The sequence below is a fragment of the Desulfoluna sp. HI9BLuna genome (assembly GCF_056829775.1).
The window spans coordinates 4,975,104-5,031,399 of the sequence record NZ_CP186555.1; the positions used below are offsets into that span (position 1 = coordinate 4,975,104).

Here is a 56,296-nt window from a genome sequence, read left to right on the forward strand (position 1 = left end):
ACTCTGATGCTGTACAAATTTTGTGCCGTCCCACCGGTATATAAAGGAACTCAAAGATGGGTCGTAGTTCACAACCCCCAAGTAGGGCACGCCACCCATGGAAAAATGGTAAAGTTGCATGCAATCTTTTGTCTGGAAGGATTGAAATTCTATAAAAGCACTCCCATCCCATTTGTAGATTTTCGAATTGGCAGAAGGATTGCTGCTCGATGATCGGTTAAACGCAATGCCAAGAAATTTGTCTTCACCAATTTCAAAATAATTTGCATTAATTGCTCCCACTGTCGGGAAACTATGAATTTCAATAAAATCATTACCATTCCATTTCAATAATGGTGAAGTTTGGTTGTGATTGCCGTTCGCAAAACTATTGCAGAGAAGCAGGTAATGTTCGTCTTCCATTTTAAATGGTTCGGCCCAAAGAGCACCTTTTGTCGGAATGGTTTTGAATATGTCAAAGGCTTCACCATTCCATTTATAGATATGGCTATCTGTAGAATACGTTTTCCCATCATACTTTTGAGGAACGATGACAAAGCGGTCCTCACCTATTTCAAAGTATCTGAACGCGGCCCCACCTCCGCTGTCGGGGAGGTCTTGAAGTTTGCCTGCAAGGTCATTCAATCCCATTTTCTTTTTGCATGTAGTATTGAATGCTATAACGTTATTTCCAATAGGGCTGCTGTCCCAAACGCTACCTTCTCCGATGAAGCCACTGTCAGTATAACGTTCAATCCAAACAGGTGCTTTGCAGTTCGCTGAATTGTTATATGGTGTTAGGTAGGCTTCTGTTCCTCTGATAGTATCTCCAAGGTACCGGCCGCCAAAATCGGAAGGACGAGTAAGCATATACATCCCACCATAGTGCCCCCCAGTTATAGGCATTCCAAGATCAACTTCTTGCCCAGGCAGGCCCTTATTATTGTAAGATTGAGATGTAAAACATTGGACTTTCGTCGCCTCAACCGAAATACCCTCGCCATAAGACAAAACAGCCTGCCTGACCCCCGTATTGACCACCTTCTCCTCAAGCGTCTCCAGCGCCTCTTTCTGTGCGGCGATTTCGTCCACAGCCGTTTGGTGAGCCTGGCGGATATCCCCATGGGCTCCATCATTCCGGTTGTGCTCGGAGATGGCTGTTGTGCTGGCTTCCCGGATGTCCTGATGCGCCTGGCTGTCTTCGTTGTGGTCGGAAAGGGCTTCCATGGTGGCATGCACGGAAGGGGCAATGGCAAGGGAGATCACCGCCTCGTTGCTCACGATCATGGGGACGGTGATGGTGTGGGTCATGGTGCCTTTGGGGGAATCCTTGCCCACCTTTTCCAGTTCGGGGTGCTGGCCGATGCCGATGACGGTGTCGTCGGCCAGAATGGCCACTTCGCGGATCATCCAGCTGCCGGTTTCGGGCTTTGTCTCGGGGATGCTGACGCCGAACTCCACGACCTTGCCCGAAGGGACGTCCGGGGCATCCACCATGTCAATGGTGTCAATGGGCTGGCGGTAGAGCTCGTTTACCAGCATGGTGCTGCCCGAGTGGTCGGGCGTCTGGCCGCCGCCGTCCCCGATGGCGATGTGGGTGGCTTTGATTTTGGTTCCGGATGATTCAGCCGCTTGAATGGCCTGAAGCCCGGCAGGGGTCCATCTCAACATGGTCTTCTCCTTACAGTCTGATATGGGTTTTGACGCGAAGGCCGGCTGCCGCAAAGATTTGGGCCGGTGTCTGTGTCCTGGTGCTCACGCGGGCGAGTTTGGCCGTGGCGGCCTTGGCCCCGTTGATGACGTCTCGGATGGCGTCGTATTTTGTCTTGTCCATGGGTGTATCCGCGGGAACCGACACCTCGAATTCGGCCCACCTGGCGCTGTTAATGGGCTTCATGGAAGAGAGGGTGCACCCTTCGTGGCCATAGTGGTCCAGGATGCGTTCCACGCCGCGGTGCCGGCCTGCCATGCGATGCCAGGCCCAGGCATCAACCACCCGGGTCCGGTACTGGTCAAAGGTTTCGGCGGGGTGCTTTCGGATGCCCCTGGATTGTGCAAAGGCGGGCACAAGCTCGTCATCGCAGGTTTTGGGATTCATCTGGTCCCGGGCCCACACGATGTCGGCGCACGCATCGTCAAAGGCTTTTGCCATGCCCTTGAGAATGACGGCCACCGGCCCGCCCGCAAGGGCGGGGCGGAAGCGGAGCTGGTTGCGTATGTACTTCCAGAAAAGGGCCATCTATGCCTCCGGTTCCGTTACATGGGTCAGGGTCAGGCCGGTGAGGATGGCCAGGCCGTTTTGGCCCACGGTGATGTTTGCGGCGGGGGCGAGCCACTCCACCTCTTTGATGTGGGGCGAGACGTTCATGATGGCCCCCACAACGCGGTCCTGGGTCATGTCTTCGCCCACGCCGAACATATAGTCCTCCTGGGCGCTTTCGTCCGGCTTGGCAAAGAGGGTGCGGACGGCCGAGTCCGCCTTGGGCCGGATCTCTTCCCACACGGCCTCGGGTTTCAGGTGGAGGGCAAGGGAGATGGCCACATGGACGGGGCTGGGTGCCAGGACCTGCCAGTCGTCGTTCTGATGGGCGTTGGGGGCGATGGCCTCCCGCACCTTGTCAAGGAGCTCGTCGGTGGGCATCCCGGCCATGCCCCGGATGACGATATCCACCGTGCCCTGGCCCCTGGGGTGCTGGTCGTTGACGGCCACGTCCAGAACGCCGGGAACAGATGTTGCCCACCGCTTGTAGGCGTTGGAGGAGTAGCCGTCGTTGCCTTTCCACTGGAGCCTGTAGCGCTCTTTGAGGCTGGTGTCGGACTCGGTGTCCACCCCTTCGGTGAGCAGCCAGCCGGACCGGTTGGTGACGGCATCCACCCCGGGAACGGGGGTGACGATGACGGAGATCTGGCCGGGGGTGACGTTTGCAGAGGCCCCGTAATCTTCGGACTCCACGGGCACGGCCACCTCGTTGTCTCCGTTTTGCATGACGGCATCTTCTGTGGTTACGAACCGGTGGACCTTGCCCGTGCCGTCGGGCTGGGTCCTGACGATGCGCCCTTTGGCAATGGACACGTTGCCGCTGCTTGCCTCCCTGGTGAAGTGCACCATGCCCTTGGCCTTGCCCATGGCCTGGCGAGGGGCCTCCACCTGGTCGGCGTGGAGATCCAGCCACGTGCCGTGGGATTCTCCGGGAATCCCCAGGCGCACCTGATCGGCAAGGAGCAGGTACACCTGGTGAAGGCTCCAGCTCATCACTTCCAGGATGCCCCTCACCACGCCTTTGTTGAGGTTCATCTCCCGGGGAAGCCATCCCTTGGCGATGTATTCGTCGTGTACGTCAGATACCCTGCCGAAGACCATCTGGCGGCATTCGTCCAATGTTTTAGAAACTCGTGGAATGGGAACAGCCATCTTTGATCACTACCTCCATGGTTGCGGGATCGATTCCGATCACCAGGTTGTTCATGTGGGACTGGCCGATCCATTGCCAGCCGGCTTCGGCTTCAATGCCTTTCTCGTCCCAGGAGCGGATACGGCAGGTTTCGCTTCCGGCCTCCACCCTGGGGTCGTTTCTTAAGATGCGCCTCACTTCCGCGGTGAAGCCCATGCGATGGGTCTCCGTGTTTTCGTCCTTGATCCAGTGGTAGATCCGGCCACCGTAGGTCTCATCGTAGAAGAGGGTTCCCACAGGGGTTTTCAGGGCCTCGCGGATGTCCTGGAGGCCGGTGTCCACCTCTTCGGTGAGAACGAGTTCACCGTTTGCGGCGATGAGGGCATGGCCCTGATCGTCCAGCTTGATGTCTTGTCCGAAGATATGTTCCATTATGCCACCTTGTATGTGCCGGCACTGGACCCGCCGCTTACCGTGACCTGGGCACTTGACGTGATGTGAGCCACCACGGCGTTTGCCACGGCCACCGCCAGTTTTTCGGCCCAGGCATGGTCACCTGCCACCTCGATTCCCTGGGCGGTCATCTCACCGACGATCAACCCTTTGAGTGCGCTGTTGCTCAGGCTCATTTTGTTGTTCTCCTTATTTCCCGGCAAAAACCGTTGAGGACACATCCCCGTGGGGAAGGCCTGTGAAATGGCAGATACAGGCTCCTGTCACCACGCCCGTGCCCTGATTGAGCTTGATGAGCGGGGCATCCACGGTGGCCTCGCTGCCTGCCTTGACCGTCCATTTGTCCCCGGCCTCTGTCTCCGCGCTGGCTGAGGTGAGGGTCACAATGCGTTTGTCCGCCTCGATTTCGATGGATACCCCGGGTTCCAGCTGGATGATGAAGGCCCCCAGGGCGCATTGGGGGGCCTTGTTGCCCTGCCACCTGAAATTGCCGATGCGGGGAAAATTGGGGTCCCCGTCGTAGTAAGAAAGATCGCAGCGGGTGCCCGGGGCAGGGGGGCAGACCACGCCGCGTTCCGGCCCGGCCCAGAGCACCGGGATCTCCACCTTGGGGATCACCGGTTCGTCGGGGTCCGGGGTTTCATCGTTTAACAGCGGTTGCACATCGGCCCAGTACTGCCCGTCGCTGGGATAGCTTCGGACCACCTCGGCCTTGCGCACCACCCGATAGAACTTGCGAAGGTTGGGCCGCACCAGCTCCACCGCCTTTTGAAAAAGCCGAAAGAAATCATCAACATTGGAAACGGTCATACGATCCTCCGTAGGAAAGAAAGGTGCGCACAGAGCGGGGACGCAGGACGTGTGTCACGGCATCGGCCATGAACAGCCCCCGGGCCCCTTTTCGGGTGTCGTTTAATTGAAACTGCATGCCGGGCTGCATCCAGGGCGTGAGGAAGGTTTCCACCTCACTGGGCCCTTCGGTGCGGACCTTGTGGCGAATGATGCCCCCGGCCGTGGCAATGACCGGGACCGCCCCCTCCCTGGGGGCGCCGGACAGGACCAGGGCTCCGTTTTCAAGCCGCAGGTAAGACCCGCTCAAGTCCTGCGAAAAGCCGCTCTCCAAGCTGTGCATCACCCCCATGATCGCTCCCCGGACAGGGCTGCCGCTGACGCTCATGCGCGGAATGAGGGTGTCGGGCAGGTCCACATGCCCCACCGGAAGCCCGGAGGCGGCAAGCATGCGCCTGGCAAGGACATCCGCCGGTTCCTCAAACCACGATTCCGTGAGATGTGTTGTCAGCAGGGCGCGCTCCGGGCCGTCGGCATGGATCACCACATGCTCCTTGGCCGTTAAGGAGGGCGCCCATCGGGTGACGGTGCCGGTGAACACGCCCGGGTCCCGGTCTCGATACCCGAACCGAGCGGAAAGGGCTTGCCCCTTGTCCAGGGCCTGATGCACCTCGCCCATGGGGTCGGGCACGGCAATGCTGGCCTGGGTCAGCACGGACCGCCGCGATGCGGTCACCACGCACTCCGGGCAGCGGGTGACCCGCTTTTCCCCAAGGAAGATGTCCAATTGGATGCCTGCAATGACTCCCATGGCTACCTCCCAACATTGATTTTAAGGGACAGTTCCGGCTCTTTGGCCGTGGTGCCGGGCGTCTTGTTTTCTGCCTTTCCGGAGGCCCCTCCGGCTTTCGGAGGTTGGGCCTGGTTTTGGACGGGCGGGTTGTGCTCGGTAAACGACAAGGTGGCCTTGATCGTATCTGTTTTGTTGTCCTCGCTGGATTGCAAGCGTTTGAATACGGCATGGTCGATACCCCATGCCGAGATGTGGTGGTTGGCGATGGTAAATACCTTCGGGTTTTTCTTTTTGTTGGTCCCTTTGAAGACCGCTACGAGTTTTTTCAGTTTGTCGTAGCAGGTGCCGTTTTCGTCGCTCACCAGGACCAGGGACAGGGAAAAATCCGAGTCTTCCCATCCCATGGGGAGTTTGGTGGTGCCGGGTTTGCTCTCCTCTTTGGGTTCATCGAAGATCACCTCGCCCCCTATGGAGAGACTCGACAAAATTCCGGGGACAGTCACTCCACCCAACGACACCTCACCATCTGAAAATTTCAAGTATCCATCCATCAGTCCTGTCCTCCGTAAGAGCTCACCAGTGTCTGCAGGGCCTGGACAAAAGAGTCCGCGTCCGACACATCGGGTAGCTGCACATGTAAATGTTCAATAACAACCTTGGAACCCTGGCTTCGCACCTCACCGCTTTCAGCGGCATGCTGCGGGCCGCTGGCACCTTCAGCCGCCTGTTCGTATGGGGTGGCAACGGCCGGAAGGGAGCTGATGCCGGACGTGTATTGCCCGGGATCGGCCATGGCTGTGCCGAGGGTAAGGCCAACTCCGACTGCCGCCCCAGCGGCCCCTTTCCCCAGTACCGACGTTGCGCCCCGGACTCCTGTGGACAGGGTATTCACCATTTGTGAGCCGGGAACAGTGAGCTTCGCCAGCGACCCCTCTTTGTCGTCCGAAGAGGAGAACCAGTTGCGAATTTTGCTGAATCCTCCCTTGATGATGGTAAAGGGCATCATGACGGCACGTTTGATGCCCGATGCCAGGGAATGCATAATCTTCACGCCGATTTCGGCCAGGTTGATGTTGGACAGGAAATTCTTGACGCCGTTAAAGCCTTGGATGATCCATCCCAAAGGCGTCAGGTTGAGAAATGCCCACTTGATGCCGTTGCCGATGGAAGCTGCATGCTCCACGATCCAACCGGCAGCGTTGCCAATGCCTTCCCCAAGCCAGACAAATGCCGAGAACAAATGGCCCACCATCTTGATGCAAAGCGTAAAGGGGCTAAGAACAAGACGAACGGCCCAGGCCAATACCTGAAAGGCCGAGCCAACCACAACGCCCACGATGGCACCGAAGGTCTGCCAGTTTGAAACGCTTGTGGACTCTGCCGCACCGAAAAGGGCGCTCGTCACGTAGCTGATGATTTTCCACAGGGGGCGGAAGGCACCCGTCACGGTATCGATGATGGGGGTAAATATACTCCCGATTCCTGCCATGGTGGTGACCATGGCGTCCCAGGCTGTGTCCCAGGCCACCTTGATGCGATAGATCACGCGACAGATCGTGGTAATCACGCCGACCAATCCGGCCGCCTGCACGTCCTTTGCCAGTTGGCCTTCAATGGTGCCGATGGTGCCTGATAAGCTTTTAAAAACGGAGATGACGCCCTGGACAATCAGTGTCAAAGGCTTGAAAAATTCGGCAATCTTGTCCCAGAAGGCAATGATCACAGCCCCCAGCGCGATAATGCCCATGGCAACCAGGCCGATGGGGTTGGTTAGAAGCGTTGCGTTGAAAAAGCCGAACGCTGCCGTAACCAAGGTCAGCACCCCGGGTAAGTACGCCAGGACGATGGCGACGGCGGAAAATCCGCCGGCCATCAGCAGGACCGCTTGTCCGATGGGGTGGGATGCCAGGGTCGTTAACCAGCCCACCACCGTGATAAGTGCGTCCGTTAAAACTTTTAAAATCGGGGTGAAGGCACTGCCCACCACGATGGAAAAGTTGGTGGTTGCTACCCCCAGGATTTTGAGGGACCCGTTGAGGTTGTTAAGTTTTGCCGTGGCCATTTCCGCTGCACGGCCTGTGTCGTTGTCCGCCGCTTTGCCAAATTCCTTGAGGCTGCCGATCCCCTCATTTAACAGGGTGTTGACAGGCTTAAGGGCTTCCTCACCGAAGATGGTTGTCAGCGTGGCGGCCTTTTCAGCCGCTTCCATGCCGGCAAGTGCTTTCTCAAGGCCCCCCAGCATATCCAAAAGATCTCCGCCGGATGCTGTGGGACTAAAATCTATTTTTTTGAGGGCTTTTGCTGCGGCATCTGTCGGCGCGGTCAGCTTTTGGAACATGGTGGAGGTTGTTTTGCCCACACTTTCCGCCTTGATACCGGCTCCGGTCATGGTGTTGGTGATGGCCGCAAACTCGGCAAAGCTGACCCCGGTTTTGCCCACCGCTGCCCCGGCATTGTCCAGAGCCGTGCCGAGCTTTGCGAGGTCCATGCCCGAGGCCGATAACGATGCGAGGGTATCGGCCACCTTGCCCGAGTCCTCGGCTTTTATGTTGAAGCGATCCATGGCTGCGGAACTCATCGAGACCGCTGCGCTCAGGCCGCACTGGGCCGCCGTAGCCAGGTTCAGGATATCCGGCAGGGAGCCGACGATCTGGTCGGGTTCGAACCCGCTTTTGCTGAGCTCCTCCTGGGCCGTCACGATTTCCCCGGCGGCAAACCCCGTTTTGGCCCCCAAATCCAGGGCGCTTTGTTTCATCAGGGCCATTTCGCTGGCGCTGGCCCTTGAGACGGCCCCCAGGCTCGACATCTGGGCCTCGAAATCGGCTGCCACCGAAATGGTGGGAGACAGGACGGCAAGGAACATCTTCGCTGCAAGGGCGAAGGGCATCATTTTTTTTGCGATACCCTTGAAGCCGTTTCCGAATTCCGTGCCCGCCTTTTTCGCCTCATCGAAGGCACTTTTTATTTCATTTAAGGAATTGACGGTGGATTCAGCCATTCCCATGTCTTGTAAAATGCTAAGCGCTTCCACTAACTGACTCCTCCTATTAGGCGCTGCAACGATTCAAGGTGTCTCTTCTCCAACCATTCTGCCCGGGCCACCTGGGAGGCGAAGGTCTCCAGGTCCTCCGCCGCCTCCTGGCCGAGCCAGTGGGAGATCATGGCCTCCCACTGGTCCATGGGGTCCAGGGTTTCCCGGGCGCGCCGGATCAGTTTCCCAGGTCACCCACGCCCACGGCCCCCATGATGGCGTTGCCGAAGGTGGCGGCCAGGCCGGGGTAGGTCTTGATGTTGGCGGCCAGGGCCTCTTTTTCGTCGGGGTGCACAATTTCGGAGACGAAGTTGCCGAAGGCTTTCATGGCGTCTTTGCCGGCCCCTTTCTGGGCGCGGGAGATCTGGGGCCGGTTGGGGCGTTTGAAGTGGTGCCTGATGGTCACCTCTTTTCCGGCAAACCGGTCGTTGAAGGTGTGTTCCATAAGGGTGTAGCCTTCGTAGGAGGTGGATGCTTCGGGTGCGGTTGTATTGGGGGTTTCTGTGGTCATGCGTTGTTCTCCTTGGATGATGTAAAGCCTCAGCCTGCCTCCGGCAGGGCTGCCGGAGGCAGACATGGACTGACTCGTTACCGGTTCACCCCATGCAAGGGCATGGGGCGGTTGGGGTTAAAGGGCTGCATCTCCGCCCCACTTGATGGGGGCGAGGATCTTGAAGTCGAGTTTCACCTTGCCGGTGGCCGACTCGTCCTGCTTGGCGCTGGTGTCCTGTTTGGTGATTTTCACCTTGGGCAGGGTGTCGGTGACGGTGTCCATGCCCTCGTCGCCGTAGCTCACGCTGATGGGAAAGGGGTCACCCTTGTAGACGCTGCCGCCAAGCTTCTTGCGAAGGCGTTGAAACTCCTCCCTGAGAAGGCTCATGGATCCCGAGGCGCTGTAGTTCTTGCGTCCGTATTTCGTGGAAATGCTGCCTTTGCCGTAGACGAGATCGATTTCCCGGCTGTCGTTGTAGCTGATCTCTTCGATATCGATTGCCGTCGTGCCGTTAAGATCAATGGTTACCGATTCCCAGTCATAGGTGTTTCCGTTGATGGGCATTAGGCCACCTCCAGTCTCGGATCCTGACGGCTGCCCGCGTACACGTACTGGGCAAAGAGTCGGATCTCTCGGATAATGGGCAGGCCGATGAGGGTAAACTCAACGGCAACCCCGTTGTTAACGATGTCCTGGCCGGCGGGGATCTCCACCTTGGAGGCGGCCAGCTCCTGGGGTCTTGCTGCGATCATGGTGCCGTGGGCCCCTTCGATGCAGGCTTTCAGATAGTTGAGGCCGCTGCCTCCGTTGTCAGCCAGGGTGGGGTCCCCGGCTTCGTCGTACATGCTCTTGAGGGCTGCCATGCGGGAGAGCCGAATCGCTTTGAAAACAGTTCGCACCACCTCTTCGTACTGGAAGTCGCTGGTGGGATCGGCCAGGGTCCTGGAGTCCCCCCAGTAGGCGGAGGAGAGGCCCGCATAACGCTTGGCCGTCAGGGCGCCTGCCTTTTCCAGGATCTTCTGGTGGGCTTCGTTGAAGTCCTCGTCCAGGGTTCCCTGGGAGATGCCGCCGTCTTTGACGCGGCCCGTGGCCCGGCATACCGGAATGGAGAGCACACGACCTGCCTGGAGCCCTGCCCAGTTACGCATCAGGCGTTTGCCCGAGGGGTCCGACACCTCGCCGTAGGCCGCGCACACCTGGACAAACCGGTGGGCGTAGCTGTCCAGCTCGGCCTTGCAGGCCGCGGTCCAGTCATCCACGGTTTCTCCGTCCTGGGGCAGGCGGTAGGCCATCTTGAAGTAGGTGGGGCGGTGGAGGTTCCACAAGGCATCGGCCTTGGCACCGGCTGCCGCCCAATCGCTGCTGTCCGAGGGCCCCACGATGAGGACGAACTCCACGTCATAACGTTCCAGGGGTTTCTCAAGGGCCGCCATCACCCCGCTGATGCTGGGCACAGGGGGAGCCAGGCGGCAGGTGTACACCGTTCCGACGGTCATGTTCGAGGCGGGAACCGTGATGGTAACTCCCGTGGAACCGGCGGCAATCAGGCCGTCGGCGGGGAGGGTGCGTTCAACATCCCAGGAGTCACCGCCGTCCAGGGAGAGCTGGTAGGTGCCCTGGTTCCGGCCACCGGCCTTGACGATCTTCAGGACCAGCTCACCGGCTGCCTTTACCGTGCCGGCCACATCGATGTCCGGGCCAGTGCCGACTTTCTCCACAGGGCCGATGGGGGTGCGCACGGTGACGCTGTAAGTGTCGCCCTCTTTTTGTTCTTCATCCGCAAGGACCAGGGTGGCCCCGGAGTCCCCCAGGGTGACCTGGCCGTTGGCCGGGGTGGCTTCCGCCGAGGCGAAGGTCTTGCCTCCGTCCAGGGAGAGTTCGCTTGTGGCCGTGCCCAGGGCACCAGTGGTCTTGATCTTCAGCACCGCGTCCAGGTTGCCTGCGGGAGAGCCCGTTGCCGTTGCGGAAGGTCCTGTGCCCGTGTGGCGCACACTGCCGATGTACCCGCCGGAGAGGCCTTCAACAGGCACGGCGATGACCACAGGCTCCTGACCCCCTGTTGCAAACACGTCCTTGAGGGTGTCCACCAGGGGGCCGACACCCAGGAGACCTTCGAGGTCCGAGTGCTTGCCGAGCAGGTAGGCCTTGCCCACGGTGCCCTTGGAGCAGACACCGGTCACAATGGCCGTGCCCGATACCCCGCCGGGAGCAAGGCCGCTGGCCCCGTCCACCAAAAATTCCAATACGTCGCCCATAATCGCTCCTTACACGATTCGGCCACCGCCCAGGGGGCGGTTGCGGAATCGTTTCAATGCGTCGTTAAACGCGGTTTCGGTAATCTGTTTGCCGGGAGCCCAGCCTGCGGCCTGCATCAGCCCTGCAAGCTCCCAGGACGGCAGGGCGCTTTTGTCTGCCAGCGCCGCCAGATCAAGCTCCTCTTCCTTTGCCTTTGTCTGTTGTTTTTTGGCCATTTAAGCCTCCTTGGTTTTGGGGGTGAACTGCACCTTGCGGATCAAGGGCAGGTCGGTCTCTTTACAGAGCATCCACTCAAAGGTGAGGTGAAGGCTGTTGCTCCGCCTCACGAACACCTCCGTCCTGTTGCCGGTAAAGCCTTCCCGCGTGGCCTTTTCCACGCGAATCTGTACAAGGTTGTTGTTTGCGTCCGTACGTTTGGGGGGCAGGGTGACGATGAACGCGTTGACAAATGCGTCCAGCCATGACTCATCGTCTGAGATCACCCCGACTCGCACGGGGAGCCGGCCCGTGTAGACCCGGTTGCGGACACGCTGATGGGTCCCTTCCGGCAGCGTCCACTTGGCAAGGGGCCGGGGGGCGTACATGAAGGTTTCTGCCAGGTACTCAAGCTCAATGCGCTTTTTGGGATCGATGGGGGACGGCTTGTTCGGCTTGGCCATTACGCTGTCTGCGCTGAGCCCGCACTGAACCGCCGCTTCCCTGATCCATGTTTCCGCCTGCTGTCTCATGCCACCCCCATGCTGTGCCTTGTTTTGTCAAAGGTGTTGAGTGCTTCCATCACCTGAATATCCTCCTTAGCTGCTTTGCGCCTTGGGGAAGGGATCAAGCCTGCCTTCGCGGATGGCAGCAAGATCGGACTCCGCCCGGTTGCGCTCGTGGAGAAGGGGCAGCCACTCGTTGTCGGTGTCGGCCTCGGACGTCACCAGGGTTGTCACCGCCGCCACGGTTCGCCAGGCCGAAAGGGCCGCCGCAATGCGACAGAGGGTGGCCGAGGCGCCGGAGGCCGCATACCCGCCTGCAAGAAGGGCCTCGTCGATCTCCCCATTCACTGCATCCACGGCACGATTCGTGACCCCGGGGCTTTTTTCCTCCGCCACCGACAGGTAAGCTTGCAAAACGTACAGGGTCAGGTCTTCCTGTGTGCACCAGGCCATGGCTATGCCTCCTTCTCGGAAATGTTGATTCGTTTCATGTCGTGCTCCTTCGTTGTTGACGCCTGTACTATCCCACGGGTGGACGGGGGCATGGGTTTCAAGCGTTTTACTCTTAATGCATGCCTCCGGCGGCAAGGGGCTATGCCCCTTGACCCCAGGTGCGCACATGCTCCGCACCTTCGTTCCTCTGGTGCGTCACATGTGCTGACGGGATGCGCCCGTGAGTATTGGTCGGGTGCACTCTGTGCACCATGATCGGGGTGCCGGAACTTTGGGGCGATGTGGTGAAATGCGCGGAGAGCAGGGGGGCGTTTTTGGGTTGCCAAGTCTGGAAGCGAGCGCCGAAGGAATTCTCAAGCCCGCTTCTTATAAATGAGGTAAAAGCGTGGCCCCCGGCAGGGTGCCGGGGGCCTTTTTTAATTTATGAAAATCGTTTCATCGTTTGCATCCATCGTTGAGGAGGTATTCCTGGATCATTTCAACGGTCCCTTTGACGCCGTCCATTTTCCCTGAGAGCCCTGCGACCTCTTCGGCCACGTCGTTGATGCGGTCGTAGACTGCCGCCAGGTCTTCGTGGGAGAGGGCATGGGCCATGTTTGTCTCCAATTTGGTGACACGCTCGGCAATGACCGACACTTCCTGGTGGACCCCTTTGACTTCCCGGGTCTTGGCGTTGAACCGGCTGCCGAGCCACACGTATGCCCCGATGGCGAGGGTGAGGCCGTACTGGCCCGCGTCAAACCAGAACCGCAGGGCTGAATAGTCCGTCGGTTGTGTGCTCACCTTTTCTTCCTTTCATGCCGGGATTCGCAGGAGACGCACCGCACGCAGCCCGGCATGGCCTGGCGCCGTTTCATGGGGATGGGTTCGCCGCAATCCACGCATTCGCTGAGGGATTCGGCGGCGGGGGACTGGACCTTTGCAAGCTGGTTGGCTATGGCGTTGCGGTTCAGGTGGTCGGCGTAATCGTTTGCTTTGTCGCAGATATCCATTGCCTTAGGCCCTCCCCAGCTTCAGGTTGCCTGCAAGGCCCTTGGACGCCATGCGGTCTCCGAACCACCAGGTGACCGCTGTCACCGTGAGGTACAGCACAATGTTGATGGTGTCCGAGAGGATGCCTCCGGCCATGGCCGGGGTCAGGGCGGGGCCGTTTACCGCTTCCAGGAGCTGCCATGCCTTTGCCGTGATCCAGGTGGAGACGCCCAGGAGGTAGGCGGTAATCCCGGGCCGGGCCATGGATTTAAAGGCATCGGCCAGTCCGAAGAACAGGGCCAGGAGCACCCCGAAGGGCACGGTGAGGCATTTTGCCCAGCCTGTCATGTCCAGGAGCCGGTCCATGTAGCCGCTGTCAAAGATGCGCACCTGGCCTGCTTTCTGGCTCTCGGTAAAGGCTGCCACTTCGGCCATCTCAATCTCTCCTGCCACCCGGGTGCGGGTGACCCTGATGTTGGCTTCGGCCTCGGCCATCATGGCTTCGCTCTCTGCCTCGACCATGGCCACGTCGTGTGCCCGCTGTCTGTCCCGGTCGTCCATCTCCAGGGCCTTGATTTTGCGTTGGTTGTACGAGGACCAGACGGTGCCGATAAGCCCGGTCAGTCCGCCGAAAAGGGTCGTCAAAAGGGTTCCTTCAAGCATGGTTGTTTTCCCAGAGGTCGATGATGGTGATCCGGGCGTCCCGGCCCGCCATCAGGTTGTTGAATTGCCTCACTGTGGCCCGTGACACCAGGACGGCCCGCTGGCCGTTGAGCCAGCCCATGCGCCTTCCCAGCAGCACGCATCCCTCCACATGGGTTTTGAACCCCTTGCGGATGTCCCCGGCATAATTGCCGGAGTGAACGAGGATATACGTGCGGTGGGGAACCTGGCGTATGTGGTAGGTGGCACGCCTGGGCGTGACCCGCCATGCCATGGGGTAGGTCCCGGGCGGGATGCACGACACGTTGGGTCGATTCTCCCGCCAGGGCAGCTCCAGGGTGAAGCAGGCAAAGCCAAGCTCGGGGGCCGTCAGGATGCCTTCGGTGCCCTGGTCGGATTGGCGCAATCGGGTGAGGTATAGGGTGAGTGTTTTTTCCATGCAGGTATAAAAACACAGAAAAAACAGGGGGTGGGTTTAAAGGGTTTTAACGTATTTTCACTGGCTCCCAGGTGCCCCCACCTGGCCGCCGGGGGCAACTGAATGGTTCAATGCGTTGGCCATGGTCGGTATACTCACCTAATCAAAGGACCGCTTATGCTGGTCTCGATCTTTTCGCAGGGAACGCTGCTTGCTGATGATGTTGTAAATCTGTGCCGTGGTTAGCCCGGTCTTTCGGGAAAGCTCACGCTGGTTGCATCCGTCAAAGAGCCGGAAGATCATGGCATCCCGGATGGCCCGTTTTAACTTATCGTCCCTGGGCAGGTAGACGTTGCGTCCGCCCAGGTAGTGGGCAATGACCACAATGACGTTTTGAGACCACTCCAGGGCCTCCTCCGGCTTCATTTTGGCCCAGTCCTGGAAATGGTCATCCACCACATCCACCAGTTCGGCCAGGAGGGTTGGCCACAGGCGCTGGTCATCCCTCACCGACGAGTCCAGCCCGCTCAGTACCTGCTTTGCATCCATGGCATTGGGGTCAAACAGTTTTGATTGTTCGGCGTCTCGTTTCATCTCTCCTCCGTATTCTGCTGTCTTGCCAGGGCAGGTCATCCCGCCCTGCGATCTCCCGTACGTGTTTTTTTCGTCTATCCGCTACACCGCCGCCAGGGCCAGTGCCACAGGCTTGTAGGCCTCGGTCTCTTCATCCCGCTCATACACCCGTAAATAGGGTTTTGTGTCGGCCACTTTCATGCTGTCCGTGATGGCCTCCATGGCTTTTTTCCATTTGGGGTGTTCAATCTTCAGCTGGCGAAGGCCCAAGACGCGGGAGGTGCTTACCTTGCCTTCGGAGTCTGTTTTAAAGGCGTGGTCTACAAGGGCTTTTACCTCGCTTCGGCTTCCGTCCGTCCATTCGTGGATGCACTCGTCAATGAGCTCCTTGGCTACCTGGAGGCGCTCGTCAAAGACGATGTAGTCGGCCATGGCTCGTTCGACCCGGTATCGTCCGTCAAAGGAGTGAAGGGTGACGTTTCCTTTTTTACCGCCGATTTTTACCCCGTACTTCTCACCGGAGAGCTGGACAAAGGCCGCCGTGTCCGCCATGGCCCTGCCCTTGAAGTCGGCCAGGACCTTCTGGGTGGCCTTGGCTCTCTCAACGATCTCTTTGACCAGGTCGTCCCGCATCAGGTCCAGTTCCTCTACCTGCTCCATGGGGACCAGGTGGCCTTTCATGTCCTTCATGTATCCTTCAGGTACCTGCATCACTCTTCACCTCCATTGATCTATTAGGTCTTCAGCCCGGTCCGGGGCCTTTCGGGCGGCGGCAATCTCTGAGAGCGCCTTTGTCTGTTCAGCGGCCAGTTCACACTCATCGTTTGATTCCATGGTGGTCGAATTGGATCTTCCACCAGCTTGGCCGTTGTGACGGAATACACTTTTGTGTTAGTGTCTCTTTGATTCGGTTACAATTTGACCTACACATGAAATGTATGATTGTGCAGGCCGCTGGGTTGTGTACACCGTGGGTTGATTTATCGCCCACAAAACTGTTCACGTCAAGTGTATTTTTGATGATGAGGTTTAATTTTTGGTGTACCCAAGGCCCCGGTATGTACATAATGAATAATAATTGCTGGTTACACTTCAGGTTTATTTTTGAGCGTGCCATTGCATCTTAAGTTTAAACGGTTGCAACCGGTTTGGAGGCGCTATGGATTCGGTAAAGGCCATTGATAGAATCATGGAAGCCACAGGTTTAAGCTCGCAAAGAGAGCTTGCGGATTTGTTGAATGTTTCTGTTCAATCTATTTCGAATCAAAAGAAGAAAGAGGGGATTCCGGCCCCCTGGCTCCTGACACTCTGTGACAGCCACGACCTTAACCCCAAATGGATAAGGGATGGCGTGGGGCCGAAATATATTGGCAGGGACGGTAAGGATGGGAGTGCATGCCATCAGCCTGAAGAGGAGTCACAGCAGGTCAAGCCGCCGTGCGTTCGCCAGGAAGGCCGTATTGAAGAGGATGAGAACGGGGAGCTGAAGGTCCCCGTCCTTGAAGCACCCGAGGTGGATCACTACGACTACATCCCCATGGTTGAGGCCCAGCTGTCGGCAGGGGGGGGCTCCTTCATGGCCAGCGAGCGGATCAGGGATTACTATGCCTTCCGCAAGGCCTTCATTGCCAACGTCGCCACATCGGTGAAGAAGCTTATCCTGATGCGTGTTTCCGGTGAATCCATGGAGCCCGAGATCCGAAACGGGGCCACCGTCATGATAGATTTGGGCCGCAGGCATATTAAAAACAACTGCATTTACGCCCTGGGCCTGGAGGACACCATCATAATAAAAGAGCTGGAGCGTATCCCCGGGGGCCGTGTCCGCGTCATTTCCAAAAACCCCCAGTACCCCGCATACGAAGCCGATGCCAAGGCCCTGCGTATCATTGGCCAGGTGATCTGGGGTGATCGCATGTATCCCATCTAAACGACCATGCCTTGGGCATTGGAAAACAAAAAAGCGACTCCGGGAAACTCCCCGGAGCCGCTTAAAAACGAGTCCATTACAGTCTGTAAAAAAACGGTTTTCCTACCTTCTTTTCCCGCCAATCCTTGGCCCGATGGCTGAAATTCAATGACTGTGCTTCCCGGTAGCGGGTTTACCTTTTTCCCGACCCCTTTGATTCCTGCTCCTGTCGGATTGCTGAAAGCGCGGACGAAACAATACCGGTTGGCACGGCAACCAGTCCCAGGCCCAGCATTAGAACAACAAAGGTAAACATCCGTCCACCCGTGGTGATGGGGTAAATATCCCCGTAACCCACCGTCGTAAGGGTTGCCACTGCCCACCAGAGGCAGTCAAAGATTGAGCGAAACACCTCCGGCTGTGCCTGATGCTCAAAGTGGTAGACACCCACCGCTGCAAGGTAAAGCATGACCATGCTGCCCACGGTGAAAATCAGCAGCTCTTCCTTGGCCAGGGCAATGGCCTTGCTGAACCGCAGGAGAGCGCTGTTGTATCGAGCCAGTTTCAAGAGCCTGGTCAGCCGGAGAAGTCTTAAAATCCTCAATGTCCGAAGGTCCACGGCTGGAGCAATATAAAAGGGGAAAATCGCCAGGAAATCCACAACACCGTAAAAGCTGAAAATGAATTTCAGGCGATTCTCGGCGGTGTAGATTCTCCAGAGGTATTCGATGGTGAAAATGCCTACGACACATACCTCGGAATACCATAAAAACCGACGCATACCCGCAGATAAGTCCGGTATGGTTTCAATGGAAAAACAGACAACTGAGTAAAGGATAAGAAGGGTTATAAACAGGGATACGGACGGGGCATCCTGCTTGTGTGTTTCGGTGCTGCTTTCCACCGGAGCGATCTGCTGTGGCTTCATTCTTTTCCTCTGTAAGATTTCAAGACATGATGTTACTGATTGGGTCTTTGGCTGACGATGAATTATTTATCTTTGTTGTTTTATGAAAGATAATGGGCAGGGGCAACAACTAAATGAAGAGTGACTATGGTTTTGTGTGGGGTATGATTCAGTGATTTGAAAATGCAAAATGTAAATCAGCGTTTGCTGTTTGATTTTCTCACCCTTCGGGCGAGCCGGTGGAGGGCGAACGATTGCGGCAGGCATCCGGGTCAGTGGATGTTGTTTCCATTGTTGTTGAAATGAATAAATACAGACTATTACGTTAAAAAAATGTTGACACGCAGGCAGGATGAAATTATGGTGAGTCGTAATAACTAGTTATTGTGGGAATCAAGAAGCGACCCGACAGGATGCTGGAACATCCTGCCAGGCCTGACCAGAACAACCTTAGAAGGAGGTCGTCATGGCTAAGCGGTTTTTTACACCACCCCCCGATCCATTTCAAGTCGTATTTTCCTTTATGCGCATCACATCGCGCACCTTTTACCTGCACAATTGCCGGTTCAAATGGCCAGTGAACACGTGCGTTTCTGACTGACGGCGGGGGAAGACGCCTCTTCGGAATTCTGCGCGTATTCGATCTGCGTTGGTGGCAGCGGTGCTGCGTCTTTTTCCTCATGTTCTCACCGAAGAGGTGTTTTCCCTTCTCCTGTTTCAGGGCGAGCCTGTTCCCATTGTTGAGGGGCGGCTATTCCTTATAAAAAAAAACTTTGCCGCGCGTTGGTTTGCCTTCCTTCGAGGGCGTAACGAGCAAGACGCCACGGATGCGCGATGAAGGCGGATCGTGATGAGGGGATCAGGGGATGGTCTCTGCAACGGCCTGAAGATGCGGGCCGTGTCTGTTTTCCTCTCACCAGAATAAAAGGAGGTTATCATGGCTTTAACCGATATGGACTCTTCTCCGGGGATGTTTGAGGGTACCGAAATTTCGGAATTGTGCGACTCCATCAAGGACATTCACCGCCTGCTGAGGTCCGTCGGGTCTTTTTATGCGGAGCTGGATGCCGCGGAAGCGCCCGGGGGAAACGGCCTTCAGATCGATTTCAAGAAATGGGGCATCCGAACCATCACCGAGGACCTCCTGGCCCGGCAGTATGCCAAGATCGATCGGATGGCGGCAATCTATAAGGAAGAGCAGGAGAGGATGAGGGGGAGATAGGGCTCACACGCATCGAACAGGCCGGTTGCCAGGCGGAGTCAGGGGGATGGTCCGTATTGGCTTCTTCAGGTAAAGGATCGCAGGTTTCTGGGGGCGGCTGAAGCAGCAGGTCGCCAGCTTCACCGAGCCGGGGGATACTCGGTATGTCCACACGTACAAATAACACGGCCCGGCTATCTGGTTTTTGCTGTTTGCCTGGTTCCTTTGCTTTGTTTTTGGGGAGGGAGAGTTTCTTAGTGTTGAATGATATAGATATACTTTTTGCTCTTTGTTCTATACGCTATGTTTGAAAATGGTGGGTAAGGTTGTTTATAGTTTGAGGATGTTGAGTGATGTTTAACTTTGAAAAGTAGGATATGATGAAAACACTTCGGCTTGCTATTTTGACGGCTTTTATTCTCCTGCCCTCGCTTGTCTTGGCGGGAAACTGTGACAACCCAACAAATGATTTTGATGGCGTCTATTGTCTCACCAAAAATTATCTGGCCGTAGATACCCGGCTCAATGAAACGTATGGTGAATTGATTTCCTTTCTGACCGATGATCAGAAAAGACAGCTAAAAAAAGAACAGATCCAATGGATGAAAGAGAGAAATGCGACGTGCTCTATAGATCATGAGGGACGTTTTTTCATTGATCTCAACCTTGCCACGCAATCAACTCTATCGCGTTTGTCATATTTGAACAAAGAGCTTCAGCGATTCAAAAAATCGGGGGACGTCAGCCTTAGCGCTCCTTCCGATACCAGCAAACCATTGGACCCGCCTCCCTTGAATTTGCCACGGCCGTACAAAGTCAGCACCTTTTCAGCCATGTATTTTAACGGGACGGACCATGTGAGTTCCGAAATGGTCACGCATCCTTCCATTAATTATGAGAATGACGTTTTTTGTAAAATTCCTGCCAGCAGCTTTGAGGCCGTTTGGGAGGCGAACATTGACGTCCAGGAGGCATGCAGCCTGCCCATATCGTTCGCTTCGACAACACACGGTATGGCTGCCTTTTTTTTGGATGATGTGTCCATACCCAACGGGCTGGATTCCAATGGGAGCCTGTCCATACCCCTTGAAACCGGAACGCATCGTCTGCGAATTGAGTACAAAAACCATGGGTACAGAGCAAATTTTAACGCAGCGGTGGTGAACTATCCCGGTGCATCCAGCAAAGGCGACCTCCAGGTATTTTTTGAAAAAGCGTTAAGTAATTCAGCCAGGTCCGTTCACATTTCAGGTGAAGCCACCACCGATTATAACAATAATGTCCATGTATACTTACCCGACGAGGGCCCGGTTTTTTTGGTTCTCGAGAGCCAGACATCGATTAACTGGACTTTTTATAATCAGAGCGACGTCAGGGTAAGCGGTGTTCTTATCTGCTGTGATTCCGGAGCCTCCACAGTAACGGGGATCCGCGAAGACACACCTGTATATCACGTGGAAGCAATTGATCGATCCGTGTATCAAGGCATGCTCCCGGAAGCATTTGATTATGAGTATAAAGAGAAAAATATGCTTCGGGCTGATTTCTCGTATTGATGTGGCCGCTACCCACTGAAAGCACGAGGTTTCAGTGGAAACGATGGATCATTTAAGCGTAAGCTGAAAGAAAAATATATGATGAATGAAAATCAAAAAAAGGGATTGTTGGCCGTCCTGCTAGTTACCCTCTGCATCCTGCTGGTCCCTCAGTTCGTAAAATCAAAGGCTCCGGAAACCCCGAAAGTCAAACCAGAAACCGTGAAATCCGATCTGCGGACATACCTGGAAGGGTTGCAGTATGATAAAGGCTCTTCGGTTAAAGCGCTTGCCTACAACCCCACGTGCGGAATGCTGGGTGTGGGGTATGAAAACGGAATGGTTGAGTGGCATGATACCAGCGGAATGAAAGCACCTCAAAACTTCAAGGCACATGACATGCGGGTGAGCAACATCGCCATCTCAGATGACGGTGCCATGGGCTTTACAAATTCTTATTTTGACGATGCAACGAGAGTTTGGGATCTCAAGACAGGGTCTTTGGTAACCACAATTGCCGATGCGCGTAAAGCGTCAATAATCTATGAGGAAACTAGAGATTATAAGGTCGTATTTGCCTGCGGCGCAGGCCGCGTAAAGATATTTGACACCCGATGGGGTATTTATGACGATACTTATAAATTCGAGGCCTCTGCTACATCAATGGCTTTGAGTTCTGACAGGCGCTGGCTCTCCGTGGGCTCTTCGACGGGTGGTATTGATGTCTGGGAAGTGACGCGTCAGGGCGATAAACCTGTTCTTGTGAAGCAGGGGGCCATACAACCCTATGAAGTGGGGAACTTGATCATCAGCGTTACATTTAACGATACATGCGACAAACTCTATACCGTGACACAAAAAGGCCAGATCGACAGCTGGCGTGTCCCGGGCCTTGAGAGAGAATATCATTTCGTGTCGGGTATCAAGCATGCCTATTCCGCCGTTCCCTTAGGGCGGCCGAACTCAATTATCCTGATGGGCTCTAAAGATAAATGGGGACAAGGATATAGCCACGGTGAGTTGATAGACTTGGACAAGGGAAGCAACAGGCTTGTTTTTAAACGTGTCGCATCACACTGCGTTCCACTGCTCTTTCCTTCCATGCACACCCTGATGGTTGCCTCCGGGAAAACAAATCATCTTGTTGACGTTTCGCGTTTTGCGTCAGGCAACTAAAGACGATGGGACAGGCCGTCTTTGCGAGGCATAGGCCGGAGGGGCCATCAGCATTTTTACATACAGACAAAAAAAAGATATTTCCGGATGCTCTGGGGGATTATGCAACCATGCACTGAAATGCCCCGAAGAGAACCGTGATATTTTGGAGCGGGTTTTGGAGACCCTGGCAGGTGTTTTTTCGGGTGTGCTTGTTATCTGCCTTGAGCCCAATACAGACTGATCTTGGCGAACAAATCCGGCGGGTATTATCCGGGCCTGCCGGGTTAGCCGCCGATGCTTCGCCTTAACCGGCTATCCCCTTCGTTTGCAATACGTTCAAACAGGGAATCGAGCTGGGGAAACACATCCCATCTGTCCTTGTGAAGGTGACCTGCGATAAGGTCAATGACCTTAAGCTCCAAGGCATCAATGCGTTTGCCTTTCCAGAGTGTGTCAGCCAGCGCAAGGGTCAGCTCTTCAAGGGAGCATTCCATTTTATGCCAGCGGCCGTGGGACAAACAGCACCGGGCCAGTTTCGGAGAAACCCCCTGGTCAAGCAGCATTTTTTCACCCTGGGGTTCATGGTTTGAACCGGGCGTCGACATCTCTTGGGGGTGGACGATTTTTCCTATGTCATGGATCACAACCGCGGTCTGTACAAACTCGGAATCGACGGGAACGTTCAGTTTCTCAAATGTGGTCAGAAGCGCGTTTGCCGCTTCACCCACCAGCTTGGCGTGGGTGATGAGGTGGCCGGGTGCCCCCATGGTTTTCAGCAGCTCAAATGCGTCTGTCTGTGAATGCAGCAACGAGGGTTCTCCCGATGTCGTTCGTTTAAGAGTGTAGCCACTGGCGGTTTGTCTGTCTTTTATCCGTGGCTGCACGCAACGGCCTGGAAATGATGATACCCCTGCTCGTCCGGGTCTGCCATGGCCACCCAACCCTGTGGGGTGTTGGTGAGGCGGATGCGGGTTTTGACGGGCTGGCCGTCGGGGCGCGTGAGGTTGCACGGCCGGGTGGGTTTCATGGAGAGCAGGCTGATGAGCTGGGTACGGGTGAGCTCCCTGCCGAAGAGGGTTTTCCAGATGACAAACCGGCAGCCGCCTTTGTCAGCAGGCCAGTTGGCGCAGCCAAAGCCTCTCTTGCCTTCGATGATGGTGCCGCCGCAGGCCGGACAGGGGGGCAGGGGCTTCTGGGGGGCGTCGGGCCTGGACGTTCTGGGGGCAGGTGGTTGCACCTGGTTTGGTTCGGAGGCAGGGCGCTCCGAGGCCCAGGGTACGGGGCCGTCGTTTTTTTTGCCGCTCTTTTTGGGCTTGGAGTCGAAGTCAAAGGTGGTTTGCCAGGTGCCCTCTTTCTGCACAAGAACGATGGCCGCGGAGAATCGCTTTTTCTTTTTGGAGAGAAAGCCGTTGTAGGGACCGGACTTTTTTGTGCGCAGGAGGTGGCCCACCATGTTGGGGGTCAGCGTTTTGCCGGCCATTTTTTTCCAGATGGTGAAGCCGCAGGTGCAGGCGTAGTTTTTGTAAGCTTCAATCACCTCGCCCCCGCAGGCCGGGCAGCGGCCCACCACCTCACCGGTCTTTTTGCGGGAGGCCGGAGCCTTGCCTTCCATGGCAAGGGTTTTCAGCTCTTCCATGGACTTTTCGACGAAGCCTTTGATGGCGGCAAGGAAGGTGTCGTTTGAGCCGTCGTTTTCCCCCAGGGCGATGCGGTTGAGGCTCATCTCCCAGCGGGCGGTCTCTTCAGGGGAGGTGAGGACCTTGCTCACGGCGGTCTTCTGGAGCATCTCCACCAGGTAGCAGCCCTTGTCCGTGGCGTTGAGGGTTTTGCCTTCACGTTTTGCGTACTCGCGGGTGATGAGGATCTCCAGGATCTGGGCGCGGGTGGACTGGGTGCCGATGCCGATCTCACCGCGGAAGAGGTCCTTCATGGCCTTTTCCGATACGTAGCGTCCCGGGTTGGTCATCTCCTTCAAGATCAGGGCGTCGGTGTAGGCCGGGGGTGGGGTGGTCTCCTTTTTTTCCGGGGCCACCTTCTGTTTGTGGGCGGGATCCCCCTTGGCCAGGGGCGGGATGTGGGCCTCTTCCTCTTTTTTTGCTTTCACCGGCCATGCCGCGCGCCAGCCCGGAGACAGGATGATCTTGCCCGTGGTCTGAAAGGTCTCCTGGGAGAACCCGGTGACGATCTTTGTGTTCTCGTAGTGGCAGTTGGGGTGAAAGGCCGCGGCAAACCGCCGGAGCACCAGCTCGAAGATCTTGGCCTCGTCCGGCGATGCGCTGGGGGGCAGGTTCTTTAAGGGGATCAGGGCGTGGTGGTCCGTGAGCTTGGCGTCGTTGAAAACCCGCTTGTTGGAAAGGGAGATGCGTCCGTGGTCCACCCCCTCGAACAGGGCCGGGGCTGTCGGGGTGAGCTTTTCCACCAGCTTTTTGACCATGTCCAGGTTCTGGGTGCCCAGGACCCGGGAGTCGGTGCGGGGGTAGGAGAGGCATTTTTTGTCCTGATAGAGCCCCTGGGCCACGCTCAAAGTCTTTTTGGCCGGGAACCCGAACCGCTTGTTGGCCTCCTGCTGGAGGTCGGTGAGGGAGAAGAGAAAGGGCGGGGGCTCTGACTTTTTCTCCTTTTCCGCAGAGAGTACCGTGCCCGGTGCGTTGTCGCCGGTGAGCCGCTCCACAAGGGCCCTTGCCGCCTCAAGATCGAAGAGGCGCGTCTCCTTGCCTTTGAACCAGGTGCCGATCCAGGTGCCCTTCTCGTTTTGAAAGTGAACCTTTATCAGAAGGTAGGGCTCGGGCTTGAAGTTCTCCCGCTCCCGGCGTCTCTGCACCAGAAGGGCCAGGACCGCCGTTTGCACCCTGCCCACGGAATAAAGATCCCCCAGGCGCACGGTAAGGGCCCGGGTGCCGTTCATTCCCACCATCCAGTCCGCCACCTGCCGGTAGTACCCCGCCCGCCAGAGGCGGTCGTAGTCGGTGATGGGCTTCAGCTTATTCAGGGTGCTTCTCACCACGGCAGGGGTCAGGGCCTGGCTTGTCCAGAACCGCATGATCCGCCCCTTGTCCGTAAAGCCCGCCTGCAACAGGATGGTCCGGGCGATGACCTCACCCTCGCGCCCTGCGTCCGTTGCGATGATCACCCGTGAGAGTCCCGGGGTTTTGAGGAGCTTTTTGATGACCGAGAGCTGCTTGCCACTTTTTTTGATGGGCTTGTACTTGAAAGGCTCCGGCAGGATGGGCAGGGTGTCCAGGGACCATTTCTTGAAGGAGGGGCTGTAATCCTCGGGGGCGAACAGCTCCACCAGGTGGCCCACGGCCCAGCAGATCAGGGTGTCGTTGCCCTCGAAATAGCCGTCGCGCTTTGTGCGGACGCCCAGGGCCTTGGAGAAGTCAACCGCCACGGAGGGCTTTTCGGTGAGGATGAGAGTGGTCATAGAGCTGTCATAGCGTAAAATCTTGGAAGAAGGAACGCAAAAACAAGCAAGGGCTGCCTCCGGCGGCGAGGTGAGCCACCTCGAAAGCTGATTGCCATTGCGCTTTCCCTTCGTTCCTCAGAGCAAATCGCAATGGCCTTCGACCCGGGCTTCGCCCGACATAAACGTCGATGGTTAACGCGGGCTGGTTCACAAGCTTCGACGTAACAGGATACGTTGTTGCTACTTGTCCATTATGGATTTAACCGCACTGCATCCGGCGGCCAGGGTGGCGATACCACAGTAGCGAAACATACCTGGAAGCCCTGTGACGAGAGCATGTAAGGCAAACATCCCGCAAACGGATTCAGAGCACTCGCGTGGGGTGTGATACGTGGTAACCGTTTTTGCGAGATAGGCCCGTTTCATTCTTTCGGAAACAGATAAATGGCTGTTGAAATTCTCTGGGCTTTAATCGGAATAACCTATGCCCTCTCACCTATTACCTGATTTCCCATCTTTCAGCGGCTCAAACAGATACTCCAGCCCATTCACCTTGATCTCATAGACCAGCCCAAGCATCTCCCCCAGCTCCCCCTTGGGAAATCCCTCCTGGTGGAACCACACCACATAGGGCTCGGGCAGGTCCACGAGGAGGACGCCGTGGTATTTTCCGAAGGGCATGGGGGTTCTGGCGACTTTGAGGAGCATGGTGGGGTCGAAGGTCGGGCTTTGCATGGGGTTGATCCTTATAAATATTAAATCTGATGGCTTCACACTATGAGTTACCGAAAATACCCCGGCTTTGGAAGGGCGTTGCGCAAGATGACATGAAAAAGCGCTCCCTTCAAGGGGCCGCGGCTTGCTTTCTGAAGGGCGCGCTGATAGATTTCCACCATCCATCATCAAAAGAGGGTGTTGGGCGGTTTTGTTGCAGGCCCATTCGGTCGGTCTGTTTTGGGTCACGGGCACAGCCGTGGGCTGCTTTTTATGTTTCGGGGTTTTCATCGTGTTTGATGCAAAGCGAGGTGTTCGGGTTTTTGTTTTATGGATGTGTGCGGTCGTGTGTATCGTGTTGCCCGCGCCCCGAGCCGAGGCCCAGGAGCCTCCCCACAAGAACATCCTCATCCTGCACTCTTTTCACAAGGGGCACGTCTGGAATGACAGCATCTCACAGGGCATCGACGCCGGGCTGGCGCGTGCGGACGCTTCGTCCATGGTCCTCAGTGTCTATTACGAGTACATGGACGCCGAACGGTTTGGCAACGCAGGCCAGGCACGCCGCCTGGCCGATTTTTTAAGTCAGAAATACCGTCAAATACCCCTGGACGTGATCATCGCCACCGATGATTCGGCCTTCCGCTTTCTGTTGGATGAAAAAAAGAAGATATTTGCCGACACCCCGGTGGTTTTCTGCGGGGTGAACTACTTTGAAGAGTTCGAGATGTTCGGCCACGATCGCTTTACCGGGGTGGTGGAACGCATCGACATCCTGGAGACCGTCCGCACCGCCCTTCGCCTTCATCCCAGGACCCGGGAGATCCTGGTGGTGGTGGACCAGACCGACACCAGCATCGCCATCCTGAAAACCATCGTCACCTATTTCAAATTCATGGACGATCCGTCCCTTTTCCGTTTCATCCCGGCCATGAGTATAGAGGAACTCCAGGAGGAGGTGAGCCACCTGCCTGAAGACACGGTGGTCCTGTTTGTCAATTTCACCGTGGATCGTACCGGCCGGACCTTTTCCATGAAGGAGGGCCTCCGGCGGGTGGCCCGTGCCTCCAGTGCCCCCATCTACACCTTCTGGGACAACTACCTGGGGTACGGGGTGGTGGGGGGCATGATGGCCAGCGGCAGCGCCCACGGAGAGAAAGCCGCCGAAATTGCCCTGGGCCTGTTGTCCGGCACGTCGGTCCAGGCCGTGCCGGTGTTCAAGGAGAGCCTCAACCGCCATATGTTCGACTACACTCTCATGGAGCGGTTTCATATCAAAGAGGCCTCCCTTCCGGCAGGGACCGAGGTGATCAACGTACCCTTCTCCTTTTACAGCACCTACAAAGAGCTGGTGTGGGGCATTGTCCTGAGCATCGCCGGGCTGGGTATGGTCATCCTGGTGCTTGTGGTGAACACCTTTAAGCGGAAGAAGGTGGAGACCTCCCTGACCTATTACTCCAACCAGTTGCGCGTCTTGAACTCCATCGACCGTGCGGTGCTGGACGGGAGTTTTTCTTCGGAGACGGTGCAGGATGTGCTTCGGTATGTGCGGGACCTGTATGACTGTCGCTGGGCCTGTGTGGTCTCCTTTGATTTTGAGAGGGCACGGGCCACGGTGGTGGCTGTGGACACGGCCTCGGGGCACGGGGTGCCCGAGGGGAGCGCCTATCCCATCGGGGAGTTCCATTCCGATATCCTGGCCAGGGGGCGGCGCATGACCGTGGCCGGGGACGAGGCGGAAAAAAACGCCCTGCTTTCCGGTTTTCAGCAGTCGGAAGGGGGCACGGACGGGTATGTGAGCGTGCCCCTCATGGCCAACGAGGAGCTCATCGGGGCCCTGAACCTCTGCCGGTTCGACCAGCCCGGCCTGCCCATCGAGAACCTGGATATCGTCAAGGAGGTGGCCACGTCCCTTGCCGTGGCCATCCAGAGCGTGAATCTCATGGAGGCCACCCTGCGGCACGGCCACGAGCTGGAGCGGCTTTCGGCCAAGGTGTTTGAGATGCAGGAGACCACCTGCCGCAAGATCTCCTTTGAGCTCCACGACGAGATCGGCCAGGCCCTCACCGCCGCTACATTGAACCTTGCGGCCATGAAGAAGATGATCGCTTCAGGGGTCGGTGCCAACCTCACCGGGCTCCTGTCAGACACAGAAGAGATCGTCAACCGCCTGTATGAGCAGGCACACGATCTCTCCATCAACCTCTGGCCCCCCATGCTGCGGGATTTTGGTCTGGGGCCCACCTTAAGGTGGTATCTGAGCCGCATCGGGGAGAAGGTGGATATCCCTCTGATCCTTGACGCCCCGGACTTTTCGGAGCGGCCCTCCGAGGAGATCGAAGCCGCCGTCTACAGGCTGGCCCAGGAGGCCCTGAACAATATCGTCAAACATGCCCGGGCCACCCGGGTGACCATCTCTTTGAAGCGCCGCACCGACGGGATGATCGTCTTTACGGTGGAGGATGACGGGGTGGGGTTCGAGCCTGAGGCCGTGGCCTCCGGGGGAGACATGAATCACAAACTGGGGCTTCTGGGCATGCGCGAACGCATCGCCTTTCTGGGGGGACGGTTCACGCTGTGGTCCAGCCCGGGCCAGGGGACCTCCATCACCACGGAGATTCCGTGGAAGGCAAAGAAGGAAGAGACAACATGAGCAACATCAAGGTGCTGGTGGCCGAAGACCATACCATCGTCCGCAAAGGGCTCTGCGCCCTGCTTCATGCGGAGCCCGACATCGAGGTGGTGGGGGAGGCGGAGAACGGCCGGGAGGCCGTAAAGATGGTGGAGCAGCTCGTCCCGGATGTGGTGCTCATGGACATTACCATGCCGGAGCTCAACGGCATGGACGCCACGCGCCAGCTGAAAAAGAAGTTTCCGGAGCTGAAGATCCTGATCCTCTCCATGCACACCAGCGAGGAGTACATCTTTGAGACCCTCCGGGCCGGGGCCTCCGGGTACCTGGTAAAGCGGTCGGCCACCACCGATCTTATCCAGGCCATCCATGTGGCCCATAATGGGGAGTCCTACCTGAGCCCGGACATTTCGAGCAAGGTGATCACCTACTACGTGAAGCAGAAGGAGGGTGGGGGAGCCGCCGAACCCGAGGGCCTCGACAAGCTTTCGGACCGGGAGCGGGAGGTGCTCCAGCTCATCGCCGAGGGCCACGCCAACCGGGACATCGCCGAGCAGCTCTTCATCAGCCCCAAGACCGTGGAGGCCCATCGCGCCAATATTCAGAGAAAACTCAAGATCTCGGGTACGGCTGAGCTGACCAAGTACGCCATTATCAAGGGGCTTGTGGAACTGGGCCTGTAACAGATTCTGGGGAGGGGATAAGGGAAGGCGCGCCGCACGATGGTGTGGCGCGCCTCCGGGGCAGGGCCTCCGGCAGTGATGCCGGAGGCTTTTTTGCGTCTAAAGGGCCGCAGTGTAGATCCCGACGACGTCCTCAAGGGTGGGGCGCCTGGGGTTGGTGACACCGCAGGCGTCTTTCTGGGCGTTCCCCGCCATGATGGGCAGGTCCTCTTTTTTAACCCCAAGCACGGTGAGGTTTTCGGGGATGCCGATGTCCCGTGAGAGGGTCTGGATGGCGGTCAGGGCGGTTTCGGCCGCCTCGCGGGTGGAGAGGCCCTCCACGTTTTCCCCCATGGCAATGGCAATATCCACGTAGCGATCGAGCCTTGCGATGAGGTTGAATCGGGAAACATGGGGCAGCAGGATGGCGTTGCACACCCCGTGGGGCAGGTCGTAGTACCCGCCGAGCTGATGGGCCATGGCGTGGACATGGCCCAGGCTGGCGTTGTTGAAGGCCATGCCCGCCAGGTATTCGGCGTAGGCCATTTTGTCCCGCGCCTCGATGTCCTCGCCGTTGGCAACGGCCGGGCGGAGATAGTCGGAGATCAGCTCGATGGCCTTGAGGGCGCAGGCATCGGTGACGGGGGTGGCGATGGTGGAGACGTAGGCCTCCACCGCATGGGTGAGGGCGTCCATGCCTGTTGCCGCGGTGAGGGACGAGGGCATGCCCACCATGAGGAGGGGGTCGTTGATGGCGATGGCCGGGGTCACGCGCCAGTCCACAATGGCCATCTTCACCTTCCGCGAGGTGTCGGTGATGATGCAGAACCGGGTCATCTCGCTGGCTGTTCCGGCCGTGGTGTTGATGGCGATGAAGGGGGGCATGGCCTGGGTGGACTGATCCACCCCTTCGTAATCGTGGATGGTTCCGCCGTTGGTGGCCACGATGCCGATACCTTTGCCGCAGTCGTGGGGGCTGCCCCCGCCCAGGGTGATGATCATGTCGCAGCCGCTCTCCTTGAAGAGGGCCACGCCGTCTGCCACGTTCTTGTCCGTGGGGTTCGGCACGGTGTCGTCAAAGAGAACGACCTCGGAGCCGGTCTCGGTTTTGATGAGGTCCGTGATCTGCGCCGTAAGACCGGCGTCGGTGATGCCCTTGTCCGTGACCAGCAGGGGCTTTTTGGCGCCCAGGGTTTTGATCTGTTCTCCGAGTTGCTTATGGGAGCCTACGCCCATGAGGGTGACGGTGGGAATATAAAATCCGTAGACAGCATCTGATTGTGCCATGATGGATACTCCTTTGCGTGTGTAATGATGGCAGTTGGTTTTTTGACCACGCCTAGCGTGGTGATGTGTTGTACTGCAAAAGCAGGGCCGAAGTCTGGGTGTTTTTGCCCTGGTGGCCCTGGATTTGGCGCTGATTTTACACAACAGCGTGAATTCGCAGGGAACAGGCGTTTGAAAAAAATGTGGGCGTCGGTGGCGTTCAGAAGGGTGCGGGGTGGGAGCGGAAGAGGGGCTGTATCATTATGACCCGATTGGATCCGGGCAGTGGGACAGTTTGATACGGCCGGGGGAACCTGGCCTCTTCCTTACAGGGCTTCGGCGTCCTTTGCCATGCCTTCGGCCACAATGGACTGGATTTTTTCAAGTATGCGTCTGGCCTCCATTTTCGGCATCAGGGGGCTGACCTCCTTGACCCAGAGCTGCTTGATTTTGATCACCTCGGGGAGCTTCAGCCAGGTGTCCACCTCTTCTTTTGAGGCAAAGGCGACCGAACAGCCGGACGCTCTCTGGGCTGCCACCGTTTCATCAAGCATGGGCTTATAGAGCGTGGCAAAGTGGCGTTTGGAGTTGGCCGAGGCCGTGAGGATGATCTCCTGGAGCTCTTGGGGCAAGCGATTCCACGTGTCGATGTTGATGGTAACATGGAAGGGGACGGGGTTCCAGAATTCTTTGAATACCAGGATGTTGGGTGCCACCGTGTCGAGGCCTACGCGGTGGATGGCGTCGATGTTGGTGTAGATGCCTTCCAGGGCATTGGTCTTCAGGGCCATGTAGGTATCTGCCCAGGGCAGGGAGACGGGGACGGCGCCGACACCTTCCAGAACCTTGAGAAGCCAGCGGCTGGATGCCCGGACTCTGCGGTTCCTGAAATCGCTGAGGGAAGAGACGGGCTCGGTAAAGGCCCCTGCAATGGGAAGCACGGAGTAGGTGTAGACAATTTTCTGGCGGTATTTCAGAAATTCGGCGTTGAGTTGGGGGATGTTGTCGTAGATGGTGTCGTAGACCCACATGCGGTTGGTGTAATCGGCAGGTCCCTGCTGGAACAGGGTAATGGCGCCGTTGACCACCAGGCGGCCGGGGTAATAGTTGATGTTGACGTGCCCCATGTCCACGGTGCCGTCTTTGACCCCTTCCAGGATCTCTTTGTCTTTGAGGTAGGATTGTTCCCAGAAGACCCGGATGTGGATTTTTCCCCGGCCCAGGCGTTCCACTTCATCCACAAAGGCTTTTTCTGCCATGCCGCGCAGACCCACCGGGGCGGTGTTGGTGGCGTAGGTCAGGGTGACGGCCCCTTCCCCGAAGCTGGGGAAAGGGCGCCCCAGGGCCACGGCGAGCAGGATGAGGATACCCGTCGCGACCTGTGTTGTCGTTGGCTTTTTGGCGGTGAAAAAAAGAGGCTTCATCGTTACGGCTCCATGTGGTGGTCATAAACACCCGGCGTCCCACGACCGGGCATTTACTATAGTAGATCCGTATTGTCATCACACCTTCTTTTTCAGGCCCACGGCTGATTTCTATTCCACGGACCCTCAAGGTAGGGGAAATCCACCCCGGGTGTCCATTGGGGAAACCCCTAAAAAGGTTGAGAGATTCCCCTATTTTGCTGATAATATAGATTTTTTATCAAGTTCATCAGTTTTTGCTTGCAATCATTCTCCATTCGGATAATGATTTTTCATGTCATCGCATTTTCCATCCCACTGCGCATCCGAATAGTTCCCACGCGCCTTTGCAGGCGCTTCGATGCGAACCGGGCCTGCCAGGGCTCCGTCAGTTACCGGACGGGCCTTTGAAGCAGGCTCCCTGATTTATTCTATCCCACACGTCAAAGAGTTCGTGCCTGAACAGCCCGTCGGCGTTGCCGGTTTGATGCCGGTGCTTGGGTTCGGGTACGGGGTTCGGCCTGCACCGCCGAACGTATCCTGTCGCTTCGCGATGCACTACACTTAGGAGATGAAGACGTGAAATTGAAATTGTATCACAAGATTATCATTGGTCTGGTTGCCGGTTTCTTTGCCGGGATCCTGTTGGGAGACAAAGCTGAATACCTCAAGCCCATCGGGGATATCTTCATTCGATGCCTGCGGCTCATCGTGGTTCCCCTGATCCTGTCCACCCTGGTCACCGGCGTGACCAGCGCCGGGGACCCCAAGAAGATCGGTTCCCTGGGCATCAAGACCGTGACCTACTTCATCGTGACCACCTTTTTTGCCGTTGTCATCGGCCTGGTTGTGGCCAACGGCTTTCAGCCGGGCGCAGGCCTCGCCCTGGGCGAGGTGAGTGAGATCGCAAGGCCCGACAAGGTCTCTCCCATGCAGATGATCGTCAACATGGTTCCCCTGAACCCTGCAGAGGCCCTGGCCAAGGGCAACGTTCTCCAGATCATTATCTTTGCCCTGCTTTTCGGTGGCGCCCTCTCCCTTGCCGGTGACAAGGGCAAGCCCGTGGCCGATTTTTTCGCGGCCCTTGCCGAGGTGATGTTCAAACTCTCCGACATCGTGATCCGCATGGCCCCTTACGGGGTGTTTGCCCTTATTGCCTGGACCTCTGGCAAGTTCGGCCTGGCCATCCTCATGCCCATGGGCAAGCTCATCGTGGCCACCTTGATTGCCAGCGTTCTCCACGTGCTCATTGTCTACACCGGAGCCGTCAAGTTCCTGGCCCGTGTCAGCCCCATCCACTACTTTAAAAAAGTTTTCGAGCCCGCCCTGGTGGGCCTGAGTACCTGCAGCGCGGCCGCGGCCTTCCCCTTTACCATGCGTGCCCAGAAGCAGCTCGGTGTCCCCGAGCGTGTCTCCGGGTTTACCCTGCCCATGGCCCTGACCATCAACATGGACGGCACCGCCTTGTACCAGGCCGTTGGCGCCGTGTTTGTGGCCAATATCTACGGGGTGGATCTCACCATTGCCCAGCAGGCGACCATCGTCATGACCGCGGTGCTGGCCTCCATCGGCACGGCCAGTATCCCGGGCGGCGGCCTCATCATGCTGACCCTGGTCCTTGAATCCGTGGGGCTTCCCCTGGAAGGCATCGCCATTGTGGCGGGCATCGACCGAATCCTCGACATGTTCCGCACCACCACCAACATCTTCGGGGACAACTCCTCCGGTCTTGTTGTGGCAGCCCTTGAAAAGGACCTGGACCGTGAGATCGCGTCCACGCCCCTGAGTGACATGGAGATCGAGGAAGTCTGATAACGGATTCTGATTTCCGGGGTTTCCCAAAAAGCCCTTCGGTGCATGCCGCCGAAGGGCTTTTTTTATGGGGGCTTTTGCTTTGCTTTTACAGCGTCTATCTTTCCGGGTTTATGGTATAATAACACCGTAAGACCACACGCCGTCACATGCTTCATCCGGTCCTGCTTTGTTGACTGGGCTTCTCTCCTTTTTTCATGCTCCTTTCCCACAGGTTTCGACCCTTTGTGTGGCCATGAACCGTTCACCGGCCTTTCGGGCGGGCCCTTCGCCCTCCGGAGAGGCCGAATGACGACCCGAAAGGAGGGCACATGTACAACAGCAAACAAATTTGCGACAGGATCCGCAGCTTTTACCCGGATTCCGGTGAATGCGACAAAGACCTGCGCATCACCTACAACAAGGAGGAGCATGCCTGGCTTGTGGAGGCTTCGGGGTGGAAACGGCCCATGAAGACCTATGTGGAAGAAGCGGACGTGGATGCCTGTCTGTCTCGCGGCCATTGTGTGGGGCTGAGTTTTCAGGTGGGACAGATGCGGGCAAACGCCGGGGGCGGAAACATCGACGAATCCTGATACCGGGCCTTTTTGGCATGTCGGGGAAGAGACGGTGGGTGGATCTGAGTGCGGGCCATGACCCCGGACGCAGGATGCCCGGTGAAGGGAGTCCTGCGTCCTTTGGGTCACATTAATGTGACTGTGTCAGGATCTGGCTGAGGAAGAGCTGGGTGCGGTCGTAGGTGGGGTTGGTGAAGAACTCCTGTGGGGGCGCTTCCTCGATGATCTCCCCTGCGTCCATGAAGATGACCCGGTCGGCCACGGTGCGGGCAAACCCCATTTCGTGGGTGACGCAGACCATGGTCATGCCCTCTTCGGCCAACTCGGTCATGACGTCCAGAACCTCCTTGATCATCTCCGGGTCCAGGGCGCTGGTGGGCTCGTCAAAGAGCATGATACGCGGGTTCATGCACAGGGCCCGCGCAATGGCGGCACGCTGCTGCTGGCCGCCGGAGAGTTGGCCGGGGTACTTGTGGGCCTGGGAATCGATATGGACCCGGGCCAGAAAGTCCATGGCCATTTTTTTTGCCTCTTTTTCCGGCATCTGCCGCACCCAGGTGGGGGCCAGGGTGAGGTTCTCCAGAATGGTGAGGTGGGGAAAGAGGTTGAACCCCTGAAAGACCATGCCGACGTTTTTTCGGATATCGGTGACGTTTTTCAGGTCCCGGGTGAGCTCGGTGCCCTCCACGGTGATGGTGCCCTGCTGGTGTTCTTCCAGGCGGTTGATGCACCGGATCAGGGTGGATTTGCCGGACCCCGAGGGGCCGCAGATGACGATGCGCTCTCCCTTGTGGACGCTCAGGTTGATGTGCTTGAGCACGTGGAAGTGGCCGTACCACTTGTTGAGGTCGTTGATCTCGATGACGACGGGTTGAGTCATGGTAAAAGCCCCTTTGCTACCAGGCGTTGTGTTTTTCAATGGATCGTCCGTACCGGCTGATGGAAAAGCAGATCACCCAGTAGACCAGGGCGCAGAAGACGTAAGCTTCGGCTTCGTAACCGAGCCAGTCCGGGTCCTGGGTGGAGGCTTTGATCATGCCGAGAAAATCGAGCAGGCCCACGATGATGACCAGGGAGGTGTCCTTGAACAGGGCCACGCAGCGCCCGATGATGGACGGGATGACGTGGTGAAGGGCCTGGGGCAGGACGATGAGGCGGGTGGCCTGCCACTTTGTGAGCCCTGTGGAGAGGGCCGCTTCCATCTGGCCGGGGGGAATGGCCTGGAGGCCGCCCCGGATCACTTCGGCGATGTAAGCCGACGAAAAGAGGATCACCCCGATCTGTACCCGGAGCAGGTTGTTGATGGTCACGCCTTCCGGGAGAAAGAGGGGGAGCATCACCGAGGCCATGAAGAGGATGGTGATGAGGGGAACCCCCCGGATGAGTTCGATGAGTCCCACGCACAGGGCTTTCACTCCGGCCATTTCGGAGCGTCGCCCCAGGGCCAGGAGCATGCCCAGGGGAAGGGAGATGAGGATCCCCACCACGGCCAGGCCCATGCTGAGCATGAGGCCGCCCCAGAGGGACTGGTCCACAGATGTCAGGCCCATGCCCCCGTTGATGATCCAGAAGACGGGCAGGGGCAGGGAGAACCAGAGGATGGCCAGGGTACGGGCGCTCACCAGGCGGAAGAGGGTAAGGATCACAACGCCCATGAGAAGCACGAAGGAGGCCACAGGTCTCCAGATATACTCCCCGGGATAAATGCCCACCATGAGCACGCGGAATTTTTCCACCACAAAGGCCCAGCAGGCCCCTTCCCGTGCCGCGCCGCAGGCGGCTTTCGTCACCCAGGACGCTTTGAATATCGCCCAGGAGAGAAGGGCGGGGACGGTGTTAAAGAGCAGGAGAAGGGCCAGGATGGTCAGGACCGTGTTGAGTTTGCCGTTGAACAGGTTCTGACGGATCCAGCCGATGGGCCCGGCCACGTCCAGTGGCGGCGCCTCCGCCGGTCTCGGGGTGAATGTTTTTATCGGTTCAGCTTCTGCGGGTATCATAATCACCACTTCTTTGTTTCTTAAACATGCACATAAACGCGCATTGACAAGTTGGGGCCCGGGGCATTTTTTCCTTAGCCCTTAGCCCTTAGCCCTTAGCCCTTAGCCCTTCAGCCATTAGCCTTTAACCCTTATCTCCCAATCAACTGCACTCTCGCGTTGAGCCAGTTCATGAACAGGGAGATGACCAGGTTGATGCACAGGTAGACGGACATCCACATGACGATGATCTCAATGGCCTGGTCGTTCTGGCCGATGACGGTGCCGCCTACGGAGACCATGTCCGGGTAGCCGATGGCCACGGCAAGGGAGCTGTTTTTCACGAGGCTGGCGTAATCGTTGGTGGTGGCGGGGATGGTAACCCGCAGGGCCTGGGGCAGGATGACCCGGCGCATGATAAGGCCTTCGGGCAGGCCCAGGGCGTGGGCTGCGTCAAGCTGGCCTCTGGCCACGGACTGAATGCCGCTGCGGACGTTTTCTGCGATAAAGGCGGCGGTATAGAGGACCAGACCGATGACCAGGGCGCAGAACTCCGGTCGGATGACGGAGCCTCCCCTGAAGTTGAAACCCTTGAGCACCGGCATCTCCAGGCTGGCCGGCAGGCCCAGGAGCAGGGCGGCCACAAGGGGCAGGCCAAAGGTCAGGGCCAGGCCGATGCGGACGGAGGGCAGGGCGCGGCCTGTCTCTTTGCGCCTTTTCGTAGCCTTTCGGTGGACGATGACCGAGGCGATAAGGCCCAGGGCAAAGGCTGCGGGGATGAGCCAGAAGCCGCTCTCCGGAATGAGCTTGGGAAAGTAGATCCCCCGGTTGTTGAGGAAAAATCCCATTCCCCAGTGAAGGCTTTGCCTGGGGGATGGAAGGGCCGCAAGGACCACCCCGTAGGTGAAAAAGAGGATCAGCAGCAGGGGGATGTTGCGAAGCACCTCCACGTAGATCTCGGCGAGCCGCGCCACGAGCCAGTTGCCGGATACCCGTGCCACGCCCACCACCACGCCGATGAGGGTGGCCAGCACGATGCTGACGGCGGAGACATACAGGGTGTTGAGGACCCCGATGAAGAAGGCGTAGCCGTAAGTGTCGGCCGGAGTGTAGGGCAACAGGGCGTCGCTGATGGGCATGCCCGCTTCGTAGGAGAGGAATCCGAAGCCGGAGGCGATGTTCCGGGACGCGAGGTTGGCCTGTGTGTTCACAAAAAGCATATGGCAGAACCAGAGAATCCCCCCCATGACAAGGATCTGTATGAGGATAGTCCGGCCCTGCGCTTTGGACAGGGAAAGCAGTGGTTGTTTCATGAAAATGACATCTTTGTACGCTGGTGGTGATAACGATGGACGGGTAACGGAGAGCCCGGCTCTTCCGAAACCTGCAAGCCTCCGATGAACCGACACCGGAGGCTTGGGTGGTCAAGGGCTTGTCTTTGCCTTGACCCTGGGGCCGGGACAGGTCGGCAAGGGCCGGAAAAGGGAAAAACCCTTCACCGGCCCTTGATTTCTGTCGCGGACGCTGCGTTGTCAGGTGCAGATGCGCACCGGACTTATCGGATGGGCATGGCGTACTGCAGCCCGCCTCGCAGCCAGAGGTTGTTCACGCCCCTGGGGATGTCCAGGGGGGTACCGGGGCCGAAGTGGCGGTTGTAGATCTCGCCGTAGTTGCCCACGGCTTTGATGGCGCGGACCAGCCACTCTTTGTCGAGGCCGAGGTAGCTGCCCGTGTCCCCGGAGGTGCCCAGCATGCGCTTGACAACGGGGTTCTGGGAGGTGGCCTTGATCTTGTCCACGTTGGCGGCGGTGATGCCGTTCTCTTCGGCGGCCACAAGGCCGTTGATGACCCAGGTCACGATGTCTTTCCACTGGTTGTCCCCGTGGCGGACCAGGGGAGCCAGGGGCTCTTTGGAGATGACCTCAGGCAGGATGGAGTGGGCCTTGGGGTCTTTTAAGGTGGAGCGCAGGGAGGCCAGCTGGCTGATGTCGGTTGTGAAGCAGTCGCAGCGGCCGGAGGCGTAAGCGTTGAGAGCTTCCTTTTTGCCGTCGAAGACCACGGCTTCCACCTTGATGCCGTTGGCGCGGGCAAAGTCGGCGAGGTTCAGTTCGGTGGTGGTGCCTGCGGTGACGCAGACCGATGCGCCGTCAAGCTCCCGGGCGGACCTGACGCCGAGTTTGTTGGGGATCAGAAAACCCTGGCCGTCGTAGAAGACGACGTGGGTGAAGTCCACGCCCTGTTTGCCGTCCCGCTTGAGGGTCCAGGTGGTGGTGCGACTGGTCAGGTCCACCTGACCGGAGGAGACTGCCACGATTTTCTGCTTGGAAGCCAGGGGCACGAATTTGACCTTGGTGGGGTCCCCCAGGACAGCTGCGGCTACGGCACGGGCCATGTCCACGTCAAAGCCCACCCAGGTGCCGGTGGAGTCGGGAATGGAGAAGCCGGGAACGCCTTCGCTGATGCCGCAGGTCAAGATGCCTTTGGCTTTCACATCTTCCAGGGTGCCTGCGAACACGGAGGCCGACATCATCAGAACAAAAGAAATGATCGAAAAGAGTAGAGCTGTTTTTTTCATAACACGATCCCCAATAAGTGAATAAATAGTTCGAACCTGACACCGATAGTAGATATGGGAACAGCCCCTTAAATTCAATCCTAAATTAGGTTTTGAGTCATAATGTTCCTTTAAAAGCCGGGGAAGTGCGCTTGATGTTCCTTGAAAGGGAAGGTGCTTGGCGTGCCATTGGCGGCTCTGTTCGGGAGTACTGACTAGTTGTTCCGGTAATGCAAATGAGGGCGGGATCATGTGTGGAAGTCCGGGCCGTTTGTACGGGCCGTGAACCATTTTCATGTTCACGAAAACCAAAAAATAGGGTAAAGAGTTTAGACTGTCGAAGATTCCCAAGCAAACCGAAACAGCCGTTGGTGCGGCCCTGCTTCGTGCGGGGTGCATGCATAAAATAGCGGCCCCCTGTGTCGCAGGAGGGGTGTTTTGCGGGGCGTCATAACCAATCCATCCTCATTAGGTAGGGTGCCTCACTTCGGTGAGGAAGAGAAGAATGCAGGTGTGAAATGGCTGACTACGATAAGTCTCCGTATGGCTGGAGTGAGGGCGACGGTGTCTCCCTCTACAACAAGATCAAAGAAGATCTCAAGACAGCTATGAAAACAAAGGACACCGCTGCCCGGGACACGTTCCGTCTGATTATGGGGGAGTTCCCCAAGCTGACGGTTGCCATCACCCTTGAGAGTGGCAAGAAGACCACCCGGGTGAAGAATCCCGATGAGATCACCGACGAGGACCTCCAAAACATCATCCGCAGCCTTGTGAAGTCGGAGAAGACGGTGCTGGAGGTCAAAGGTGAGGCCACCTCGGCCTACCTTGAGCTTCTTCAGAGATACCTTCCCCGCATGGCCGATGAGGCCGAAATCAAGGCATGGATCGACGCCAACGTCGATTTTTCGTCCCTGAAAAGCCCCATGCAGGCCATGGGTCAGGTGATGAAGCATTTCGGCAAGCTGGCCGACGGCAATCAGGTAAAGGAGATTCTCAAGGAGATGTGCTAAATGAGAGAAAAGGTCACAGAGGTGATGCAGCGGATTGCCTTTCTGGAGAAGGACCTGGATCTCCAGAAGCACATCCTGCGTGCCTTGCCTGCCGATGAAGAGGCCCAGGGCCGGGAGGTCCTTTCGGCCATTGCCGAGATCAAGGGGAAGATTGATGCCTGTCGCCAGGAGATCAAGGCCCTGGATCCCGAGGAATACGATCGCATGATTCGGTTTGAGGGGGCTGCTGCGGCGTTTAAAAAGGCCGCCGAGGGTCGTGAGTTTGTCTCCGTCATCGATCTCAACACCCACGTGGAATGCCGTATCGAGACCGTGGATGGCTCGTCCATCGATTGCCTGGTCAAGGCCCGCGACACCACCGGAGAGTGGCTCATCATGACCGTGGACGGCGACGTCATGACCCTGGGGGCGGACCAGGTTCCGGAAGAAGGGGCCTAAGCCGGTTTTTTGGAGCACACGAATCGGGCGTCACCGACGGATTTGCCGGTGACGCCCATTGACGATGCCGTGGTGCGCGCCGCCATCGGGGGGCGGTGCCGTATGGAATCCGTCTGTGCGGGCCTTTAGTAATGGGGCGGCTTCTCGTTGGAAGGGGCGCGCTCCATGCGGGTGTCTGCGATCTGCGACACCTTGTCCAGAAGAAACTCCACCGCGTTTTTAAGCCGGTCGATCTCCCGCTGCTGCTCAATGACCACGCTGTTGAGCTCGTCAATGGTGTGCTCCTGAAAGGCCAGTTTGGTCTCGATGTCCATCAACCGATCTTCACTCATGATCGCCCCCTTTCATTTTGAGTTTTTTGCAAACCATAAGGTATGTTTCCCGCCTCGTTTGAGCCGTGCCTTGACGCGGATTTCCTCCACGGCAAGGCCGCACCCTTTGAGTCGCTTGGTAAAAACCGGGTCGGCGTGGGCCGACCAGACCCCCAGCACACCACCGGGAACCAGATGCCGTTTAGCAGAGAGAATCCCTGCTTTGCTGTAAAGGCTGTCGTTTTCGCTTCGGGTGAGGCCGTCCGGGCCGTTGTCCACGTCAAGGAGGATGGCGCCCCATGGCCCTTTTTCTTTGATGGCGTCAGCCACATCTCCCACAAACACAGAGGCCCGTGGATCGTTTAAGGGGTGTCCGGCCAGGTGGCCGTAATGGTTCCGGTTCCAGTCCACCACCTCGGGCACCAGTTCCGCCACGGTGACGGAGGCATCTTTTCCCGCGTGGTCCAGGGCCGCACGCAGGGTGTAGCCCATGCCGAGGCCACCCACGAGAATCCGGCATCCGTCGCAGGCGCCAAGGCGGTTTATGGCCTCCCGGGCCAGGACCTCCTCGGAACCGTGTGCACGGCTGTTCATCAGTTCGTATCCGTCGGTGCGGATGGAGAACTCATCCTGCCGCCTTGTCAACCGAAGGGTGTCGCCCCCCGGTACGTCAGCCTCTCCCAGAAACTCCCAGGGAATCATTGTACGTGTCCTTTGTCTTCCTGCCTGCGGTGTGGCGCAATGGCGGGAAATAAAACCAATTACGGTAAAAATAGCCTTCGGCCATGGGTGACGGGCCTTCCGGCCTCTGTGGTGTTTCATCCGGGATGTCAGGATATCACAGGGACGGGGTCAGGAAAACAACCTCAAGAAGGTGTCGCCCACTGCCATGGGCTTCGGGCAAAGGTCTTCTTTTACAGGGAGGCGGCAAAAATGACAAATGATTTCATGGGACGCACGGTTTGCGTGCCCTGTTTTTGTGGCCTGGGGGCCTGATTCCGGAAGAATGCCTGAAACGTACCCTGTATATTCACCTTGACAAGCGGATCGGTTCACCCCTAGTCTTGACATGGCTCTCCCCTTCTCCTGCAACCTGTGTTTCGCAGACCTCTTCACCAGCCTTCTCCCGCCGGACTCGCTCCGGTAACAGCCCGTCTTCCAGCTTCAATGACAATCATGGACCCCTTTTTTGCGATGATAAGGAGACGTGTATGGACAAGATCCGTTTTGACGACCAGGTGGTGGTGATCACCGGGGCCGGCTCCGGCATCGGTCGGGCCTATGCCCATGCCTTTGCTTCCCGGGGAGCCCGGGTGGTGGTCAATGACCTCGGAGGAAACCGGGACGGCACGGGAAAGGCGCATGAAGCCGCAGACAAAGTGGTGAGCGAATTGGCGCAGTACGGGGGCGAGGCCGTTGCAAACTACGATTCGGTGGCCAGCGCCCGTGGCGGCGAACGGATCATCGCCACGGCCGAGGACGCCTTCGGCCGGGTGGACGTCCTTGTGAACAACGCGGGCGTTTTACGGGACAAGAGCCTTTTGAAGATGACCGAGGAAGACTGGGAGCTTGTGGTGGATGTCCACCTCAAGGGGGCCTTTTGCGTGACGCGCCCTGCCTTTGCCCTGATGAAAAAGAACGGGTACGGCCGGATCATCAACACCACCTCGGGCTCGGGTCTTTACGGCAACTTCGGTCAGTCCGCCTACATGGCGGCCAAGATGGGGGTGGTGGGGTTGATGCACAGCGTGGTGGCCGAAGGGAGCAAGCACAACATTCTCTGCAACGCCATTTCTCCGGTGGCGGCATCCCGCATGACCGACGACGTGATGCCCCCCGAGATCCTTACCAAGCTGAAGCCCGAGTTCATCGCCCCCTTGGTGCTCTACCTGGCCTCCCAGGAGAACCGGGAGACGGGGATGATTTTTAACTGCGCGGCGGGCTGGTTCAGCCGCACCGCCATCTGCTGTGCCCCGGGGCTCTGTCTCGGCGATGCGGAGCGTCCCATCACCCCGGAAGAGATCCACGCCAACTGGGAAGGCATCACCTCCCTTGAGAATGCCGCTCCCCTAAACTCCGTGGTGGATTCGTTCCGGTTCATGGCATCCCTTTTTTAAAATACGACCTCCAGGATGAGATTGGCGAAGCCCTCGTTGTCCCGGACCTTGTACCCGGCCTCCACCGGCCGCACGACAATGACGCTGCCGTCCGGGGAAGGAGCCGCAGAGCCCGGATAGTTCACCAATCTTTGATTTCTTTACAGCAACCTTTCGTAATAATAGTCTATAACTTCGATTGGTCGTTTTCTCGTAGAATATCCGGGCCAGGGCTCCGAGTTTGACACCCCGCACAGGTCGGGGTATACTGATTTCATGGAATAACGCAGTGTTCTGTCCCATCTCCGGCGATTTCGGTACCGGATTTCCTTCCCATGTTTTTCTCCTTGCCCCTTCCGCATCAGGTCTCATTGGTTTCCCCTTAATACAGACGAACGATGCTTGTTGATTCACCGGGAACACTGGATGATCAATGCCTCGGAAACGCCCGGCAAGGGCGCGATCCGATCCAGGGGGTGCCATGGAAGATATGTATACGATCCAAGATGAAAAACGGGTGGTCACGTTAAAGGGGCGACGTTCCGGAAGCGAGCGTCGCAACACGGGCTCGGAACCTCAGGCCAGTGAGGCGCCGGCAGATCGCAGAAAGGGGCTTGAGAGGCGACATCGGCGGGTGCTCTCCTCCAGGGAGGTCCTGTTCGAGCGCATCAGCAGCCTCACCAACGGCATTGCCCTCCTGGCCGTGGGGCTCTTTTTTCTCCTTACCGGGCTCACCTTTCTGCCCGTGGTCGGGCTCTTTGTGGGTGGCTACATCATCTACAAGAGCTTTGCCGTCATGGCCGAGGTGCTGCACAAGGTGCAGTAGGGGGCACGGTGTCGGAGGGCTTTTCCCTTGAAGGAGAGCCTTCGGTCTCGTATGTAGGGGAGGGCAGCCTGAAACGTGGGGTTCAAGGCCGCCCGCCAACCCCAACCGAGAGACGTGAGACTTTCCGTGAACCCAGAAAAAAATCAGGGATCCTTCCTGATCCGAGTGGCTTTTTTTTTCCTTTTTCTCCTCTTTTTCATGGTGATCCATTCCGTGGGCTCCGTGTGTGTCGCCCTTGCGCCCGTTCCCAAGGTGGTGCGTCTGGTGCTGCACATGGCAGGGGAGGTGGTGAACCTCGTTTTTTTTGCCTTCAGCCTCTTTTTTGCCCGGGAGGCCGGCATCGTTTTTGTTCAGGTGCGGTGCTTCTTTTTTGAGGCCATGGGTGTGGCGTTCAAGCGAAGCTTCCGGCTCCTGCCGTTTGTCAACGCCCGGGAACCGCTTTCCGGGAAGCCACATCCCATGGATTCCACCGAGGTGCCGGTGAATACCCTGAGCAGCCGGACACGCTTTGATTGATGCCTGTCTGCGGGAACCGGTGCCATAGAAAATCCCGGCGGCAGCCGTCATGAATCTCCTTGAAATCAGCACGGGAATCGACTACACCTTCCCTTCACCTGCCCCACAGGCCCGGGCTTTTGTTTGCCGGCGCCGGGAACCGTGGGAGCCGCCCGGGGGATGAGCCGCCGGACATGCATGCCCGAAAGGGGAAAAGGTTGGTCTGGCGATGCGCCGTGATGTGAAATCAAATATTGTCAAACTCTATGTGATCAAGATCTCCAAGTGGCTGATGCTCACCGTGCCCATTGTGTTTCTCTTTTACCGGGAGAACGGGCTGGGCACCCGGGACCTTTTTCTGCTCAAGGCGGCATACTCCTTTGCCGTGGTGCTGATGGAGATTCCCTCGGGATACTTCGGGGATATCTGGGGGCGTAAGGTCTCTTTGGTCATCGGCAGCGTCATGGGGGCCGTTGGTTTCGGCCTGTACAGCGTGTCTTCCGGGTTTTGGGGTTTCCTTGCCTGCGAGATGATCCTCGGGGTGGGCCAGAGCTTTATCTCGGGGTCGGATTCCGCCCTTCTTTACGACACCCTGGAAGAGCAGGAGCTGGGCAATACCTACCTGAAAGAAGAGGGGCGCCTGGTCTCCATCGGCAACTACGCCGAAGCCATCGCCGCTCCCATCGGGGTTGGGCTTGCAGCCTTAAGCCTTCGGACTCCTTTTTATTTCCAGGCAGTGGTGGCCTTTTCCGCGGTGCCCGCGTCCCTGCTCCTTTTTGAGCCCCAGCGGCGACGGGTCATCCAAAAGGGAAATTTTACCCAGATTTTTCAGATCATCCGCTATGCACTGACCCGGAACACGGGCCTTAAGTGGCGCATCGTCTATTCGTCCGTCATCGGTACGGCCACCCTCACCATGGCCTGGCTGATCCAGCCCTATTTCGTGCACCTGTCCGTTCCCCTGGCCCTCTACGGGCTGTTTCTCCCTGCCCTGAACCTGACCACCGGCTTTGTCTCCATGCACGCGTGGAAGGTGGAGGCCCGGCTGGGGCGGGATCGTACCGTTCTGCTCATCGCCTTTTGCATCGGGTCAGGCTATCTTTGCCTCAGTCTGTTCTCCACCATCTGGGCCGTGGCGTTTCTTTACCTTTTTTATATGGTCCGCGGGGTGGCCACCCCGGTGCTTCGAAACTACATCAACGAGTCCACCCCTTCGGAGATCCGGGCCACGGTCCTCTCCATCCGAAGCCTCATCATTCGCCTCTCCTTTGTGGCCGTGGGGCCGTTTCTGGGATGGTATGCCGATGGGTACGGTATGTCCGCTACTCTGCTGGTGGGCGGGACGGTGTTTCTTGTCGCCGGGCTCTGGACAGGCCTGCAGCTCCGCAAGGAGGCCCCGGGCAACGCCGTTGAGCCCTTTCTTTCCGATGACGGTGTGCTGCCGCCGTCCCGGTGAACGAGACGATTTGCACGGCCTCGGAAAAAGGGTGGAGTGATCTTGGTCATACCGTTTTTGGTCGAAATGAGTTATAAAAAATGGTCTTATTTTTATGAATGAAACATGAGGAAAGGTCTTCCCCCCCATGGAATCACAGAAATTGACCGGTATCGCCATTCGACTCCTGGCCCTTTTCTATGCCGTCAAAGCATTTTTCGCCATTCCCGGTGTCGTGGGCAATTACTTTATGTCTAAGGATGCCCTGCGGATGCTCCCCGGAGACGAGGCCTTTGCCATGGCCGCCCGGGTGAGTGCCTTTGCCCAGCTCAATGCGTTTCTGCCCTTTGTGATGCTTCTTTTTTCAGGGGTGCTCCTCGCCAAGGCAGATACCCTGGCGCAGGTCTTCAACCCCGTGCCCTTTGAGCTGCCGTCGGCCCCTGAAGTCACCCCCGCGGCCCTGGTGAAGGGGGCCTTGTTTCTCCTGGGGCTCGTGGGTATCGGCTTCTCCTTTCATTACCTGGCGGCCTTTGGATCCACCTGGGCGGTGTACGGAAGCAAGGTGGCTCTTTTGGAGACCTCGGCCAAGGTTCGCCTCTGGTCCGGGTGCGTGACCGGAGGGCTTTATCTGGCCTGCGGCGTGGGACTGCTCCGGTATGCAGGGGTTATTGCGCGCCGGGTGTTTCCCGTGGGCACATGAGTCGGTCTCCGTGGCAGGGCCGACGTGGCAAGGTTATTCAATACGGTAGGTTCCCTTTGACCCAAGGGATGATGACGAAAACGAGGGTGTGTATGAAAAAACGACGAATTCTGCTGATCTGTGTTCTGTGCCTTTTCTGGGCCCATGGGAGCCTGGCTGGCACCCCGGCACCGGCGGACAAGGATGGCTTTCCCGGCGGGTACAGCCAGGAACGGTTCCTCACGGACAAAGCCAAGGCGGATAAAGGCGATGCCGGGGCTCAGTTCGTGATGGGCTACCTTTACCATCGCCAGGTGGTTGATTTTGTGAAGGCAGACAGCTCCAAAGCGTTTGCCTGGTACCAGAAAGCCGCCCTTCAGGGGCACCTCCAGGCCTGTCAGATGCTGGGCCTCATGTACCAGAAAGGGGACGGCACCAAGGCAGACCCGGAAGCGGCCAAGCGCTACTATCAGTATGCCGCGGATCGTGGGCTGGCCGAAGCCCGCTACGGCCTGGGCCTGCTCTACGCCGAAGGGGTGGGTGTTCCCCGTGACGAGGAGCTGGCGATTTTCTGGTTCAAAAAGGCGTCCCGGCAGAATTTTTCCCCGGCCTGTGTTGCCCTCGGCGTGATGTACGCAGGGGGACGGGGCGTGAGCAAGAACATGGAGGCGGCCTTCAATTGGTTTCTGCGATCGGCGGAGCTCGGCAACAGCGAAGGCATGTTGAGGGTGGCGGGAATGTACCGCACCGGCATCGGGGTTCCCCAGGACATCGGGATTGCCATCCGCTGGCTGGAGGAGGCCCTCAAGGTGAAGACCCGCTCCTCCCTGCTTGCAACCAACGATTTGGCCTGGATTCTGGCCACCTGCCCGGACGTGACCTACCGGGACAGCAAGCGGGCCTTGAAACTTGCCGAACACCTCGTGGCATCGGGCGCGACCCAGCCCAGCGCCCTGGACACCCTGGCCGCGGCCTACGCCGCCAACGGCATGTACGAAAAAGCCATCCATGTTCAGGAGGATGCCATCAAGAAGCTCGATGAAACCGGTGAAAAGGAGCTGGAGGCCCCCTTGCGGGAGCGGCTGGAGCTTTACAAGGCGGGAAAAGCCTGGGTGGAACCGCTGAAAAATGTGACCCAGGCGGAAAAAAAGTAACGGGAAGGCCAGACAATCGCGGCCCTGTTTTCACTGAGGCCATGCAAAAGCCCCGGGTTCATCGAACCCGGGGCTTTGTTGTTTTCTGGGGCGGTGGGCTTACAGCGCCAGCTTTTCTTCCTGAAAGTCCGTGAACTCCAGGACAATGTCCTGAAAGGCCTGCTCGGCGGCCAGGAAGGCATCCACCACCTCGGGGGCAAACTGGGTGCCGCGTCCCCCCTTGATGATCTCCACGGCCACCCCGTGGGAGAAGGCCGGCTTGTAGCTCCGGTAGGTCACCAGGGCGTCGTAAACGTCTGCCAGGGCCATGAGGCGTGCGGCAATGGGGATCTCTTCTCCGGTGAGACCGTCGGGGTAGCCGCTGCCGTCCCAGCGTTCGTGGTGGCATCCGGTGATGTCGCAGGCAATGTCCAGAAAGGGGGCCGACAGGCCCAGGAGAGTCTGTGCGTTGCGAAGGGCATCGCGTCCGTGGAGTGTGTGGCGCTTGACCCGCTCGTACTCCTCATCGGTGAGTTTGCCGGGTTTGAGGAGCAGGCTGTCCGAGACCCCGGCCTTGCCCAGGTCGTGCAGGGGCGCGGCCCGGAACATCATCTCAATGGTGTCCGGGGTCAGGATCTCCCTGTAGCCGGCGGTCTGGCTCAGCTCCTGGGCCAAGACCTTGACGAAGCGGGAGGTGCGCCGGATGTGATTGACGGATTCGTTGTTCCGCGTTTCCGCAAGGGACCCCATGGCCAGGAGAACGACGTCCCTGACGGCGGTGAGTTCGCGGATCCCTTCGGGGGCCTCCTGGGCCGGTGACTCTTCAAGGGACCTGAGGACGAGGACCGGGACGTTTTGGTCGGCCCCGCTGTTTTTGAGTTGCTGGCTGATCTCCCTGGCCTCGGCATCGGCCGAGCGGGTGTCCAGGAGGATCAGGTCCGGGGGGGCGGCGGACCCCGCGAGCTGCAGTGCCGCCTCACTGGATGTGACGGTGCGGGTGGTGCATGTGTCCTTGAGTAACCCCAGGAGCCGCTGGGTGGTTTCGGGCATGTCATCAACAATCAACACGGTTTTTTTCTCCATCATGGCGTGTCCTCCCGGGAAAGGATTGATGCGTTAAAAAAACAACCTGTGCGTGAGATCGTCTTGCGACAACTTTGATAATATCATTCTGAATTCAAAGGATAAAGGAAAAGCATGCATCCGGTGGGCGACGGCCCGGGGGTGTTGACAGCCGACGACGGCGTCGAACCTGGGCCGCCGGGTTTTCAGGCGGTCATGGAAAAGGAGCGCTGGGCCTCGAGGAGAAGCCCTTCGGCGGTGCCCGGCATGCCCGGAGGGAGCATGCCGATACCCGCCTCCAGGGAGAGGTTGAAGCGGAAGGCGTTGAACACAAAGTCCCGCTGGGTGATGGCATCGGTAAACCGGTGGGAGATACGCGGGACCTCCGGGTCTGTGATGCCGCTCAAGAGGACGGCAAAGGTGGCGTTGTCGAAGCGGGCGGCCAAATCGTCGGAGCGGGTCATGTCCCCCAGCAGGCTCCCCACGATGCCCAGGACCATGTCGCCGGCCTCGGTGCCGTACGTGGCGATAACCTCTTCGAAACTGGTGAGGTGAAGCAGCAACAGGGCGAGTCCCTGGCCCATGCGGTGGGCACGCTTGACCTCCCGGTGAAGCAGGTTTTCAAAGCACTGGCGGGTGTAAAGGCCTGTGCAGGGGTCTCGCAGGGAGGCTTCGTCGGCCCGGTCCATGGCCGCCAGGGTGGAGCCTGAGACCACGGTGTCCAGGGCGCGGTGAAGCAGGGTACGGATGAGGTCCGGGGTGATGCTGGCGCGATCCAGCACCTCCAGGGCGCCCTGGCGGATGAGGCGTGAGACGGTGAGCTCGTCGGTTCCTTCGGTGATGATGACAAAAAGCGGTCGCTGGGCAGGGGGGGTGAGGTTCCGGGCCAGGTCCTCGGCAGCGCCGTCCGGTAAGGGGCGGGAGATGAACAGGAGGTCCCGGCTGTTTTTTTCCAGGGCTTCTTTGGCCCCCCTGGTGTCCTCCACACAGGTGACGTCCAGGCGGTCCAGGGTGTTGAGGGCCTTCACCAGCGGAGAGCCTTCACGGCCGTCCCTGCCCACCACGAGAATCCGGATGGTCTGGTCCAGGTCGATGATGGAGGAGACCCCGGGATATTCCCGGGTGTCGTCCACCTGGAGGGTCTGGATTTTGCGGATGATTCCTGCGATGCGGCGTCCGGACTCCTCGATGCGCTCCATGTAAAGGGGCAGCTTGTCCGGGGCCTCCCTGTGGATGTTCATGAGCTGGATGTTTCCCTGGAGGGCCATGAGGGGCTGGCTCAGTTCGTGGGCCATGGCCCCGGCCATCTGCAGCAGCACCTTCAGGCGCTCTTCCCGAAGCTTTTTCTTCTGATGGACCTGGATCTGGGAGTTGGCCTCCTTCAGGGTATCCACGGTCTCGGAGAGTTCCCGGGTGGTGGCCAGGAGGGATTGCTGGTACTGGTGCAGTTCCAGGAAGACGTTGACCTTGCGGACGAGGGTTTCCGGGTCCAGGGGCTTGGAGAGGTAGTCCACAGCCCCGGCGTCGTAGCCCTTGAAGATGTGCTGGGTATCGGTGTTGATGGCGGTGACAAAGATGATGGGGATGCGGCAGGTGTCCGGGTTGCCGCGGATGAGCTCGGCGGTCTCAAAACCGTCCATCTCCGGCATCTGCACATCCATGAGGATCAGCGCCACCGGGTGGTCCAGCAACAGCCCCAGGGCTTCGTTGCCCGATGTGGCGGTGAGGATGGTGAGGTGGGGACGGGCCAGCACATGTTTGAGGGCGAGGAGGTTCTCCTCCAGGTCGTCCACCAGCAGAATCTGTTGGGTTGCATGGTTCATCATGGGGTAATCACTCCGGTTGCGTCGATGCCGGGGGCATGGCCCGGCGACATCGCAGGCTCACTGCAAGGGGTCGCAGGGGACGGTGTCTCATTTTTCTGGTAAATCTTCTCCTTGCCAGCCACCGGGACCATGCGATCGGCCCAGGAGGTGATGCTCATGGATTCACCGGTTCCCAGGCAGAAGAATCCGTCCGGGGCCAGGCTGTCGAAGAAGGTGCCGATGACCCGGTTGCGCAGCGGCGGGCTGAAGTAGATCAGGACGTTGCGGCAGAGGATCAGGTCCATCTCTCCAAAATGGCTGTCGGAGACCAGGTTGTGGTCGGAAAAGCGGATGGTGTCTTTGATGGCCCGGTTCATGATGACGTTGTCGTACCGGGCCGTGTAGTGGTCCACCAGGCAGCCGCACCCCCCGGAGAGCAGGTGGTTTCGTGTGTACGTGCGGATGCTTTCGATGGGGTAGATCCCCTCCCTGGCCGTGCGCAGGACCCGCTCGTTAAAATCCGTGGCGTAGATGCGGAAGCGGCCGGCAAGCCCCTCTTCCTGAAGGAGGATGGCCATGGAGTAGGCCTCCTCTCCCGTGGCACACCCCGCCACCCAGACCCGGATAAAGGGGCGCTCTGCGAGCTTCGGCACCACGTGTTCCCGGAGGGCTTTGAAAAAGTGAGGGTCCCGGAACATCTCGGTGACGTTGATGGAGAGGTCGGCCAGCACGGTTTCAAAAAAAGACCGGTCGTTCAACACCCGGTACTGCATTTCAGAAAAACAGGTGAGTCCCGATCGCTTCAGGCGGCTTTTCAATCGCCTGCACAGGGAGCCTGCGGCGTATTGCTGAAAATCGTAGCCGTACTTCCGGTGGATGGCGTAGAGCAGGCACGCCATTTCAATGGCCTCGTTGTCGGTGAGGGACGGAGCCGTTGCCATGGGGTCCCCTTTACACATAGAGCCAGACCCGGAGCATAGAGAGAAGTTTGTCCGGGTCCACGGGCTTGGGCATGTAGTCGTTGGCCCCGGCTTCGATGCTTGCCGTGCGGTCTTCGGCCATGGCCTTGGCCGTCAGGGCGATGATGGGCAGCTCCTTGTGTTCGGCGTCTTTTCGAATGGCCCGAATGGCCTGGTAGCCGTCCATTTCCGGCATCATGATGTCCATAAGGACAAGATCCACATCCGGGGTCTCCTTAAGGCGGGCCAAGCCTTCCCGGCCATTTCGTCCCACCACCACATCCATCCCTTTTTCATGGAGAAGCCGCTTGAGGGCAAAGACGTTTCGCATGTCGTCATCCACGATGAGGACCTTGCGGCCGCTGAGGATCGACTCTTTGTCGTGGCACAGGGGGCGGTCCTGGTTCATGGGGCTCGGCAGGGTGGACTCCACCCCGTGGAGGAAGAGGGTGGCCTCGTCCAGGTTCCGGTGCATGGTCTCAAGGCCCGCATCCCCGGCGGGATGTTCTCCATCCTGGGCAGTTACGGAGCCCGAGGCCGTGGCCCGGTGCGTTGCGTCGATTTCGGAGAGCACTTCGTGCAGGTGCTCCAGGCTCACCGGTTTGGCGTGGAATCCGGCGACCCCCATGTCCATGGCTTTTCCCTTCTGGTCCCTGGAGGAGATGACGTGCACGGGGATGGCGGAGGTCACCGGGTTGGTTTTGAGCCGGTCGAAGACGTCCCATCCGTTCATGCGGGGAAGGGTGATGTCGAGGATGATGGCCGTGGGGCAGAAAAAGTCGGCAAAGTGAAGGCCTGTCTCCCCCTCTTCGGTGACCAGGGTGTCGAAGCCCTTTTCCCGGGCCAGCTTGACGAGAAGGGAGGCAAAGGTCACATCATCTTCGATGATGAGCAGGGATTTGTCCCCTGGCTTGGGCTGCGTTGCAGCGGCCTTTTCAGAAGGCCCCTCAAAGGGCGCGGGTGCCGTGGCTCCCCTGGCGGGAATGGCCGCAGGGGTGATGGGGGAAACCTTTGTGGCTCCGGTGCAGGGAAGCAAGAGGGTAAAGCAGCTGCCGACACCCTGCTCGCTGGAGAGGTGGAGAGATCCCCCCAGGAGGCCGGAGAGCTCCCGGGAGATGGTCAGGCCGAGGCCGGTTCCGTAATACTGTTTGCTTTCGGTGCCGTCCACCTGGCAGAAGGCCTCAAACACATGGGCGTGCTTCTCTTTGGGGATGCCGATGCCCGTATCGGTGACGCGGAAGGCCAGGGCCGAGTGGGCAGGCAGGCTTGTGCCGGACGGGAGCTCCTGGGGGGAGGGGATGGTGATGCCGAGGCTCACCGAGCCTGTGTCCGTGAACTTCAGGGCGTTGGTCAGAAGGTTCTTGAGGATCTGTTCCAGCCTCTGGCGGTCGGTCTCAACGGTATCGGGCACATCCGGGGCAATGCTCACGGTAAAGGCGAGGCCTTTTTCTTCGGCCAGGGGCTGGAACATGCGCCGAAGGCTCTCCACCAGGGCGGACAGGGGCGTGGGGGAGAGGGTCACGGTCATGCCGCCCGCTTCGATTTTGGACAGGTCCAGAATCTCGTTGATGAGGGTCAGGAGCTGGGAGCCGGAGGAGTGAATGGTTCCGGCAAACTCCACCTGGTCGTCGGTGAGGTTTCGTTCCGTGTTCTCTTCCATCATGCGTGAGAGCAGCAGGATGCTGTTCAAGGGGGTTCTGAGTTCGTGGGAGATGGTGGCCAGGAACTGGGACTTGTAGCTGTAGGAGAGTTCAAGGTCTTTGGCCTTCTGGCGGATCAGGACCCCGGCCTCCTCGAGCTCTATGTTTTTCTTTTTGATGCTCTCCTTCTGTTCTTCCAGCTGCTGGGTCTGCTCTTCGAGTTCCTGGTTGATCTGCTGGAGTGTCTCCTGCTGGAGTTCGAGCTCTTCGGCCTGTTTGCGCGTCTGGTGCAGCAGGGCTTCGGTGCGGATGCGTCCCTGGGTGGAGTCCACGGCCACGGCGATCTGCTTGTTCATGAGGTCGAGGAACCTCAGGTCCTGGCGGGAAAAGGGGCCCAGGCCCGCCAGTTCCACCACGCACAGGCTTTTTTCGTTGTGGAGGCAGGGCTGGATCACCACTTCACAGGGGTATGCATCCAGGAGCCCGGAGTGGATGGGGAGGTAATCCGCGGGCACATCGGTGATGCGCAGCCGGCTGCCGGAAACAGCCGCTTCCCCCACAAGGCCTTCGCCCAGGGGGATGGGGGGCGCTTCACCGTCGGGGGCAGCCCCGGCAAATCCGCCGATGCAGACGAGAACGCCTTCGTCCACGAGATAGATCCGTCCGGCCTGGGCATCTAAGTAGTTGGACAGGAAGTGGATGATCTGCCTGCCGAGCTCCTCCATGGAGAGGTCACCCTGGATGCGCCTGTGGAATTCGCTCTGGCCGATGCTGAGCCAGTTCTGACGCTGGATTTTTTTCCGGGACCGGGAGAGCTCCTCGTTGACGCTGTGGAGGTGGTCCCTCTGTTTTTCCAGCACCTCGTGCTGTTTCTGGAGCTCCCCTCGCACCCGTTCATGTTCTTCGATTTCCCGGGTGAGCACCTGGTTGGTCCGGGTCAGCTCCTCTTCGTTGGACTCCAGGCGCTTTTTGCTGACCGTGGTCTCGGCAAGGCGTTTTGTCATGTGGTTGAAGTCCTGCATGAGCTCACCGATGTCCCCGGAGGCGTTGTTGTCCAGCCGGATGGTGAAATCGCCGTTGCGGATCTGGTGGGTGGCGTGTTTGAGCTGGTTGACGGCGCGGGAGAAGTAGGCGCTTGCCCAGTTGGCCAGGGCAAGGACCACCGGCAGCCCCAGGAGCATGCAGAAGAGGATAAATCGCTTGAAGGTGCTGAGAAGATGCTGGGCCCGGTTGATGAAGTAGAGGGCCGTGCCCTTGGACGTCTTCCGGGTTTCCAGAAATGAGGGGGCCAACTCGTCCATGTTGATGACCGTGGCCACGGCCATGGGCAGGCCGTCGGCCGTGGTGCGCATCACCGGGGCGATGAAGGTGAACTTGCGGCGTGTCTGGCCCGACTCCTCCTTCCAGGAAAAGTAGCCCGAGGCGTATTTTCCCCCGAGGCTTGAGGAGATGATGGAGAAAAATTCATCGGAGGCTTCGTCGATGTGAGCAACGGAGGTGTTCTCCAGGTCCTTGATCGGGTGGAAGAGGGTGGTGCCTTCCCGGGTGTCGATGAGGGTGGTGTAGCCGTTTTTTTCAATGGGCTGAAGGGCAATGCTCCGGAACCGGGGATCCTTCTGGAGATCGCCCAGGCTGAGGGTGGGACGCAGCTCCAGGTAGAGTTCGATCTGGAGGGCCACGTCCATGGATTTTTGACGGACGCTTTTGGCCAGGGTGTCGGTGAGGAGCTGCTCGCGTTGCTGTTGCAGGTCTCCCAGGCCCTTTTGGATGGTCTCGTTGGTCCGTTGGGGAAGGTCCCGGGTGATGAGGGTGATGGCAATGCCGAAGATGGCAATGGGCAGGATGCCTGCGATGAAGGTGATGGCCATCAGCCTGGAGCTGTATTTTTTGGGAAACAACTGGATCATGTATTTTGCAGCCTTCAGGGACCGGGGGGGCCCAGTCGGTGAGGTTATTCGTAAATGTTGTCGGCCATCAGGATCGCGTTGCGATGGATGGGGATGTTCAGGTCTCTGGCTTTTTTCAGGTTGATGGTGAGTTCATGGAGCTGGGGGCTTTGCGGGTGAATGGAGCCCGCGCTGAGCCCGGCGAGGATTTTTTCCACCGGGCTTTTTACCTGTTTGCCGGTTTCGGCAAAATTGCAGTGGACGGCCATGAGGGTAAAGCCCTGTTTGACCTGCTCCCCGCCCACGCCGATGAGGGGGATCCCGTCCTTGTCGGTGACGGCGGTGATGCGGCGCATGTTGGAGGGAAGGTTAAGGATGGCGTCGGCCGGGATATAGATGGCGTCTGTGGTGCCGGACAGCTCTGCGGCCCGTGCGGCCAGGGTGTCCAGATCAGGTTTTTCAATGGCCACCTTGACCACCTCCCAGCCCAGGGAGCCTGCTGCCGCGGCTGCTTCGTGAGCCGTGGCCGTTGCGGCAAGGGTTTCGGAGCAATAGAGGATCCCCAAGCGAGAGAGCCCGGGCATGATCTGCTGGGCGGAAAGGAGCTGGACGCGGGCCGGAACCCGCATGCTGACGCCGGTGAGGTTGGGGCCGAAGCCCGTGGTGTCCGGGATGATGCCCGTTGCGTCCGGGGCCGCCACCAGGGTGTAGACAATGGGAAGGTCGGGGGCCTCCTCCATGGCAAGGAGGGTGCCTGCGGTGCCCAGGGTGATCAGAAGGTCCACCTTCTGGCGTTTGAACTCCCGGATGGCAGACAGGGCCATTTCCCGGCTCTGTTCGGCGTTGTGGATGGTGAGGGTGAGGTTCTCTCCGTTTTTGAGCCCGATGGAGGCCAGGCCCGACTGGACTCCCTCCCTGGCGAGGCGGAACGGGGGAACCTGTTCGGTCCACTGCAGGACACCGATGTGGGGACCTTTGCGTCTTTCCAGGTCAATGACGCCTCCGGAGACGACAACCAGGGCAAGGATGACAGCGGTCAGGTAGATCAGATGTTTGTTCACGCACACTCCAGAACATGGGCCGGTCGGGTCCCAATGTCCCGGTGGCCTCGCAAAAAGTCGATGAAACGGTGTTGATACGCTGCGTGCCGTGACTTGGCCTGCGTGCAGCGTACACACTTTTGTCAACGAGGGGGGGCAATGCCGACTTTTTGACGAAAGCATTATTCCTCTCATTAGAGGAATCGACAATTGTCTAAAAAACTGGAGCAAAAAAAACAAAAAAAGGCAGGATTTTCTCATCGGTTCTTCAACGGGTGAGCGGAGAGGGAAAGGGGGGCGGCGATACGAAGGGAAAAAGCCGGGGGGAGCCGTTTTTGCAAACGCTCTCCCCCGGCTGTTCTGTCTGTGGGGTTAAGCGGCGTTCTCCAGGGTCTTGACCATTTTTTCGCCGATTTTCTCGGCGGAGAGGCCGAAGAGTTCATCAATGGGAACCAGCTCCAGATAGGCGTCGTCCCAGGTATGGCCCATCTCCTGGACGATGTTGCGGATACGTTCGTGCTTGCCGCCCAGGGCCTTGGATTTGCTGTGGAGGGGAATGCGCCCCTCCTTGAATGTGACGTTGATGGAGAGGATGAATTCGATGACGTTGGCATTTTGGGAGAGAACCGGGATGATCAGGGTGTTCTTGTCGTCCTTGTTCCCCTTGCCGATAAAGACATTGCCTTCCCGGACGATGATGCTCTTGGTCCCCTTGAGCCGCGGATCGCTCTCCACCCTTGAGGTGGTGTGGGTGAAGATCCCGTCCTTGTCCACCAGGGAGATGGTGGTCTCGGGGGTGGCCTCGCCCAGGAGGTTGAGG

56 protein-coding genes (2 of these 56 only partly in view) are annotated in these 56,296 nt (G+C 58.3%); 16 read left to right on the forward strand and 40 right to left on the reverse strand.

Annotated elements, in window-relative coordinates:
* From ACOYW0_RS20250 to ACOYW0_RS20350, 21 genes are all read right to left on the reverse strand, one after another.
* A protein-coding gene (locus tag ACOYW0_RS20250; protein WP_482415588.1) for a phage tail-collar fiber domain-containing protein crosses the window boundary here: on the reverse strand, positions 1–1,650 show its beginning. The gene continues 1,650 nt to the left of window position 1, outside the view; only the first 1,650 of its 3,300 coding nucleotides appear in the window; its start codon is at positions 1,648–1,650; its stop codon lies beyond the left edge, outside the window.
* Positions 1,651–1,660: 10 nt separating this feature from the next.
* Complete coding sequence (locus ACOYW0_RS20255; protein WP_482415589.1) at positions 1,661–2,218, reverse strand: phage tail protein; 558 nt, start codon at positions 2,216–2,218, stop codon at positions 1,661–1,663.
* A complete protein-coding gene (locus ACOYW0_RS20260) occupies positions 2,219–3,391 on the reverse strand; it encodes a baseplate J/gp47 family protein (RefSeq protein WP_482415590.1) in 1,173 nt (390 codons plus the stop codon). It lies immediately after the preceding gene.
* Complete coding sequence (locus ACOYW0_RS20265) at positions 3,363–3,803, reverse strand: hypothetical protein (protein WP_482415591.1); 441 nt, start codon at positions 3,801–3,803, stop codon at positions 3,363–3,365. The genes ACOYW0_RS20260 and ACOYW0_RS20265 overlap by 29 nt, the downstream gene beginning before the upstream one ends.
* Positions 3,803–4,000 (reverse strand): hypothetical protein, encoded by a 198-nt coding sequence (locus tag ACOYW0_RS20270; RefSeq protein WP_482415592.1) that lies wholly within the window; start codon positions 3,998–4,000, stop codon positions 3,803–3,805. Before ACOYW0_RS20270 ends, ACOYW0_RS20265 begins: the two co-directional genes overlap by 1 nt.
* A 13-nt stretch (positions 4,001–4,013) precedes the next feature.
* On the reverse strand, positions 4,014–4,634 hold the full coding sequence (locus ACOYW0_RS20275; RefSeq protein WP_482415593.1) for a hypothetical protein: 621 nt from the start codon (positions 4,632–4,634) through the stop codon (positions 4,014–4,016).
* Positions 4,615–5,424, reverse strand: a complete 810-nt coding sequence (locus ACOYW0_RS20280; RefSeq protein ID WP_482415594.1) for a hypothetical protein — start codon at positions 5,422–5,424, stop codon at positions 4,615–4,617. Before ACOYW0_RS20280 ends, ACOYW0_RS20275 begins: the two co-directional genes overlap by 20 nt.
* A gap of 2 nt (positions 5,425–5,426) precedes the next feature.
* On the reverse strand, positions 5,427–5,957 hold the full coding sequence (locus tag ACOYW0_RS20285; RefSeq protein ID WP_482415595.1) for a hypothetical protein: 531 nt from the start codon (positions 5,955–5,957) through the stop codon (positions 5,427–5,429).
* The gene (locus ACOYW0_RS20290) at positions 5,957–8,404 is read right to left on the reverse strand and encodes a phage tail tape measure protein (RefSeq protein ID WP_482415596.1); all 2,448 of its coding nucleotides are present in this window, start codon (positions 8,402–8,404) and stop codon (positions 5,957–5,959) included. Before ACOYW0_RS20290 ends, ACOYW0_RS20285 begins: the two co-directional genes overlap by 1 nt.
* Positions 8,405–8,615: 211 nt before the next feature.
* The gene (locus tag ACOYW0_RS20295) at positions 8,616–8,948 is read right to left on the reverse strand and encodes a DUF6848 family protein (protein ID WP_482415597.1); all 333 of its coding nucleotides are present in this window, start codon (positions 8,946–8,948) and stop codon (positions 8,616–8,618) included.
* Positions 8,949–9,065: 117 nt separating this feature from the next.
* Entirely contained in the window at positions 9,066–9,494 is a 429-nt protein-coding gene (locus tag ACOYW0_RS20300; RefSeq protein WP_482415598.1) for a hypothetical protein, read from the reverse strand.
* Positions 9,494–11,185, reverse strand: a complete 1,692-nt coding sequence (locus ACOYW0_RS20305) for a DUF2586 domain-containing protein (protein WP_482415599.1) — start codon at positions 11,183–11,185, stop codon at positions 9,494–9,496. Before ACOYW0_RS20305 ends, ACOYW0_RS20300 begins: the two co-directional genes overlap by 1 nt.
* Before the next feature lie 9 nt (positions 11,186–11,194).
* Positions 11,195–11,401, reverse strand: a complete 207-nt coding sequence (locus tag ACOYW0_RS20310; RefSeq protein ID WP_092215598.1) for a hypothetical protein — start codon at positions 11,399–11,401, stop codon at positions 11,195–11,197.
* A complete protein-coding gene (locus tag ACOYW0_RS20315) occupies positions 11,402–11,914 on the reverse strand; it encodes a hypothetical protein (protein ID WP_482415600.1) in 513 nt (170 codons plus the stop codon).
* 66 nt (positions 11,915–11,980) lie between these two features.
* Positions 11,981–12,340 (reverse strand): hypothetical protein, encoded by a 360-nt coding sequence (locus ACOYW0_RS20320; protein WP_482415601.1) that lies wholly within the window; start codon positions 12,338–12,340, stop codon positions 11,981–11,983.
* 435 nt (positions 12,341–12,775) lie between these two features.
* A complete protein-coding gene (locus ACOYW0_RS20325) occupies positions 12,776–13,123 on the reverse strand; it encodes a DUF2730 family protein (protein WP_180143122.1) in 348 nt (115 codons plus the stop codon).
* A complete protein-coding gene (locus ACOYW0_RS20330) occupies positions 13,120–13,332 on the reverse strand; it encodes a TraR/DksA family transcriptional regulator (RefSeq protein WP_482415602.1) in 213 nt (70 codons plus the stop codon). Before ACOYW0_RS20330 ends, ACOYW0_RS20325 begins: the two co-directional genes overlap by 4 nt.
* Positions 13,333–13,336: 4 nt before the next feature.
* On the reverse strand, positions 13,337–13,975 hold the full coding sequence (locus ACOYW0_RS20335) for a hypothetical protein (RefSeq protein WP_482415603.1): 639 nt from the start codon (positions 13,973–13,975) through the stop codon (positions 13,337–13,339).
* Positions 13,968–14,414: a DUF5675 family protein gene (locus ACOYW0_RS20340; RefSeq protein WP_482415604.1), complete on the reverse strand. Its 447-nt coding sequence runs from the start codon at positions 14,412–14,414 to the stop codon at positions 13,968–13,970. The genes ACOYW0_RS20335 and ACOYW0_RS20340 overlap by 8 nt, the downstream gene beginning before the upstream one ends.
* Positions 14,415–14,552: 138 nt before the next feature.
* Positions 14,553–14,987, reverse strand: coding sequence for a Mor transcription activator family protein (locus tag ACOYW0_RS20345; protein WP_482415605.1), 435 nt, complete (start codon positions 14,985–14,987; stop codon positions 14,553–14,555).
* A gap of 81 nt (positions 14,988–15,068) precedes the next feature.
* Positions 15,069–15,677, reverse strand: coding sequence for a DUF3164 family protein (locus tag ACOYW0_RS20350; protein ID WP_180143133.1), 609 nt, complete (start codon positions 15,675–15,677; stop codon positions 15,069–15,071).
* 448 nt (positions 15,678–16,125) lie between these two features.
* On the opposite strand from ACOYW0_RS20350, the gene ACOYW0_RS20355 reads away from it, so the two are divergent.
* Positions 16,126–16,896 (forward strand): LexA family transcriptional regulator, encoded by a 771-nt coding sequence (locus ACOYW0_RS20355; protein ID WP_180143135.1) that lies wholly within the window; start codon positions 16,126–16,128, stop codon positions 16,894–16,896.
* Between the two features lie 172 nt (positions 16,897–17,068).
* Here ACOYW0_RS20355 and ACOYW0_RS20360 read toward each other — a convergent pair whose 3' ends face one another.
* A complete protein-coding gene (locus tag ACOYW0_RS20360; RefSeq protein WP_482415606.1) occupies positions 17,069–17,803 on the reverse strand; it encodes an ion transporter in 735 nt (244 codons plus the stop codon).
* Between the two features lie 916 nt (positions 17,804–18,719).
* Between ACOYW0_RS20360 and ACOYW0_RS20365 the strand changes: the two genes are divergently transcribed.
* From ACOYW0_RS20365 to ACOYW0_RS20375, 3 genes are all read left to right on the forward strand, one after another.
* Positions 18,720–19,004: a hypothetical protein gene (locus ACOYW0_RS20365; protein WP_180143139.1), complete on the forward strand. Its 285-nt coding sequence runs from the start codon at positions 18,720–18,722 to the stop codon at positions 19,002–19,004.
* 356 nt (positions 19,005–19,360) lie between these two features.
* Positions 19,361–20,539 carry a lysozyme inhibitor LprI family protein gene (locus ACOYW0_RS20370; protein ID WP_482415607.1) on the forward strand — a complete coding sequence of 393 codons (1,179 nt, stop codon included), beginning with the start codon at positions 19,361–19,363 and terminating at the stop codon, positions 20,537–20,539.
* Between the two features lie 78 nt (positions 20,540–20,617).
* Positions 20,618–21,694: a WD40 repeat domain-containing protein gene (locus ACOYW0_RS20375; RefSeq protein ID WP_482415608.1), complete on the forward strand. Its 1,077-nt coding sequence runs from the start codon at positions 20,618–20,620 to the stop codon at positions 21,692–21,694.
* A gap of 266 nt (positions 21,695–21,960) precedes the next feature.
* Here the strand turns inward: ACOYW0_RS20375 and ACOYW0_RS20380 are convergent, their stop codons facing one another.
* The 3 genes from ACOYW0_RS20380 to ACOYW0_RS20390 all read right to left on the reverse strand — a co-directional run bounded on the left by ACOYW0_RS20380 (position 21,961) and on the right by ACOYW0_RS20390 (position 25,817).
* Positions 21,961–22,485, reverse strand: a complete 525-nt coding sequence (locus ACOYW0_RS20380; RefSeq protein WP_482415609.1) for an HD domain-containing protein — start codon at positions 22,483–22,485, stop codon at positions 21,961–21,963.
* A gap of 59 nt (positions 22,486–22,544) precedes the next feature.
* Positions 22,545–25,100 (reverse strand): DNA topoisomerase III, encoded by a 2,556-nt coding sequence (gene topB, locus ACOYW0_RS20385; protein WP_482415610.1) that lies wholly within the window; start codon positions 25,098–25,100, stop codon positions 22,545–22,547.
* A gap of 474 nt (positions 25,101–25,574) precedes the next feature.
* The gene (locus ACOYW0_RS20390) at positions 25,575–25,817 is read right to left on the reverse strand and encodes a DUF3820 family protein (RefSeq protein ID WP_482415611.1); all 243 of its coding nucleotides are present in this window, start codon (positions 25,815–25,817) and stop codon (positions 25,575–25,577) included.
* Between the two features lie 325 nt (positions 25,818–26,142).
* Here ACOYW0_RS20390 and ACOYW0_RS20395 point away from each other — a divergent pair, with 325 nt between their 5' ends.
* Together ACOYW0_RS20395 and ACOYW0_RS20400 are read left to right on the forward strand one after the other, a co-directional pair.
* Positions 26,143–28,449 (forward strand): ATP-binding protein, encoded by a 2,307-nt coding sequence (locus ACOYW0_RS20395; protein ID WP_482415612.1) that lies wholly within the window; start codon positions 26,143–26,145, stop codon positions 28,447–28,449.
* Complete coding sequence (locus tag ACOYW0_RS20400; RefSeq protein ID WP_482415613.1) at positions 28,446–29,111, forward strand: response regulator; 666 nt, start codon at positions 28,446–28,448, stop codon at positions 29,109–29,111. The genes ACOYW0_RS20395 and ACOYW0_RS20400 overlap by 4 nt, the downstream gene beginning before the upstream one ends.
* A gap of 99 nt (positions 29,112–29,210) precedes the next feature.
* Here ACOYW0_RS20400 and ACOYW0_RS20405 read toward each other — a convergent pair whose 3' ends face one another.
* Entirely contained in the window at positions 29,211–30,377 is a 1,167-nt protein-coding gene (locus ACOYW0_RS20405; protein ID WP_482415614.1) for an iron-containing alcohol dehydrogenase, read from the reverse strand.
* A 305-nt stretch (positions 30,378–30,682) separates the two neighbouring features.
* On the reverse strand, positions 30,683–31,780 hold the full coding sequence (gene dctP, locus ACOYW0_RS20410) for a TRAP transporter substrate-binding protein DctP (protein ID WP_482415615.1): 1,098 nt from the start codon (positions 31,778–31,780) through the stop codon (positions 30,683–30,685).
* Positions 31,781–32,338: 558 nt separating this feature from the next.
* Here dctP and ACOYW0_RS20415 point away from each other — a divergent pair.
* Together ACOYW0_RS20415 and ACOYW0_RS20420 are read left to right on the forward strand one after the other, a co-directional pair.
* Complete coding sequence (locus tag ACOYW0_RS20415; protein WP_482415616.1) at positions 32,339–33,571, forward strand: dicarboxylate/amino acid:cation symporter; 1,233 nt, start codon at positions 32,339–32,341, stop codon at positions 33,569–33,571.
* Positions 33,572–33,882: 311 nt separating this feature from the next.
* Entirely contained in the window at positions 33,883–34,146 is a 264-nt protein-coding gene (locus ACOYW0_RS20420) for a hypothetical protein (RefSeq protein ID WP_482415617.1), read from the forward strand.
* Positions 34,147–34,258: 112 nt separating this feature from the next.
* On the opposite strand, the gene ACOYW0_RS20425 is transcribed toward ACOYW0_RS20420, so the two are convergent.
* The 4 genes from ACOYW0_RS20425 to ACOYW0_RS20440 all read right to left on the reverse strand — a co-directional run bounded on the left by ACOYW0_RS20425 (position 34,259) and on the right by ACOYW0_RS20440 (position 38,679).
* Entirely contained in the window at positions 34,259–35,008 is a 750-nt protein-coding gene (locus ACOYW0_RS20425) for an amino acid ABC transporter ATP-binding protein (protein WP_482415618.1), read from the reverse strand.
* A 16-nt stretch (positions 35,009–35,024) separates the two neighbouring features.
* A complete protein-coding gene (locus ACOYW0_RS20430) occupies positions 35,025–36,125 on the reverse strand; it encodes an amino acid ABC transporter permease (protein ID WP_180143161.1) in 1,101 nt (366 codons plus the stop codon).
* A 131-nt stretch (positions 36,126–36,256) separates the two neighbouring features.
* Complete coding sequence (locus ACOYW0_RS20435) at positions 36,257–37,417, reverse strand: amino acid ABC transporter permease (RefSeq protein ID WP_482415619.1); 1,161 nt, start codon at positions 37,415–37,417, stop codon at positions 36,257–36,259.
* Positions 37,418–37,659: 242 nt separating this feature from the next.
* Positions 37,660–38,679 (reverse strand): amino acid ABC transporter substrate-binding protein, encoded by a 1,020-nt coding sequence (locus ACOYW0_RS20440; RefSeq protein ID WP_482415620.1) that lies wholly within the window; start codon positions 38,677–38,679, stop codon positions 37,660–37,662.
* 497 nt (positions 38,680–39,176) lie between these two features.
* Here ACOYW0_RS20440 and ACOYW0_RS20445 point away from each other — a divergent pair, with 497 nt between their 5' ends.
* Positions 39,177–39,671: a GatB/YqeY domain-containing protein gene (locus ACOYW0_RS20445; protein WP_482415621.1), complete on the forward strand. Its 495-nt coding sequence runs from the start codon at positions 39,177–39,179 to the stop codon at positions 39,669–39,671.
* A complete protein-coding gene (locus ACOYW0_RS20450) occupies positions 39,672–40,109 on the forward strand; it encodes a hypothetical protein (protein WP_482415622.1) in 438 nt (145 codons plus the stop codon). It begins immediately after the preceding gene.
* 125 nt (positions 40,110–40,234) lie between these two features.
* Here the strand turns inward: ACOYW0_RS20450 and ACOYW0_RS20455 are convergent, their stop codons facing one another.
* Positions 40,235–40,441 carry a SlyX family protein gene (locus ACOYW0_RS20455; protein ID WP_180143182.1) on the reverse strand — a complete coding sequence of 69 codons (207 nt, stop codon included), beginning with the start codon at positions 40,439–40,441 and terminating at the stop codon, positions 40,235–40,237.
* Between the two features lie 12 nt (positions 40,442–40,453).
* Complete coding sequence (locus ACOYW0_RS20460; RefSeq protein ID WP_482415623.1) at positions 40,454–41,122, reverse strand: spermidine synthase; 669 nt, start codon at positions 41,120–41,122, stop codon at positions 40,454–40,456.
* Between the two features lie 509 nt (positions 41,123–41,631).
* Here ACOYW0_RS20460 and ACOYW0_RS20465 point away from each other — a divergent pair.
* A complete protein-coding gene (locus ACOYW0_RS20465; protein ID WP_482415624.1) occupies positions 41,632–42,537 on the forward strand; it encodes an SDR family oxidoreductase in 906 nt (301 codons plus the stop codon).
* Here the strand turns inward: ACOYW0_RS20465 and ACOYW0_RS20470 are convergent.
* Positions 42,534–42,665: a hypothetical protein gene (locus ACOYW0_RS20470; RefSeq protein ID WP_482415625.1), complete on the reverse strand. Its 132-nt coding sequence runs from the start codon at positions 42,663–42,665 to the stop codon at positions 42,534–42,536. The two genes, ACOYW0_RS20465 and ACOYW0_RS20470, sit on opposite strands and share 4 nt — an antisense overlap.
* Before the next feature lie 332 nt (positions 42,666–42,997).
* Between ACOYW0_RS20470 and ACOYW0_RS20475 the strand changes: the two genes are divergently transcribed.
* The 5 genes from ACOYW0_RS20475 (at position 42,998) to ACOYW0_RS20495 (ending at position 47,105) form a co-directional block, all read left to right on the forward strand.
* Positions 42,998–43,342 (forward strand): hypothetical protein, encoded by a 345-nt coding sequence (locus tag ACOYW0_RS20475; protein ID WP_482415626.1) that lies wholly within the window; start codon positions 42,998–43,000, stop codon positions 43,340–43,342.
* Positions 43,343–43,468: 126 nt separating this feature from the next.
* Positions 43,469–43,858, forward strand: coding sequence for a hypothetical protein (locus ACOYW0_RS20480; RefSeq protein WP_482415627.1), 390 nt, complete (start codon positions 43,469–43,471; stop codon positions 43,856–43,858).
* 220 nt (positions 43,859–44,078) lie between these two features.
* On the forward strand, positions 44,079–45,293 hold the full coding sequence (locus tag ACOYW0_RS20485; protein WP_482415628.1) for an MFS transporter: 1,215 nt from the start codon (positions 44,079–44,081) through the stop codon (positions 45,291–45,293).
* Between the two features lie 127 nt (positions 45,294–45,420).
* Complete coding sequence (locus tag ACOYW0_RS20490) at positions 45,421–45,972, forward strand: hypothetical protein (RefSeq protein WP_482415629.1); 552 nt, start codon at positions 45,421–45,423, stop codon at positions 45,970–45,972.
* A gap of 92 nt (positions 45,973–46,064) precedes the next feature.
* On the forward strand, positions 46,065–47,105 hold the full coding sequence (locus ACOYW0_RS20495; RefSeq protein ID WP_482415630.1) for a tetratricopeptide repeat protein: 1,041 nt from the start codon (positions 46,065–46,067) through the stop codon (positions 47,103–47,105).
* A 99-nt stretch (positions 47,106–47,204) separates the two neighbouring features.
* Here the strand turns inward: ACOYW0_RS20495 and ACOYW0_RS20500 are convergent, their stop codons facing one another.
* From ACOYW0_RS20500 to ACOYW0_RS20525, 6 genes are all read right to left on the reverse strand, one after another.
* On the reverse strand, positions 47,205–48,170 hold the full coding sequence (locus ACOYW0_RS20500) for an HD-GYP domain-containing protein (protein WP_482415631.1): 966 nt from the start codon (positions 48,168–48,170) through the stop codon (positions 47,205–47,207).
* A 182-nt stretch (positions 48,171–48,352) separates the two neighbouring features.
* The gene (locus ACOYW0_RS20505; RefSeq protein ID WP_482415632.1) at positions 48,353–49,972 is read right to left on the reverse strand and encodes a response regulator; all 1,620 of its coding nucleotides are present in this window, start codon (positions 49,970–49,972) and stop codon (positions 48,353–48,355) included.
* Positions 49,969–50,892, reverse strand: a complete 924-nt coding sequence (locus ACOYW0_RS20510; protein WP_482415633.1) for a CheR family methyltransferase — start codon at positions 50,890–50,892, stop codon at positions 49,969–49,971. Before ACOYW0_RS20510 ends, ACOYW0_RS20505 begins: the two co-directional genes overlap by 4 nt.
* A gap of 10 nt (positions 50,893–50,902) precedes the next feature.
* Positions 50,903–54,457: a response regulator gene (locus ACOYW0_RS20515; protein ID WP_482415634.1), complete on the reverse strand. Its 3,555-nt coding sequence runs from the start codon at positions 54,455–54,457 to the stop codon at positions 50,903–50,905.
* A 44-nt stretch (positions 54,458–54,501) separates the two neighbouring features.
* Complete coding sequence (locus tag ACOYW0_RS20520; RefSeq protein WP_482415635.1) at positions 54,502–55,497, reverse strand: ABC transporter substrate-binding protein; 996 nt, start codon at positions 55,495–55,497, stop codon at positions 54,502–54,504.
* 351 nt (positions 55,498–55,848) lie between these two features.
* Positions 55,849–56,296: the final stretch of an SIS domain-containing protein gene (locus tag ACOYW0_RS20525; protein WP_482415636.1), read on the reverse strand. Its footprint extends 3,266 nt past the window's final position; only the last 448 of its 3,714 coding nucleotides appear in the window; the start codon falls outside the window, past its right edge; the stop codon is at positions 55,849–55,851.

Coding starts and splice junctions, on each gene's coding strand:
- ACOYW0_RS20255 (WP_482415589.1), bottom strand. CDS start 2,218: ATGGCCCTTTTCTGGAAGTACATACGCAACCAGCTCCGCTTCCGCCCC.
- ACOYW0_RS20260 (WP_482415590.1), bottom strand. CDS start 3,391: ATGGCTGTTCCCATTCCACGAGTTTCTAAAACATTGGACGAATGCCGC.
- ACOYW0_RS20265 (WP_482415591.1), bottom strand. CDS start 3,803: ATGGAACATATCTTCGGACAAGACATCAAGCTGGACGATCAGGGCCAT.
- ACOYW0_RS20270 (WP_482415592.1), bottom strand. CDS start 4,000: ATGAGCCTGAGCAACAGCGCACTCAAAGGGTTGATCGTCGGTGAGATG.
- ACOYW0_RS20275 (WP_482415593.1), bottom strand. CDS start 4,634: ATGACCGTTTCCAATGTTGATGATTTCTTTCGGCTTTTTCAAAAGGCG.
- ACOYW0_RS20280 (WP_482415594.1), bottom strand. CDS start 5,424: ATGGGAGTCATTGCAGGCATCCAATTGGACATCTTCCTTGGGGAAAAG.
- ACOYW0_RS20285 (WP_482415595.1), bottom strand. CDS start 5,957: ATGGATGGATACTTGAAATTTTCAGATGGTGAGGTGTCGTTGGGTGGA.
- ACOYW0_RS20290 (WP_482415596.1), bottom strand. CDS start 8,404: ATGGCTGAATCCACCGTCAATTCCTTAAATGAAATAAAAAGTGCCTTC.
- ACOYW0_RS20295 (WP_482415597.1), bottom strand. CDS start 8,948: ATGACCACAGAAACCCCCAATACAACCGCACCCGAAGCATCCACCTCC.
- ACOYW0_RS20300 (WP_482415598.1), bottom strand. CDS start 9,494: ATGCCCATCAACGGAAACACCTATGACTGGGAATCGGTAACCATTGAT.
- ACOYW0_RS20305 (WP_482415599.1), bottom strand. CDS start 11,185: ATGGGCGACGTATTGGAATTTTTGGTGGACGGGGCCAGCGGCCTTGCT.
- ACOYW0_RS20310 (WP_092215598.1), bottom strand. CDS start 11,401: ATGGCCAAAAAACAACAGACAAAGGCAAAGGAAGAGGAGCTTGATCTG.
- ACOYW0_RS20315 (WP_482415600.1), bottom strand. CDS start 11,914: ATGAGACAGCAGGCGGAAACATGGATCAGGGAAGCGGCGGTTCAGTGC.
- ACOYW0_RS20320 (WP_482415601.1), bottom strand. CDS start 12,340: ATGGCCTGGTGCACACAGGAAGACCTGACCCTGTACGTTTTGCAAGCT.
- ACOYW0_RS20330 (WP_482415602.1), bottom strand. CDS start 13,332: ATGGATATCTGCGACAAAGCAAACGATTACGCCGACCACCTGAACCGC.
- ACOYW0_RS20335 (WP_482415603.1), bottom strand. CDS start 13,975: ATGCTTGAAGGAACCCTTTTGACGACCCTTTTCGGCGGACTGACCGGG.
- ACOYW0_RS20340 (WP_482415604.1), bottom strand. CDS start 14,414: ATGGAAAAAACACTCACCCTATACCTCACCCGATTGCGCCAATCCGAC.
- ACOYW0_RS20345 (WP_482415605.1), bottom strand. CDS start 14,987: ATGAAACGAGACGCCGAACAATCAAAACTGTTTGACCCCAATGCCATG.
- ACOYW0_RS20350 (WP_180143133.1), bottom strand. CDS start 15,677: ATGCAGGTACCTGAAGGATACATGAAGGACATGAAAGGCCACCTGGTC.
- ACOYW0_RS20355 (WP_180143135.1), top strand. CDS start 16,126: ATGGATTCGGTAAAGGCCATTGATAGAATCATGGAAGCCACAGGTTTA.
- ACOYW0_RS20360 (WP_482415606.1), bottom strand. CDS start 17,803: ATGAAGCCACAGCAGATCGCTCCGGTGGAAAGCAGCACCGAAACACAC.
- ACOYW0_RS20365 (WP_180143139.1), top strand. CDS start 18,720: ATGGCTTTAACCGATATGGACTCTTCTCCGGGGATGTTTGAGGGTACC.
- ACOYW0_RS20370 (WP_482415607.1), top strand. CDS start 19,361: ATGATGAAAACACTTCGGCTTGCTATTTTGACGGCTTTTATTCTCCTG.
- ACOYW0_RS20375 (WP_482415608.1), top strand. CDS start 20,618: ATGATGAATGAAAATCAAAAAAAGGGATTGTTGGCCGTCCTGCTAGTT.
- topB (WP_482415610.1), bottom strand. CDS start 25,100: ATGACCACTCTCATCCTCACCGAAAAGCCCTCCGTGGCGGTTGACTTC.
- ACOYW0_RS20390 (WP_482415611.1), bottom strand. CDS start 25,817: ATGCAAAGCCCGACCTTCGACCCCACCATGCTCCTCAAAGTCGCCAGA.
- ACOYW0_RS20400 (WP_482415613.1), top strand. CDS start 28,446: ATGAGCAACATCAAGGTGCTGGTGGCCGAAGACCATACCATCGTCCGC.
- ACOYW0_RS20405 (WP_482415614.1), bottom strand. CDS start 30,377: ATGGCACAATCAGATGCTGTCTACGGATTTTATATTCCCACCGTCACC.
- dctP (WP_482415615.1), bottom strand. CDS start 31,780: ATGAAGCCTCTTTTTTTCACCGCCAAAAAGCCAACGACAACACAGGTC.
- ACOYW0_RS20420 (WP_482415617.1), top strand. CDS start 33,883: ATGTACAACAGCAAACAAATTTGCGACAGGATCCGCAGCTTTTACCCG.
- ACOYW0_RS20425 (WP_482415618.1), bottom strand. CDS start 35,008: ATGACTCAACCCGTCGTCATCGAGATCAACGACCTCAACAAGTGGTAC.
- ACOYW0_RS20430 (WP_180143161.1), bottom strand. CDS start 36,125: ATGATACCCGCAGAAGCTGAACCGATAAAAACATTCACCCCGAGACCG.
- ACOYW0_RS20435 (WP_482415619.1), bottom strand. CDS start 37,417: ATGAAACAACCACTGCTTTCCCTGTCCAAAGCGCAGGGCCGGACTATC.
- ACOYW0_RS20440 (WP_482415620.1), bottom strand. CDS start 38,679: ATGAAAAAAACAGCTCTACTCTTTTCGATCATTTCTTTTGTTCTGATG.
- ACOYW0_RS20445 (WP_482415621.1), top strand. CDS start 39,177: ATGGCTGACTACGATAAGTCTCCGTATGGCTGGAGTGAGGGCGACGGT.
- ACOYW0_RS20450 (WP_482415622.1), top strand. CDS start 39,672: ATGAGAGAAAAGGTCACAGAGGTGATGCAGCGGATTGCCTTTCTGGAG.
- ACOYW0_RS20455 (WP_180143182.1), bottom strand. CDS start 40,441: ATGAGTGAAGATCGGTTGATGGACATCGAGACCAAACTGGCCTTTCAG.
- ACOYW0_RS20460 (WP_482415623.1), bottom strand. CDS start 41,122: ATGATTCCCTGGGAGTTTCTGGGAGAGGCTGACGTACCGGGGGGCGAC.
- ACOYW0_RS20465 (WP_482415624.1), top strand. CDS start 41,632: ATGGACAAGATCCGTTTTGACGACCAGGTGGTGGTGATCACCGGGGCC.
- ACOYW0_RS20475 (WP_482415626.1), top strand. CDS start 42,998: ATGGAAGATATGTATACGATCCAAGATGAAAAACGGGTGGTCACGTTA.
- ACOYW0_RS20490 (WP_482415629.1), top strand. CDS start 45,421: ATGGAATCACAGAAATTGACCGGTATCGCCATTCGACTCCTGGCCCTT.
- ACOYW0_RS20495 (WP_482415630.1), top strand. CDS start 46,065: ATGAAAAAACGACGAATTCTGCTGATCTGTGTTCTGTGCCTTTTCTGG.
- ACOYW0_RS20500 (WP_482415631.1), bottom strand. CDS start 48,170: ATGATGGAGAAAAAAACCGTGTTGATTGTTGATGACATGCCCGAAACC.
- ACOYW0_RS20505 (WP_482415632.1), bottom strand. CDS start 49,972: ATGATGAACCATGCAACCCAACAGATTCTGCTGGTGGACGACCTGGAG.
- ACOYW0_RS20510 (WP_482415633.1), bottom strand. CDS start 50,892: ATGGCAACGGCTCCGTCCCTCACCGACAACGAGGCCATTGAAATGGCG.
- ACOYW0_RS20515 (WP_482415634.1), bottom strand. CDS start 54,457: ATGATCCAGTTGTTTCCCAAAAAATACAGCTCCAGGCTGATGGCCATC.